The organism is Rhizobium sp. Pop5 (assembly GCF_024721175.1).
GTDB lineage: Bacteria > Pseudomonadota > Alphaproteobacteria > Rhizobiales > Rhizobiaceae > Rhizobium.
In genome coordinates this window covers 3,580,001-3,635,670 of record NZ_CP099399.1, presented here as the reverse complement: position 1 = coordinate 3,635,670, position 55,670 = coordinate 3,580,001, and the positions used below count along the sequence as shown (strand labels likewise).

54 protein-coding genes, 1 tRNA gene and 1 pseudogene (1 of these 56 cut by a window edge) are annotated in these 55,670 nt (G+C 61.9%); 29 read left to right on the top strand and 27 right to left on the bottom strand.

Annotated elements, in window-relative coordinates; genetic code table 11:
- The 3 genes from NE852_RS20040 to ftsE all read right to left on the bottom strand — a co-directional run.
- Positions 1 to 309, bottom strand: the beginning of a protein-coding gene (locus tag NE852_RS20040) for a YdcF family protein (protein WP_008527722.1). Its footprint begins 408 nt before the window's first position; the window shows 309 of its 717 coding nt (coding positions 1-309); it begins with the start codon at positions 307 to 309; the stop codon falls past the left edge of the window.
- A gap of 67 nt (positions 310 to 376) precedes the next feature.
- The gene (locus NE852_RS20035) at positions 377 to 1,390 is read right to left on the bottom strand and encodes an ABC transporter permease (protein ID WP_258155988.1); all 1,014 of its coding nucleotides are present in this window, start codon (positions 1,388 to 1,390) and stop codon (positions 377 to 379) included.
- Positions 1,383 to 2,042: a cell division ATP-binding protein FtsE gene (gene ftsE / locus NE852_RS20030; RefSeq protein WP_008527718.1), complete on the bottom strand. Its 660-nt coding sequence runs from the start codon at positions 2,040 to 2,042 to the stop codon at positions 1,383 to 1,385. Before ftsE ends, NE852_RS20035 begins: the two co-directional genes overlap by 8 nt.
- A 206-nt stretch (positions 2,043 to 2,248) precedes the next feature.
- On the opposite strand from ftsE, the gene NE852_RS20025 reads away from it, so the two are divergent.
- From NE852_RS20025 to NE852_RS20015, 3 genes are all read left to right on the top strand, one after another.
- Positions 2,249 to 2,902, top strand: coding sequence for a membrane protein (locus NE852_RS20025; RefSeq protein ID WP_008527717.1), 654 nt, complete (start codon positions 2,249 to 2,251; stop codon positions 2,900 to 2,902).
- A 134-nt stretch (positions 2,903 to 3,036) separates the two neighbouring features.
- A complete protein-coding gene (hpt, locus tag NE852_RS20020; RefSeq protein ID WP_008527715.1) occupies positions 3,037 to 3,579 on the top strand; it encodes a hypoxanthine phosphoribosyltransferase in 543 nt (180 codons plus the stop codon).
- A gap of 118 nt (positions 3,580 to 3,697) precedes the next feature.
- Complete coding sequence (locus tag NE852_RS20015; RefSeq protein ID WP_003543311.1) at positions 3,698 to 4,057, top strand: response regulator; 360 nt, start codon at positions 3,698 to 3,700, stop codon at positions 4,055 to 4,057.
- Between the two features lie 38 nt (positions 4,058 to 4,095).
- Here NE852_RS20015 and NE852_RS20010 read toward each other — a convergent pair whose 3' ends face one another.
- The 4 genes from NE852_RS20010 to argH form a co-directional block, all read right to left on the bottom strand.
- The gene (locus NE852_RS20010) at positions 4,096 to 6,747 is read right to left on the bottom strand and encodes a TIGR02302 family protein (protein ID WP_258155987.1); all 2,652 of its coding nucleotides are present in this window, start codon (positions 6,745 to 6,747) and stop codon (positions 4,096 to 4,098) included.
- Between the two features lie 165 nt (positions 6,748 to 6,912).
- On the bottom strand, positions 6,913 to 8,181 hold the full coding sequence (gene lysA, locus NE852_RS20005; protein WP_008527704.1) for a diaminopimelate decarboxylase: 1,269 nt from the start codon (positions 8,179 to 8,181) through the stop codon (positions 6,913 to 6,915).
- 12 nt (positions 8,182 to 8,193) lie between these two features.
- Positions 8,194 to 8,388 (bottom strand): lipoprotein, encoded by a 195-nt coding sequence (locus tag NE852_RS20000; RefSeq protein WP_008527702.1) that lies wholly within the window; start codon positions 8,386 to 8,388, stop codon positions 8,194 to 8,196.
- 132 nt (positions 8,389 to 8,520) lie between these two features.
- Positions 8,521 to 9,924, bottom strand: coding sequence for an argininosuccinate lyase (argH, locus tag NE852_RS19995; protein ID WP_008527700.1), 1,404 nt, complete (start codon positions 9,922 to 9,924; stop codon positions 8,521 to 8,523).
- Between the two features lie 26 nt (positions 9,925 to 9,950).
- Here argH and NE852_RS19990 point away from each other — a divergent pair, with 26 nt between their 5' ends.
- Positions 9,951 to 10,613: a TlpA disulfide reductase family protein gene (locus NE852_RS19990; RefSeq protein ID WP_258155986.1), complete on the top strand. Its 663-nt coding sequence runs from the start codon at positions 9,951 to 9,953 to the stop codon at positions 10,611 to 10,613.
- A 179-nt stretch (positions 10,614 to 10,792) separates the two neighbouring features.
- On the opposite strand, the gene NE852_RS19985 is transcribed toward NE852_RS19990, so the two are convergent.
- From NE852_RS19985 to NE852_RS19955, 7 genes are all read right to left on the bottom strand, one after another.
- Positions 10,793 to 11,674 carry a 3-hydroxybutyryl-CoA dehydrogenase gene (locus NE852_RS19985; protein WP_008527689.1) on the bottom strand — a complete coding sequence of 294 codons (882 nt, stop codon included), beginning with the start codon at positions 11,672 to 11,674 and terminating at the stop codon, positions 10,793 to 10,795.
- A 147-nt stretch (positions 11,675 to 11,821) separates the two neighbouring features.
- Positions 11,822 to 12,751 carry an electron transfer flavoprotein subunit alpha/FixB family protein gene (locus NE852_RS19980; RefSeq protein WP_258155985.1) on the bottom strand — a complete coding sequence of 310 codons (930 nt, stop codon included), beginning with the start codon at positions 12,749 to 12,751 and terminating at the stop codon, positions 11,822 to 11,824.
- Between the two features lie 24 nt (positions 12,752 to 12,775).
- Entirely contained in the window at positions 12,776 to 13,537 is a 762-nt protein-coding gene (locus tag NE852_RS19975) for an electron transfer flavoprotein subunit beta/FixA family protein (protein WP_008532163.1), read from the bottom strand.
- A gap of 171 nt (positions 13,538 to 13,708) precedes the next feature.
- Positions 13,709 to 14,506, bottom strand: coding sequence for a rhomboid family intramembrane serine protease (locus NE852_RS19970; protein WP_008527673.1), 798 nt, complete (start codon positions 14,504 to 14,506; stop codon positions 13,709 to 13,711).
- A gap of 32 nt (positions 14,507 to 14,538) precedes the next feature.
- Positions 14,539 to 15,117 carry a cob(I)yrinic acid a,c-diamide adenosyltransferase gene (locus NE852_RS19965; protein ID WP_008527672.1) on the bottom strand — a complete coding sequence of 193 codons (579 nt, stop codon included), beginning with the start codon at positions 15,115 to 15,117 and terminating at the stop codon, positions 14,539 to 14,541.
- A 21-nt stretch (positions 15,118 to 15,138) separates the two neighbouring features.
- Entirely contained in the window at positions 15,139 to 15,342 is a 204-nt protein-coding gene (locus tag NE852_RS19960; RefSeq protein ID WP_008527671.1) for a twin transmembrane helix small protein, read from the bottom strand.
- Between the two features lie 14 nt (positions 15,343 to 15,356).
- On the bottom strand, positions 15,357 to 16,190 hold the full coding sequence (locus NE852_RS19955) for an SDR family oxidoreductase (RefSeq protein ID WP_008527670.1): 834 nt from the start codon (positions 16,188 to 16,190) through the stop codon (positions 15,357 to 15,359).
- A gap of 76 nt (positions 16,191 to 16,266) precedes the next feature.
- Between NE852_RS19955 and NE852_RS19950 the strand changes: the two genes are divergently transcribed.
- The gene (locus NE852_RS19950) at positions 16,267 to 17,190 is read left to right on the top strand and encodes a YihY/virulence factor BrkB family protein (protein WP_008527669.1); all 924 of its coding nucleotides are present in this window, start codon (positions 16,267 to 16,269) and stop codon (positions 17,188 to 17,190) included.
- Here the strand turns inward: NE852_RS19950 and gluQRS are convergent.
- Positions 17,155 to 18,036: a tRNA glutamyl-Q(34) synthetase GluQRS gene (gene gluQRS, locus NE852_RS19945; RefSeq protein WP_008527668.1), complete on the bottom strand. Its 882-nt coding sequence runs from the start codon at positions 18,034 to 18,036 to the stop codon at positions 17,155 to 17,157. The genes NE852_RS19950 and gluQRS overlap by 36 nt on opposite strands.
- Here gluQRS and NE852_RS19940 point away from each other — a divergent pair.
- Both NE852_RS19940 and NE852_RS19935 read left to right on the top strand, forming a co-directional pair.
- Positions 18,035 to 18,727 (top strand): DNA-3-methyladenine glycosylase, encoded by a 693-nt coding sequence (locus NE852_RS19940; protein WP_037171710.1) that lies wholly within the window; start codon positions 18,035 to 18,037, stop codon positions 18,725 to 18,727. The two genes, gluQRS and NE852_RS19940, sit on opposite strands and share 2 nt — an antisense overlap.
- A 111-nt stretch (positions 18,728 to 18,838) precedes the next feature.
- Complete coding sequence (locus NE852_RS19935) at positions 18,839 to 19,396, top strand: HNH endonuclease (protein ID WP_004671754.1); 558 nt, start codon at positions 18,839 to 18,841, stop codon at positions 19,394 to 19,396.
- 9 nt (positions 19,397 to 19,405) lie between these two features.
- Here the strand turns inward: NE852_RS19935 and NE852_RS19930 are convergent, their stop codons facing one another.
- Entirely contained in the window at positions 19,406 to 19,921 is a 516-nt protein-coding gene (locus NE852_RS19930; RefSeq protein WP_008527661.1) for a disulfide bond formation protein B, read from the bottom strand.
- 22 nt (positions 19,922 to 19,943) lie between these two features.
- A complete protein-coding gene (locus tag NE852_RS19925; protein WP_008527660.1) occupies positions 19,944 to 20,534 on the bottom strand; it encodes a YqaA family protein in 591 nt (196 codons plus the stop codon).
- 200 nt (positions 20,535 to 20,734) lie between these two features.
- On the opposite strand from NE852_RS19925, the gene NE852_RS19920 reads away from it, so the two are divergent.
- On the top strand, positions 20,735 to 21,025 hold the full coding sequence (locus NE852_RS19920) for a hypothetical protein (RefSeq protein ID WP_008527659.1): 291 nt from the start codon (positions 20,735 to 20,737) through the stop codon (positions 21,023 to 21,025).
- A gap of 28 nt (positions 21,026 to 21,053) precedes the next feature.
- Here NE852_RS19920 and NE852_RS19915 read toward each other — a convergent pair whose 3' ends face one another.
- Positions 21,054 to 22,799, bottom strand: a complete 1,746-nt coding sequence (locus NE852_RS19915) for a cation:proton antiporter (protein ID WP_008527658.1) — start codon at positions 22,797 to 22,799, stop codon at positions 21,054 to 21,056.
- A gap of 171 nt (positions 22,800 to 22,970) precedes the next feature.
- On the opposite strand from NE852_RS19915, the gene NE852_RS19910 reads away from it, so the two are divergent.
- Positions 22,971 to 23,255, top strand: coding sequence for a hypothetical protein (locus NE852_RS19910; protein WP_008527657.1), 285 nt, complete (start codon positions 22,971 to 22,973; stop codon positions 23,253 to 23,255).
- A 168-nt stretch (positions 23,256 to 23,423) separates the two neighbouring features.
- A complete protein-coding gene (locus NE852_RS19905) occupies positions 23,424 to 23,711 on the top strand; it encodes a hypothetical protein (protein ID WP_008527654.1) in 288 nt (95 codons plus the stop codon).
- 95 nt (positions 23,712 to 23,806) lie between these two features.
- On the opposite strand, the gene NE852_RS19900 is transcribed toward NE852_RS19905, so the two are convergent.
- Positions 23,807 to 23,891, bottom strand: a tRNA-Leu gene (locus NE852_RS19900).
- 124 nt (positions 23,892 to 24,015) lie between these two features.
- Positions 24,016 to 25,311 (bottom strand): MFS transporter, encoded by a 1,296-nt coding sequence (locus tag NE852_RS19895; protein WP_008527652.1) that lies wholly within the window; start codon positions 25,309 to 25,311, stop codon positions 24,016 to 24,018.
- Positions 25,312 to 25,440: 129 nt separating this feature from the next.
- On the opposite strand from NE852_RS19895, the gene NE852_RS19890 reads away from it, so the two are divergent.
- The gene (locus tag NE852_RS19890) at positions 25,441 to 26,016 is read left to right on the top strand and encodes a TetR/AcrR family transcriptional regulator (protein ID WP_008527651.1); all 576 of its coding nucleotides are present in this window, start codon (positions 25,441 to 25,443) and stop codon (positions 26,014 to 26,016) included.
- Between the two features lie 91 nt (positions 26,017 to 26,107).
- On the opposite strand, the gene NE852_RS19885 is transcribed toward NE852_RS19890, so the two are convergent.
- Complete coding sequence (locus NE852_RS19885; protein WP_008527650.1) at positions 26,108 to 27,088, bottom strand: aldo/keto reductase; 981 nt, start codon at positions 27,086 to 27,088, stop codon at positions 26,108 to 26,110.
- 217 nt (positions 27,089 to 27,305) lie between these two features.
- Between NE852_RS19885 and NE852_RS19880 the strand changes: the two genes are divergently transcribed.
- Positions 27,306 to 28,937, top strand: a complete 1,632-nt coding sequence (locus NE852_RS19880) for an AMP-binding protein (protein WP_008527649.1) — start codon at positions 27,306 to 27,308, stop codon at positions 28,935 to 28,937.
- Here the strand turns inward: NE852_RS19880 and NE852_RS19875 are convergent.
- The 3 genes from NE852_RS19875 to secA form a co-directional block, all read right to left on the bottom strand.
- Positions 28,934 to 30,211: a GNAT family N-acetyltransferase gene (locus NE852_RS19875; protein WP_008527648.1), complete on the bottom strand. Its 1,278-nt coding sequence runs from the start codon at positions 30,209 to 30,211 to the stop codon at positions 28,934 to 28,936. The two genes, NE852_RS19880 and NE852_RS19875, sit on opposite strands and share 4 nt — an antisense overlap.
- Positions 30,212 to 31,627 carry a lipopolysaccharide biosynthesis protein gene (locus tag NE852_RS19870; protein ID WP_037171713.1) on the bottom strand — a complete coding sequence of 472 codons (1,416 nt, stop codon included), beginning with the start codon at positions 31,625 to 31,627 and terminating at the stop codon, positions 30,212 to 30,214.
- 178 nt (positions 31,628 to 31,805) lie between these two features.
- Positions 31,806 to 34,520 (bottom strand): preprotein translocase subunit SecA, encoded by a 2,715-nt coding sequence (secA, locus tag NE852_RS19865; protein WP_258155984.1) that lies wholly within the window; start codon positions 34,518 to 34,520, stop codon positions 31,806 to 31,808.
- A 247-nt stretch (positions 34,521 to 34,767) separates the two neighbouring features.
- Between secA and NE852_RS19860 the strand changes: the two genes are divergently transcribed.
- From NE852_RS19860 to NE852_RS19835, 6 genes are all read left to right on the top strand, one after another.
- On the top strand, positions 34,768 to 35,649 hold the full coding sequence (locus NE852_RS19860) for a peptidylprolyl isomerase (protein WP_258155983.1): 882 nt from the start codon (positions 34,768 to 34,770) through the stop codon (positions 35,647 to 35,649).
- A gap of 116 nt (positions 35,650 to 35,765) precedes the next feature.
- Entirely contained in the window at positions 35,766 to 37,007 is a 1,242-nt protein-coding gene (gene argJ / locus NE852_RS19855; RefSeq protein WP_258155982.1) for a bifunctional glutamate N-acetyltransferase/amino-acid acetyltransferase ArgJ, read from the top strand.
- Positions 36,976 to 37,794, top strand: coding sequence for an N-acetyltransferase (locus tag NE852_RS19850; protein ID WP_258155981.1), 819 nt, complete (start codon positions 36,976 to 36,978; stop codon positions 37,792 to 37,794). The genes argJ and NE852_RS19850 overlap by 32 nt, the downstream gene beginning before the upstream one ends.
- The gene (gene mutT, locus NE852_RS19845; RefSeq protein ID WP_008537047.1) at positions 37,791 to 38,204 is read left to right on the top strand and encodes an 8-oxo-dGTP diphosphatase MutT; all 414 of its coding nucleotides are present in this window, start codon (positions 37,791 to 37,793) and stop codon (positions 38,202 to 38,204) included. Before NE852_RS19850 ends, mutT begins: the two co-directional genes overlap by 4 nt.
- Positions 38,205 to 38,329: 125 nt before the next feature.
- A complete protein-coding gene (locus NE852_RS19840) occupies positions 38,330 to 38,647 on the top strand; it encodes a hypothetical protein (RefSeq protein ID WP_258155980.1) in 318 nt (105 codons plus the stop codon).
- A 68-nt stretch (positions 38,648 to 38,715) separates the two neighbouring features.
- The gene (locus NE852_RS19835; RefSeq protein ID WP_258155979.1) at positions 38,716 to 38,883 is read left to right on the top strand and encodes a Flp family type IVb pilin; all 168 of its coding nucleotides are present in this window, start codon (positions 38,716 to 38,718) and stop codon (positions 38,881 to 38,883) included.
- A 15-nt stretch (positions 38,884 to 38,898) separates the two neighbouring features.
- On the opposite strand, the gene NE852_RS19830 is transcribed toward NE852_RS19835, so the two are convergent.
- Positions 38,899 to 39,783 (bottom strand): methyltransferase domain-containing protein, encoded by an 885-nt coding sequence (locus tag NE852_RS19830; protein ID WP_008527606.1) that lies wholly within the window; start codon positions 39,781 to 39,783, stop codon positions 38,899 to 38,901.
- Between the two features lie 77 nt (positions 39,784 to 39,860).
- On the opposite strand from NE852_RS19830, the gene NE852_RS19825 reads away from it, so the two are divergent.
- From NE852_RS19825 to NE852_RS19805, 5 genes are read left to right on the top strand one after another with little or no spacing between them, the layout of a single operon-like run.
- Positions 39,861 to 40,637 (top strand): ComF family protein, encoded by a 777-nt coding sequence (locus NE852_RS19825; RefSeq protein WP_258155978.1) that lies wholly within the window; start codon positions 39,861 to 39,863, stop codon positions 40,635 to 40,637.
- Positions 40,638 to 40,669: 32 nt separating this feature from the next.
- Positions 40,670 to 40,927, top strand: coding sequence for a glutaredoxin 3 (gene grxC / locus NE852_RS19820; RefSeq protein ID WP_008527594.1), 258 nt, complete (start codon positions 40,670 to 40,672; stop codon positions 40,925 to 40,927).
- Between the two features lie 10 nt (positions 40,928 to 40,937).
- A complete protein-coding gene (locus NE852_RS19815; RefSeq protein WP_008527593.1) occupies positions 40,938 to 41,795 on the top strand; it encodes a carbon-nitrogen hydrolase family protein in 858 nt (285 codons plus the stop codon).
- A complete protein-coding gene (locus NE852_RS19810; protein WP_008527590.1) occupies positions 41,792 to 42,220 on the top strand; it encodes a DUF1178 family protein in 429 nt (142 codons plus the stop codon). Before NE852_RS19815 ends, NE852_RS19810 begins: the two co-directional genes overlap by 4 nt.
- 1 nt (position 42,221) lies before the next feature.
- Positions 42,222 to 42,800, top strand: a complete 579-nt coding sequence (locus NE852_RS19805; RefSeq protein WP_008527588.1) for a DUF3291 domain-containing protein — start codon at positions 42,222 to 42,224, stop codon at positions 42,798 to 42,800.
- 20 nt (positions 42,801 to 42,820) lie between these two features.
- Here the strand turns inward: NE852_RS19805 and ubiG are convergent, their stop codons facing one another.
- The gene (gene ubiG, locus NE852_RS19800; protein ID WP_258155977.1) at positions 42,821 to 43,567 is read right to left on the bottom strand and encodes a bifunctional 2-polyprenyl-6-hydroxyphenol methylase/3-demethylubiquinol 3-O-methyltransferase UbiG; all 747 of its coding nucleotides are present in this window, start codon (positions 43,565 to 43,567) and stop codon (positions 42,821 to 42,823) included.
- A gap of 293 nt (positions 43,568 to 43,860) precedes the next feature.
- Between ubiG and NE852_RS19795 the strand changes: the two genes are divergently transcribed.
- The 6 genes and pseudogenes from NE852_RS19795 to clpB all read left to right on the top strand — a co-directional run bounded on the left by NE852_RS19795 (position 43,861) and on the right by clpB (position 53,377).
- Complete coding sequence (locus NE852_RS19795; RefSeq protein WP_064686444.1) at positions 43,861 to 45,135, top strand: aspartate kinase; 1,275 nt, start codon at positions 43,861 to 43,863, stop codon at positions 45,133 to 45,135.
- 89 nt (positions 45,136 to 45,224) lie between these two features.
- Positions 45,225 to 47,492 carry a phosphoenolpyruvate--protein phosphotransferase gene (gene ptsP, locus NE852_RS19790; protein WP_258155976.1) on the top strand — a complete coding sequence of 756 codons (2,268 nt, stop codon included), beginning with the start codon at positions 45,225 to 45,227 and terminating at the stop codon, positions 47,490 to 47,492.
- A gap of 28 nt (positions 47,493 to 47,520) precedes the next feature.
- Positions 47,521 to 48,599, top strand: a pseudogene (gene prfA, locus NE852_RS19785) (peptide chain release factor 1).
- A complete protein-coding gene (gene prmC / locus NE852_RS19780) occupies positions 48,596 to 49,456 on the top strand; it encodes a peptide chain release factor N(5)-glutamine methyltransferase (RefSeq protein ID WP_008527543.1) in 861 nt (286 codons plus the stop codon). The pseudogene prfA and the gene prmC overlap by 4 nt, the downstream one beginning before the upstream one ends.
- 344 nt (positions 49,457 to 49,800) lie before the next feature.
- On the top strand, positions 49,801 to 50,523 hold the full coding sequence (locus NE852_RS19775) for a DUF4167 domain-containing protein (RefSeq protein WP_258155975.1): 723 nt from the start codon (positions 49,801 to 49,803) through the stop codon (positions 50,521 to 50,523).
- A 253-nt stretch (positions 50,524 to 50,776) separates the two neighbouring features.
- Positions 50,777 to 53,377: an ATP-dependent chaperone ClpB gene (clpB, locus tag NE852_RS19770; RefSeq protein WP_008527532.1), complete on the top strand. Its 2,601-nt coding sequence runs from the start codon at positions 50,777 to 50,779 to the stop codon at positions 53,375 to 53,377.
- A gap of 56 nt (positions 53,378 to 53,433) precedes the next feature.
- Here the strand turns inward: clpB and NE852_RS19765 are convergent, their stop codons facing one another.
- Positions 53,434 to 55,374 (bottom strand): M23 family metallopeptidase, encoded by a 1,941-nt coding sequence (locus NE852_RS19765; protein ID WP_258155974.1) that lies wholly within the window; start codon positions 55,372 to 55,374, stop codon positions 53,434 to 53,436.
- Positions 55,375 to 55,670 lie beyond the last annotated feature (296 nt).

Below are 55,670 nucleotides of genomic sequence, written 5' to 3'. Positions count from 1 at the left end.
GACGCCCGAGATCAGCAGCCGTTTGCCGGCGCCCTTCTGCAGCAGTTCCACGGCCTGATCGATGCGCTGATAGCCGCCGGTCAACACGACGATCGCATCCGCCTTCGGTTCGGGCGGCGGCTTCAGTGTCGTCACGGAGTCGGCGAAACGCAGGAAGCCGCCGAACACCAGGGCAATCGCCAGCACGCAGGCAAAGCCGCCCCAGCGCAAGAGGCGGCGGATCGGCCCACGCCGCGGCGGCAGACCCGCCGGGCGATGAAGCTCCGGGTCCTGCCGAATCGGATCGCGTGTCGTATGGCCCATGGTCATGAATCGTGATTATACGCTGATTGCGGCGCGGAACAGACGCTTTCATGACAAAACGGCATGGTTGCGATCAACTTGCGATGCCGTCTGTGCGCGTCGGGTCCGAACGCAATGTATCGATTTCGTAGATCGTCCGCATGACGGTCAGCCGCGCCGTGACGGTCGTCAGCAGGGCGATGACGATCATTGTCGCGAAGATGCCGGCATAACCGAGCACGCCGACGGAGAAAGTGCCGAAGAGCGCGGTGGCCTGATCCGTTTCCGGGGTCGCCAGCGTGCGGCTCTGCCAGAAGCCGGCGGTGGCGAAGAAGAGCGCGGCAAGCGCGCTGCCGATCGCCGAGCCCTTGAGGCTGATCTTCAGGAAATGTTTCTGGAATTCGGTAGCAACGAAAGAGCTTTCGGCGCCGACGAAATGCAGCACTTCGACGATGTGTCGGTTGCCCGACAGCGCGCCGCGCGTGGCGAAGACGACAGTCAGCACCATCGCCGAGAAGACCAGCAGCAGGATGCCGGTGCCGATCATGACGGTGGTATGTGCCATGGACACCAGCCGGTCGACCCAGGTGCGGTGATCGTCGAGGCTCGCTTGCGGGATGCTGTCCTTGAGGAGCGATCGCATCGCGTCGAAATCCGGCGGATTGCTCTCGTCGATGGTGATGACGACGAGGCGAGGAACGGGCAGGTCCTTGAGGTCGAGACCGGGGCCGAGCCAGGGTTCGAGCAGGCGGGCGGTTGCCGCCTCGTCGACGATCTGGCCGCTTTTAGTGCCGACGAAAGTCATGGCCAGGTCGCGCGCCTGCGTCAGCGCCTTTTCCATGTCGAGATTGTCGTCCGGCTTGATCTGGATGGTGATCTCGCGGGAGATCTGGCTCTCCCAGCTTGCCGCAGTCGAGCGCACCATGCTGACACCGCCGAGCGTCAGGCAGGCGAGAAAGGCCATGATCGCAATGACCACCATCAGGGCATTGCCCTGGATGTTGGAAGGCGGCAGAATCGGCGCGGTTGGGCGCACGCGCATTTCCGGCCGCTTCTGTTCCGCCTTGACGGGCGCCTTCTCCCGGTTTCTCGATGGGGGCTCAGTCATAGATATCGAGATGCCCCCCCGAAAGGATCATGCGGCGCGCTTCCACCTGCTCCATCAGCGCCAGATCATGCGTCGCGATCACAACGGCGGTGCCGAGCCGATTCAGCTCAAGGAAAAGATTGAGCAGGCGCCTGGCCATGGGTGGATCGACATTGCCCGTCGGCTCGTCGGCCAGCAGAACTTCCGGCCGGTCCATCAGCGCCCGGGCAATGGCGGCGCGCTGCTTCTCGCCGCCAGAGAGGACCGGCGGCAGGACGTTGATGCGTTCGCCGAGGCCGACCCATTTCAGAAGTTCCAGGACATCGGTCTTGTAGGAACTCTCCTCCTTGCCGCGCACCCTGAGCGGCAGGGCGACATTCTCGTAGGTTGTGAGATGGTCGAGGAGGCGGAAATCCTGGAAGACGATGCCGACCCGGCGGCGCAGCAAAGGCAGTTCGGGACGGGGGATTTCGGAAATGTCGCGGCCGAACATGCGGATCAGGCCGCGGGTCGGCTGCAGCGACATGAAGAGCAGCCTGAGCAGCGATGTCTTGCCGGCGCCCGATGGGCCGGTCAGGAATTGAAAGGATTTCTTCGGAATGTCGAAGGTCAGGTCCCGGAGGATTTCCGGGCCCATGCCATAGCGCAAACCGACATTCTCGAAGTGGATCAACGGGCAGCTCAGTCTGTTCTTGGTTTCACCGCGTGACTTGTTAACCAACACCGTTAACAGCCGGTAAATTTTGCCGGAAAGACGCCCGTTTGATGGCAATCTTTGCGAAGCATTAACCATTAAAATTTACGACTGAGCAGGATTCGTTTCAATGCCAAGATTCTCCCTGGCATCGAAACCATGTGGACATCTGCGAGGCAGCCACCATGGAAGCATCCTCCTTCAGTCGTCAGGCGCCGGGCGCGGCCTATGATTTCCTGCCGCCGGAACCCGCACACCGTCAGCACCGCAGGGCGCGCCCTGCGGATATTTCCGATGCCGAATTCGTGACGGTCGGGAAAGTCCGGTCGCAGGAATTCAACGCGAGAACCCACAACGACAACCGCAGACGCATGGCCGCCGTAAGCGCCGCACAGCCGCCCTTCATGCTGGCAATGGCTGCTTGCGCTCTGCGAGCCGTCGAATCCTGGCTGCAGCGCGCCTCCATGCACAGTTTCGCAGCGCTGGTGCTGACGCTCGCCGTGCTCGTCTTCGGGCTTGCGGGCGGCTTCTCCGGCCTTTCCAGCGGGCAGGCCTCTTCCGGAGCGCCGTTGCACTTCACCCATGTGACGGTGACGCCGCGCGATGCAAACGGCATGCGCGTGCTCGTCATCAACGGCATCGTCGAAAACGAGAGCGGCACGACGCAGACGGTGCATCCGATCCGTGCAGATCTCGTGACGGACGAACGGCTGACCGCCAGCATCGTCATCGATCCGCCGGTCGACGTTATCTATGGCGGCCAGAGCCGGGGCTTTTCGGCGCGTGTTCAGCATGGCGGAGGCAAGGTGCCGGAAGTCCGGCTCACCTTCCTGCCATAGGCACGGCCGGCGGTGTAATGCAGGGCTTTCCCGCCACAGGTCGCGCCAATCGCGTTAATTTCCTGGCCGGCGAGGCTGTTTCAGGCCCGCATATGTGCTAACGGCTTACGCTTCTTTTCATGGAGCAAGCCCCTATGCCTGTCGTGCGCGGAAAAAACATCGAGCCGCTCTTCACCGCCGAGCAGATCGCCGAGCGCAATCATGCGATGGCACGGGAGATCGCCAACGGCCCGACCAAGGACCTGCTCGTCATCGCCGTGCTCAAGGGGTCGTTCATTTTCGCCGCCGACTTGATTCGCGCCCTGCATGACACCGGGCTCGCCCCGGAGGTCGAGTTCATTACGCTCTCGAGCTACGGCATCGGCACGGTTTCGCAGGGCGTGCGCATCGTCAAGGATATCGACAGCGACGTGCACGGCCGCGATGTGCTGCTGATCGACGACATCCTCGAATCCGGCCGCACGCTGCTCTTTGCCAAAGAGCTGCTTTTCGAACGCGGCGCGCGTAACGTCACGATCGCCGTGCTGCTCGACAAGCGCGTCAAGCGCAAGGAAAAGCTGGAGGCTGACTATGTCGGCTTCGAATGCCCCGACTATTTCGTCGTCGGCTACGGCATGGATGTCGCCTATGCCTTTCGCGAATTGCCGTTCGTCGGTGTCGTGACGGGGGACGCCTGAGCGGCAGCCGATCAAGACGGGTTGTTAACCATTCCGTCCATCGCTTCGTCATCTTTACCGATCGAAAAGGAAAGTCTGGTGATTTCCGTCGCGGGGCTGAAGACGGAGCAATGCACATATGGCAAGAATTCTGATTACGGAAGACGAGGACTCCCTGCGGTCTTTCGTAGCCCGGGCCCTGCGGCTCGACGGTCATGAGACCGATGAGGCAGCCGACGGCGCCGAAGGGCTGGAGAAGCTAAAGGACGGGGTCTACGATCTCCTGCTTTCGGATATCCGCATGCCCGTGATGGATGGTATCGAGCTTGCCCATCAGGCAAAAGACGCCTTTCCAGGCCTGAAGATCCTGCTGATGACCGGCTATGCCGAGCAGCGCGAGCGGGCCGACGACCTTGCCGAAAAGATCATCGACGTCGTCGCCAAGCCATTCGCGCTTCCCGATATCCGCAAAGCCGTCGCCCGGGCGCTCGTCGCCTAGAGCGAGCGCCTCTCGATCACTGCACGGCGGTGTGAGGCTTACTGGATGTCCAGAAGCCGTTCGAGATACCGCCGTTCCATCTCCTGCGGGGGATTGTTGCTGAGCTTCTCGCGGATCGCGTCGAGGATTTCTCGTGCACGCTGGACGTCGATTTCGTCAGGCACCTTCACCTTGTTGTCGCCGAGATCCGGTCCCTCGGTACGCCGCAGCCGTCCGAGCGGATCGCGGCCATTCTGCTCGCCCTGGCCCACCTGGCCATTTGGGCCTTGCCCCTGCTGGCCCTGCTGTGCCTGCATCATCTGATTCATCATGTCGCGGGCACCCTGGCGCAGCGCTTCCAGCGCGCGGCCCTGATTCTCGACGGCCGTGTCGCCGCGGCCCTGGCCGAGTTCACGGCCGGCGCCTTCCATTTCGCGTTGGGCCTGGCCGAAGCCCGGGCCGGGTTTCATGCCCATCTCACCCAGCTTTTTCTGCAATTCGCCGAGCTGCTTGCCGAGCGCGTCCTGCTGGGCGCGCAACTGTTTCAAGGCTTCCCTAAGCTGCTCTGAAGTCATCTGGTCGGAGGGTTGCTGGCCCTGACCCTGCTGGCCTTGCCGCTGGTTCTGCGGCTCGCCGTTCTCTCCGGGGTTCATCTCGTCGAGCAGCGGGTCGTTCTCGCCCATATCAGGTTCGCCGCGCTGCATGCGGTCCTTGAGCTGCTGATCGAGGCGGAAGGTCTGCTCCATCAGCTTCTGCTGGTCACGCAGGATCTCGCCGAGCTTGTCGATCTGCTTGCGGGCCTCGCTGTTTTCCTGGCCTTGCTGGCCCCGCTGCGGGCGGCCCGCCTGCAGATTGTTCATCATGCGCTGCAATTCCGACAACATCTGCTGGGCGGCGTCGCGATTGCCGGAACGGGCAAGATTTTCGATCTGGTCCATCATCCGTTCCAGATCCTGCTGGCGCAGGAAGTTCTGCGCATTCTGGTTCGGCTGCATCGGCGCGTTCTGCATTCGCTGGGCAAGCTCGCTCAGGTAATCCTGCATCGCCTTGCGCAGCTCGTCCATCAGCTTCTTGATCTCCTCGTCCGGTGCATTGCGGTTCAACGCATCGGCAAGCTTCTGCTGGGCTTCGCGCAGCTTGCGCTCGGCAAGCGAAAGATCGCCGTCCTCCATGCCGAGCGCGATCTCCCAGAGATACTGGGCCGTATCCTTCAGCGCATCCTCACCATTAGCGAGCTTCATCCGCGCCAGCGCGGATTGCAGAAGCAGGTAGTTGGTGAGCTTGGGGATCGTCTCCTCCGGACGAATGGTCAGTGCCTCGTTCAACGCGATCGCCTGCGGCATCCTGCGCGTATCGAGCGCGAAAACCTGCCGCTCCTCGGCGACTGCGGCAGCCAGCGGCTCGTTGAAGGGCCGCGACGGCAGCGTCATCTCATAAGGCGGGCTGCGGCCGGTCTGGCCGGCCCCGTCCTTGGCGACGAGGGTGATGCGCACGCGCTTGCCGGAAAGCGGATGTTCGGTCAGGTTCCGGCTGGTCACGCCCTTGGCGTCGCGAGCGTTGCGGCGGGGAATCTCCAACCGATATTCCGGCAACGGATAGAGCGGCGTTGCGCTCGGATCGTTTTCCAGAGGAACGATCTCGGCGTGGGCTTCCTGCACCCCGTAATCGTCCTTGACGGTGAAGCCGATTTCGAGCGCACCGTTGACGCTCGGCTTCGGCATGCCATCGAAGGCGATCTCCGGCGCCTTGTCGGGGAGAACGTTGAAACTCCAGCGGCGGCCGTTGACCTCCAGCGCACCGTTTTCCTCAAGCTTCATGACGTGCGTCTGAGCGAAAAGAGCCTGGCCAGCGGGGGCGCCGTCCGGCTGCCCTCCGGCGGGTGCCGCCGGCTGCTGCGGCTTTGTGTCGGTCTGCACAGCAATATCCTGAGCTTCGCCGTTCGCTTTGCGGAACACGACCTTCTCGGCCGTCGTTCCACCGCTGACGCGCACGGTCAGACCCGAAAACTGCGGAATGCCGATCGGCGCTCGCTCGCTGCCGTCAGCTGTGAGATAGACCGGCGCGCGGCCGGTATAGGAAGGCGGCGTCACCCAGGCGTCGATGCGCACCGCCGGATCGACCGTCACCTGCTCGGTTGCGGCCTGAAATGCGTCACTGACCGAGCCACCGTTGATCGACAGCGAATAGCCGAAGGCGGTGACGAGCAGCAGCGCCGGGATGGCGCGAAGGGCGAAACGGTCATGTGCGGCGATATCGGGCTTCGGCGTGCCGGCATCGAGGGCGGCGATCTTTTCGGCCATGCGCGCCTGGTGTTCGCGCCAGAGTGCATACGCGAAGCGCGAATCGAAGGCCGGCTCGTCTTCCTGGACGGTGATCGGCTGGTGCGGCAGGCCGTTGCGCTCTTCCAGCATCCGGTCGGCGTCGGCGACATCAGGCCAGCGCAGCTTGCGGAAGGGGAGGAGCGAGGCAAGGAAAGCGGCGGCGAACGCGATCAGCAGCAGGATGCGCAGCCAGTCGGGCACGCTACGGAAGAGTCCGAACCAGGAAGCGCAGAGATAGAAGGCGATTACCGACAGGACCGGCATCAGAGGCGGCAGCAACTGCTCGAAGAAGAGCACGATGCGCGCCAGCATACGTTTCGCCGTCACTAGTCGGGCGAGCGAAGGGCGGAGCGCAAATGCACCTTTCTTCTGCCTTGAGGGGCTTGTCATCGGTCCGGTCTCCGCGATCTGGCGTTCTGGTACAGAGGGCGCTTCCGGCGATTGCGGGGCAATACGCTCATGAACGAAAGGATAACACTGTTTGTGGCGAAGGCGAGGGCGAGCGGCCGGCAATACCGGCTTTTCACGTTTATTCGCCAAAAAGTGATGATCTTATCAGTCGAGCCAGGCCGGAACCGAATCGAGGCTGATCAGCTCGGCATAGGTTCGGCGCGGGCGAATCACATGGAAATCACCGCCCTTGACCAGTACCTCGGGCACCAGCAGGCGGCTGTTGTAGGTGCCTGCCTGAACCGCACCATAGGCGCCGGCGGTGCTGACGGCCATAAGGTCGCCGGGCTTCGGCATCGCCATTTCTCGGTCGAGCGCCAGATAATCGCCGGTCTCGCAGACAGGGCCGACCACGTCGGCGCGGATGCGCGGGGCGTTCGCCGCCGAAATCGTCACCGGGCGGATCTCGTGGTAGGCCTCGTAAAGCGTCGGGCGGATGAGATCGTTCATCGCGCCGTCGACGATGACGAAGGTCTTTTCGCCGCCGTCCTTCACATAGAGGACTTCGGTCACCAGGATGCCGGCATTGCCGACGATCAGCCGACCGGGCTCGGTGATGATCCGGCAGTTCAGGCCACGCAGCTGGTTCTTGACGATTGCCGCATAGGCGTCGGGCAGCGGTGGCGGATTGTTGTCGTCCTTATAGGGGACGCCGAGGCCGCCGCCGATATCGACGTGGTGGATGGTGTGGCCGTCGGCGCGCAACGTCGCGACGAGATCGCGCAGCAGCTTGAAGGCGTCGTCGAAGGGCTGCAGCTCGGTGATCTGGCTGCCGATATGCATGTCGATGCCGGTGACCTCGATGCCCGGCAGCTTGGCGGCATGGGCATAGATGGCGCGGGCGCGCTCCCAGGAGATGCCGAACTTGTTTTCCTTCTTGCCGGTCGAGATCTTCGCATGTGTCCTCGCATCGACGTCAGGATTGATGCGGAAGGAGACCGGGGCCTTCTTGCCAGCGTTGACAGCGCGCTGGTTGAGGATTTCGAGTTCCGGCTCGGATTCGACGTTGAAGCAGTAGATGCCGGCCTCGAGGGCGAAATCCATTTCCTGCGGCGTCTTGCCGACGCCCGAAAACATGATGCGCTCAGCCGGAATACCGGCGGCAAGCGCGCGGCGCAGCTCGCCTTCCGACACGACGTCGATGCCGGCGCCGAGGCGGCCCAGCGTCTTTAATACTGCCTGGTTCGAATTCGCCTTCATGGCATAGCAGACCATGGAGTCGACATCGGCGAAGGCTTCGGAGAAGACGCGGTAATGGCGCTCCAGCGTCGCGGTGGAGTAGACGTAGAAGGGCGTGCCGACCGCCTTAGCGATCTCGGGAACGGGAACGTTCTCGGCGTGGAGGATGCCATCGCGGTATTCGAAGTGGTTCACGGGGTTCGCGCCTTACAGAAGGGGATCGAGAAGGAAAGGTTTGTCGACGGTGCCCGGCTGTTTCGTCGGTTTGGAAACGTCGCCTTCCTTCGTTGCCTTAGCACTCGGTGGATCGAGGTCGCCCTTGCGTCCGCATCCGGCAACGGCAAGGCCGATGACGGCGAGCACCGCCGTCAGGCGGATGAGGTGCGGCAAGCTCTTCTGCATGGGTATCCTCTTGTGCGGCATATGACTGGGATCTTCATAGCGAAGTTTATCAGCGTTGTGCACCCTGATTGTTGGGCGGTTTTCCCGCGCCGGCGGCAAGGGTGGGGCGGGTTTTCACCCGCCCGATATCTCTCAATTGCGGGCGCGCCAGAAGGCGATCTGCTTGCGTACTTCGGAGGGCGCCGTGCCGCCGAAGCTCTTGCGGCTGGCGACCGAGGCCTCCACGGTCAGCACGTCGTAGACCTTGTCGGTGATATCGGCATGAATCGCCTGCAGGTCGGATAGCGACAACTCCGAGAGATCGCAGCCCTTGCTTTCGGCAAGCGCGACGGCGCGGCCGGTGACGTGATGGGCATCACGGAAAGGCAGGCCCGCTTCGCGCACCAGCCAGTCGGCAAGATCGGTCGCCGTCGAATAGCCGGAGCCGGCGGCCGCCTTCATCCGCGCGGTGTTGACGGTCATGTCGCGCACCATGCCGGTCATGGCGGCGATCGCCAGTTCCAGGCTCTCGGCGGCGTCGAAGACCTGTTCCTTGTCTTCCTGCATGTCCTTGGAATAGGCGAGCGGCAAGCCCTTCATGATCGTCAGCAGCGCCACCAGCGAGCCGTTGATGCGGCCGGTCTTGGCGCGCACCAGTTCGGCCGCGTCAGGGTTCTTCTTCTGCGGCATGATCGACGAACCGGTCGAAAACGCGTCGGAGAGGCGCACGAAACCGAATTGTGGGGTCGACCAGATGACGATCTCCTCGGCAAGACGCGACAGGTGCATGCCCGCGATCGCCGCGATCGACAGAAACTCGATGGCGAAATCGCGGTCGGAGACCGTATCGATCGAATTGCGGGTCGGCTCGCGGAAGCCAAGTGCCTTGGCGGTCATATGGCGGTCGATGGGATAGCCGGTGCCGGCAAGGGCGGCGGCACCGATCGGGCTTTCGTCCAGATGCTCGATGGCGTGGCGCACGCGCGAACGGTCGCGGCCGAACATCTCGACATAGGCCATGCAATGATGGCCGAAGGTGACGGGCTGGGCGGTCTGCAGATGAGTAAAGCCCGGCATGACACTTTCGGCATGTTCCTCGGCGCGGTCGAGGAAGGCGGCGATCAGGTCGGTCAGCATCCGTTCGGTCTTCTGCAGCTCTTCCTTCACCCAGAGCCGGAAGTCGAGCGCCACCTGGTCGTTGCGCGAGCGGGCGGTATGCAGCCGGCCGGCGGCGGGACCGATCAGCGTCGCCAGGCGTGCTTCGACATTCATGTGGATGTCTTCGAGCTGCCGCGAAAATTCGAAGTTGCCGCTTTCGATTTCTGACAGGATCGTGTTTAGCCCGTGAACGATCTTGTCCTTATCTTCGGCCGAAATGATCCCCTGATGGGCGAGCATCGTCGCGTGGGCGACCGAACCTCGGATATCCTGGGCGAATAGCTTCTTGTCGAAACCGATCGAGGCATTTATCTCCTCCATGATCGCGTCCGGGCCGGAGGCGAAGCGCCCACCCCACATCTGGTTGGAGGATTTGGTGTCCGTATTGTTCTCGGCCATGGAAAATGCCCGTCCTGGAGAATGAAATGACGACGAAAAAACCCTTCGGCCTGCCGTCCGTAAAACTGATCGCAATCGCCGCCGTTGCAGGCGTCGTTGCCGGTGCGGCAGCGGTATACGTGAAGGAGACGGGGATTGGCAATGGTATCAGCGATAGCGCCTCGGCCGAATGCCCGCTGACGAAGGAGCGAGCCGCCAATCTGACGCCGCTGATGAAAGGGCAGGTTGCCGCCATGGTTGCCGCCACCGAGCCACGCAAGCTGACTGCGGTCTCCTTCAATGGCCCGGACGGCAAGCCGTTGTCGCTCGACCATTTTGCCGGCAAGACCGTGCTTCTCAATCTCTGGGCCACCTGGTGCGTGCCCTGCCGCGAGGAGATGCCGGCCCTGAACGCGCTGGAAAAGAATATGGGAAGCGACAGGTTCCAGGTCGTGCCGGTCAATATCGATACCGGCGACGATGAGAAGCCGAAGGCCTTCCTCAGCGAAATCGGCGTCGATGCGCTGCAGCTTTACCGCGACAATACGATCGGTGTCTTCAACAGCCTGAAGAAGGAAGGCTTGGCGTTCGGTCTTCCGGTCACGCTGCTGCTTGACGACAAGGGATGCTTGATCTCCGCCATGAACGGTCCCGCCGCCTGGGACAGCGAGGATGCCAAGGCGCTGATCAAGGGTGCGATCGGGTCGTAAGAAGGTCGATTAGGAGTCTCCGTCCCCTCTGATGAGGAACACTCCCGCAATTCCGATAAGGACGCAGCATTGCAGCAGGAACATGGGCGTTTCGGTCGACATGGCATTTCCTCCCCTTCACGGCAAGGAAAGCATTTCGCGAGCGTTTGTTCCACTCGCCCTTTCTAGGGATGGCCTACTTACCGCGTCGGGACCGGCACTTCGCCGCGATAATCATAGAAGCCGCGGCCGGATTTGCGTCCGAGCCAGCCGGCTTCGACATATTTCACCAGCAGCGGGCAGGGGCGATATTTCGAATCTGCCAAGCCGTCATGCAGCACTTGCATGATCGAGAGGCAGGTGTCGAGACCGATGAAATCGGCAAGCTGGAGCGGCCCCATCGGATGGTTGGCGCCGAGCTTCATCGCCGTATCGATGGCATCGACCGTGCCGACGCCTTCGTAGAGCGTATAGATCGCCTCGTTGATCATCGGCAGCAGGATGCGGTTGACGATGAAGGCCGGGAAATCCTCGGCGACGGTGACGGTCTTTTCCAGCGTGCCGACGAATTCCTTGGCGGCGGAGAAGGTCTTCTCGTCGGTGGCGATGCCGCGCACCAGTTCGACCAGCTTCATCACCGGCACCGGGTTCATGAAATGTATGCCCATGAAGCGTTCGGGGCGGTCGGTGGCGGCGGCCAGCCGGGTGATGGAAAGGGAAGAGGTGTTGGTGGCAAGCAGTGCCTCCGGCTTCAGCACCGGGCAGACCTGCGTATAAATCTTGCGCTTGACGCTTTCGTCCTCAGTCGCGGCCTCGATGACGAGATCGGATGGAGCGAGATCGTTGACGTCGGCGGAGCCTGATATGAGCGACAAGGTCGATTTACGTTCCTCATCGGTCATCTTGCCGTTCGTCACCAGCCGGGCGAGGTTGCCGTTGATGGTGGCAAGGCCGGATTCGATACGGTCCTGCGCCAGATCGTAGATGTGAACCCTGTAACCTGCGGCGGCCGAAACATGCGCGATGCCGCAGCCCATCTGGCCGGCACCGATAATCCCAATATTCTTCAACACCGCACTCATCTCCAAACCCCCGCTCGGCATTCGCCCCCGCGCTGCCGCATTATTTAGCAATACTGCCGGGCGAAGGATCGCCCGGCAGCAGTAGTAGCCCGATAAGAGACAAATTTCCAGTCATTCGCAAGTGCGAAAGAAAGGCAATCGGCCCGCTCAGAGCGCCTTTTCGAGTTCGGGCAGGACGTCGAAGAGATCGGCGACGAGGCCGTAGTCGGCGACCTGGAAGATCGGTGCCTCCTCGTCCTTGTTGATGGCGACGATCACCTTGCTGTCCTTCATGCCGGCCAGATGCTGGATGGCGCCTGAAATGCCGCAGGCGATATAAAGCTGCGGCGCCACCACCTTGCCGGTCTGGCCGACCTGCCAGTCGTTCGGGGCATAACCAGCATCGACGGCGGCACGGCTTGCGCCGACGGCAGCACCGAGCTTGTCGGCGACCGGCAGGATGACTTCCCTGAACTTCTCGGCAGAGCCGAGGGCGCGGCCGCCCGAGATGATGACCTTCGCCGAGGTCAGTTCCGGACGGTCGGAGGCCGACAGCGCATCGGAGACGAACCGCGACAGGCCCGGATCCGAGATCGCCGGGATCGCCACGACGGCGGCCGAACCGTTTGCCGGCGCCGAGGCGAAGGAGGCGGTGCGCACGGTGATCACCTTCCTGGCATCGCTGGCCTGCACCGTCTGGATGGCATTGCCGGCATAGATCGGACGCTTGAAGGTGTCGGATGACACCACCTCGATGATCTCGGAGAGCTGGGCGACGTCGAGAAGGGCGGCAACGCGCGGCAGCACGTTCTTGCCGACCGAGGTCGCAGCCGAGATGATCGTGTCATAGGAACCGGCGAGCGAGACGATCAGATCGGAAAGCGGTTCGGCGAGATTGTTGGCAAGCTCGTCGCTTTCGGCAAGCAGCACCTTGGTCACACCGGAAAGCTTGGCCGCCGCATCGGCCGCAGCCTGGGCAGCCTTGCCGGCGACCAGCACATGAATATCGCCGCCGATCTGAGAAGCGGCGGTCAGCGCCTTGGCGGTCTGGTCGGAGAGGCTGGCATTGTCATGGTCGGCCAGAAGAAGAATGGTCATGATATTTACTCCTGTTCCGCCTGATTAGAGCACGCCGGCTTCGTTCTTCAGCTTGTCGACCAGTTCGGCGACCGACTTGACCTTGACGCCGGCCTTGCGGCCACTCGGCTCCTCGGTCTTCAGCACCTTCAGCCGCGGCGTCGTATCGACGCCGAAATCAGCCGGGCTCTTCTTGTCGAGCGGCTTCTTCTTCGCCTTCATGATGTTTGGCAGCGAGGCATAACGCGGCTCATTGAGCCTGAGATCGGTGGTCACCACCGCCGGCAGCTTGATCTCGATCGTCTGCAGGCCGCCATCGACCTCGCGGGTCACCGTCGCCTTGCCCCCAGGGACAGCAGCTTCGATCTCGATCTTCGAGGCGAAGGTGGCCTGGGCCGTGCCCAACAGGGCTGCGAGCATCTGGCCGGTCTGGTTCGAATCGTCATCGATCGCCTGCTTGCCGACGATGATCAGGCCCGGCTGCTCGGCGTCCGCCACACCCTTGAGGATCTTGGCGACGGCGAGCGGCTCGACAGCATCGTCGGTCTCGACGAGGATCGCCCGGTCGGCACCCATGGCCAGCGCCGTCCGCAGCGTCTCCTCGGCCTTGGCCGGGCCGATCGAGACGACCACCACCTCCTCGGCCTTGCCGGCTTCCTTCAGCCGCAGCGCCTCTTCCACCGAGATCTCGTCGAACGGGTTCATCGACATCTTCACATTGGCAAGTTCCACACCCGTGCCGTCCGGACGAACCCGGATCTTCACGTTGTAGTCGACAACCCTCTTGACGGGCACGAGAATCTTCATGGGGTCCTTCCTTCGAGAGAAACTGGCTTCAGCGTTTTTAGGAAAATGCGCGCTTAGGCGCCGCTCCGATTGTCGATTGGCGACATGGATACGCGTTTTTCCTCCAAACACAACGCTTCCATGACGCTGACAGGCCATTTGCCCCGGCAATATATAACGTTTACGTTCACGTCAATATCGCTGCCGACCTCGACCCCAGCGAAGGCGCTGTACCGTTCGTTCGTCTGTGCCGGCCGCGACGGAGGGGCCGCCGCCGGCCTCGTTTCTCACCGCTCGGGGTGTCAGGATTTTCCGATCGAAGAGCGGCACGTCGGACCGGCGCAAGACGAGGATCAAAAGAGCGCCGGCAAGAATGCCGCCGACATGAGCGCCCCAGGAAACGTCGCCAGCGGATGCGATCGCCAGCATGAGGAATTGTTGGCCAATCCACAAAAGCAGCGGCACGAAGGCCGGCAGCGGCAACGGCACACGGAAGAACACCAGCACCCAAACCCTGACGCGCGGATGCAGCATGACATAGGCGGCAACGACGCCGGAGATTGCCCCCGATGCGCCGACCAGCGGCGCTTCCGAGGTCGTGCCCAGTAGCCCGTGGCAGATTGCGCCGGCGGCGGCACAGGCGAAGTAGAAGAGCAGGAAGCGCAAATGCCCCATCGCATCCTCGACATTATCACCGAAGACCCAGAGGAAGATCATGTTGGAAGCCAGATGCCAGAAGCCGGTATGGACGAAGGCGTAGGTGAGGTAGGTCAGCGGCTCCGGCACGATTTCGAGGCCCTGCGCCAGCACCGCGTGGCCGAAAGCGATCGCCGGGATGTAGCCGAGAGCGACCGTCGTTGCCTGGGCGGCCTGTTCGCTCTCCAGGCTGGTCAGAATCCAGACCGCGACATTCAGCGTGATCAGCGCGAGCGTCACCCACTGAACCTTGATATGTTTCAGCGTATTGGCATCATGAAGTGGTATGAACATAAAGCCCCCCGGCGATCCTGATCGCGGCAAGCCTATCTGTTTTTTCCCGGAACCCAAAGCACATCCGCCTGGCCTCCGTCATTTGCGTGACGGGCCGCGACGAAGAGGAAATCGGAGAGGCGATTGACATATTTCATCGCCGCCTGGCCGACGATTTCGCCGTCGGTGCGGACAAGCGCCACCATCAGACGTTCGGCACGGCGTGCGATCGTGCGGGCAAGATGCAGATAGGCGGCAGCCGGCCTGCCGCCGGGCAGGATGAAGGATTTCAGCGGTTCCAGGCCGGCGTTCAACCGATCGATATCGCGCTCGATGCGATCGACCTGCGTCTCGACGATCCGGAGCGGCTCGTAGGCCGGCGGCTCGCCGGTATCGGGTGTGGCGAGATCGGCGCCGAGGTCGAAGAGGTCGTTCTGGATCGCCATCAGCATGGCGTCGAGATCGGGCAGGCCTGTTGTGTGCAGGCGCGCCAGGCCGATCGCCGAATTGGCCTCGTCGATCGTGCCGTAGGCTTCGACGCGCAGGTCGTCTTTTGTCCGGCGCGGGCCGGAAACCAGCCCGGTCGTGCCGTCATCGCCTGTTTTCGTGTAGATCTTGTTGAGCTTGACCACGGTTCCCCCTTTTGAGCCCGGTTAGGTCGGACGGCCGCCGCCGGTCAGCCAGAGCGTCAGCATGATCAGGATGACGGCGATCGCCTGCAGCAGGACGCGAAGCTGCATCAGCTTGTTGGAAAGGTTGGCATCGCCGCCCTTCATCATGTTGAAGAGGCCGCGGATCAGGACGAGGGCGACGGCGCCCATGACGATGATCGCAAGGATATAGGTGACTGTGGACATGGCATTCAGCTTTCTCAGTCCGTCCAGCGCATCAGGCGGTAGAAGAGATCTGCCGGAAGCAGCCGCTTCAGGACCATGCCCTGTTTAGCCGGAGTCGTTACAGGATAATGTGGCCTCGGATTTTTCGAGTTCAATGCGTGTTTCAATACGGAATAGACCGCTTCCGGGCCGAGCTTATGGCGATTGACCGGTCCTGATCCTTCGAGCCTCGCCAACTGGCGCTGATAATCAACCGCGTGCGGGGACTGTTCGAGGTCGATATGTTCCTTGATCTTTACGAGCGCATTGGCGGTGAAACGTGTCGCGATCGGTCCCGGCTCGATCAGGCTTACGTGGATGCCGCTGCCCTGCAGTTCCATCCGGAGCGTGATGCTGAGGCCTTCGAGTGCAAATTTGGAAGCGATATAGGCGCCGCGATAGCGGTAGGGCACCATGCCGAGGATGGACGAGCATTGCACGATCCGCCCCTGGCCTCGGTTACGCATTGGCGGAATAACCTGCCGTGTCAATTCGTGCCAGCCGAAGAAATTCGCCTCGAACTGTTCGCGCAGTGCCGCTGTCGAAAGGTCCTCTACGGCGCCCGGCTGGCCGTAGGCGCCATTGTTGAAGAGCGCGTCGATGCGGCCGCCGGTGCGCTCCAGAACCGCGCCGACCAGCTCGGAAATCGTCTCGGCCCGGGTGTAATCCATCAAGAAGGCTTCGATGCCGTCGGCTTCCAGCCCGGCGAGGTCTTCCGTTTTGCGCACCGTCGCGAAGACCCGCCAGCCATCGGCTTTCAGCGCCCGCGCGCAATGAGCGCCGATACCGGACGAACATCCGGTCACGACGATGGTGCGCTCTCCCGCCATGGAATGATTCCTGTACAAAATGGGACTCGTTTCCCATATTCGGCCAAAGGATACAATCTGGAAAGCCGGAGACGGAATGGCGAAGGTGCTGCGCACGATCTACGACGTGGTCTATGATGCGATCTGCCACCTGATCGAGGACGACGGCTTCGCCATGGCAAGCCATGTAGCGCTATCGAGCCTGCTTGCGGTTTTCCCCTTCCTGATCTTCGGCACGGCGCTCGCAAGCTTCCTTGGCGCCGATCAGTTTTCTTCGACCGCCATCCACCTGATCTTCGATACATGGCCCGAGGCGATCGCCAAGCCACTCGCCGACCAGGTGCTGCAGGTGCTGACCATTCCGCGCGGCGGGCTGCTGACAATCTCGGTGCTGGCGGCCGCCTATTTCGCCTCGAATGGGGTCGAGGCGCTGCGCATATCGCTCAACCGCGCCTACCGGGTGCAGGAGACGCGGCCGTGGTATTTCACCCGTCTCGCCAGCCTCGGCTACGTGCTGATTGCCGTCATTATCTTTGCGGCGATCAGCTTAGTGCTGGTCGCCTTGCCGCTGGCTCTCGATTATGCGCGCGGCTGGTTTCCGCTATTTGCCGATACGCTCGATATCGTCTTCAGCTGGCGCATCTACGGCACGCTGGTGGTGCTGACGATCGCTCTGCTCGTCGTGCATCTCTGGCTGCCGGCCGGCAAGAGGCGGGTCTTCGACGTCATTCCCGGCGTGCTGCTGACGCTGCTTCTCTGGCTCGCAGGCGCGCTGATCTTTGCCTATTATCTCGCGACTTTCGCCAATTACACGGCAACCTATGCCGGTCTTGCCTCCGTCATGATCGTGCTGATCTTCCTCTACATGGTCAGCGTCATCTTCATCATCGGGGCGGAGGTCAATGCGGCGCTGATCAAGTTCCGCGTCTTCCGGATGTTCTCCCATACACTTTCAATCGTCGGCCGGCAGCGCGTCGCGAGGAAATCAGAGCCCGACAAGGCGGCGAATGTCGGCCCCTGACATGCCCCGAGTGCGCAATTCCGCAAGCCCGCTGTCGCCTTCGCTCTTCGAAAGCTTGCGGCCGCCCGCGTCGAGAACGAGACGATGATGGTGATAGAGAGGCTGCGGCAGGTCGAGCAGCACCTGCAGCAGCCGGTGCACCGAGGTCGCGTGGAAGAGATCGAGCCCGCGCACGACATGGGTGACGCCCTGCAGTGCGTCGTCGACGACCACGGAAAGATGATAGCTCGACGGGGCGTCCGACCGCGACAGGATGACATCGCCCCAGACTTCAGGCTCGGCGGCGATTTCACCTGATCTGCCGTCGCCGGTTTCCGTCCAGAACAGCAATTCTCCGATCAGATCGAGCGCCTTGCGCATATCGAGCCGCCAGGCGTGTTTCTTGCCGGAGGCGAGAATTTCCCGCCATTCGTTCTCCGGACGCTCACGATCGATTGCTGGATAATGCGGGGTGCCATCGGGGTCGCGCGGCCAGGGTTCGCCCGCCGCTTCGTAGGCGGCGACCCGTGCCTTCACCTCGCCGCGCGTCAGAAAGGCCGGATAGACCAGGCCGCGTTCGATCAACGCATGCAGTGTTGCCTGATATTCGGGAAAATGTTCCGACTGGCGTCGCACCGGGCTTTCCCAACCGATGCCGAGCCAGTCGAGATCGCTCAGGATGCCGGCCTCGAATTCCGGCGTGCAGCGCGTCAGGTCGATATCCTCGATGCGCAGCAGGAGGCGGCCATGCTCGGCCTCTGCCATATCGCGGTTCAGCAAGGCCGAGAGCGCGTGGCCGAGATGCAACGGTCCGTTGGGGCTCGGCGCAAAACGAAAGACAGGTTTTTGACGCTCGCTCGTGGTCATGCTTTCCTCTGCCACGAATTCGGGTTTCGAACCACTGCGAGGTAATGTGCAGATCATCCGCAATGAAGACGACGTCAGGCAGGGGCTGGAAGCGCTGCTCCGCCTCGATCCGCGCCTTGCGCCGATCGCGGCGGATGCCGGCCCCGTTCCGCTCAGGCTGCGCGAGCCGGGTTTCGCCGGCCTTGCCCATATCATCGTGTCGCAGATGGTGTCGCGCGCCAGTGCGGAGGCGATCTGGCGGCGCATGCTGCCGGCGGACGGACAGCTGACCGCCGAAGGCTACGTGCTGCTTCACCCCGAGGCATGGCGGGAATTCGGCCTGTCGCGGGCCAAGGCCGAGACGCTGGCGCGGATCGCCGAAGCGGTCGCCTCCGGCCGCCTCGATCTCTCCGGGCTCTGCCTGAAGCCGCCGGGCGAGGCGCTCGGCGAACTCACCGCGCTGAAGGGTATCGGCCCATGGACGGCCGAGGTCTATCTGATGTTCTGCGGCGGCCATGCCGATGTCTTCCCGGCCGGCGACGTCGCGCTGCAGAACGCTGTCGGCGTCGCCTTCGGCCTTGCGGCCAGGCCGCAGGCAAAAGCGCTTGCTCTTCTCGCGGAAGCCTGGTCCCCGTGGCGTTCGGTCGCGGCCCGGCTTTTCTGGGCCTATTACGCCGCGAAAATGCGGCGCGACATGGTGCCGGTCGGCTGATCGGCCACACTCTTCAAATTGCCTTTATCCTCTGAATTTATTGGACTTCACAATCCTGTAACAACCGGCCTAATATACAGGTGCAGATGCCGAATCGATCAGGAGAGTCCCTTGACGATTGCAGTCTCCCCACAGGCCCTGCCGGCGCTCGTTCTGAACGCTGACTACCGGCCGCTGAGTTACTACCCCTTGTCGCTATGGTCCTGGCAGGACGCGATCAAGGCGGTATTTCTCGACCGTGTGAACATCATCGCAGAGTATGAACATTCGGTCTCCTCGCCGAGCTTTTCGATGCGGCTTCCGAGTGTCGTGTGCCTCAAGACTTACGTTCAGCCGTCCCGCAATCCCGCTTTCACCCGGTTCAACGTCTTCCTGCGTGACCGGTTCGAGTGCCAGTATTGCGGCGCCCATGACGATCTGACCTTCGATCACGTCATCCCGCGCGCCCATGGCGGCGAGACGACCTGGGAAAATGTCGTGGCAGCCTGCTCGCCCTGCAATCTGCGCAAGGGAAGCAAGCTTCCCAAGCAGGCAGGCATGTTCCCGGCGCAGAAGCCCTATCAGCCGACGGTGCAGGATCTGCACAATAACGGCCGGCTGTTCCCGCCGAACTATCTGCACGACAGCTGGCTCGACTATCTCTACTGGGATACAGAACTGCAGCCCTGATCGATCAGATCACGCAGACTTGCGGACGCCGACGAAAGCGAAGACTGCGAGCAGAATTCCTGCGATCACATTCCAGCCTGCAAAAGACAGGCCCAGCACCCGGAGCGCCGCATCGGTGCAGGACGGGCCTTTGATCGTATTGAGCTCGGTGAGGAGATCGCCGGCATTGCTCGTCATGCTGCTTGCGCTCGTCGAGCAGGTGGCAGGCCCCGGCCAGAAATGCCATTCGACGCCGGCATGATAGACGCCCATGCCCGCCGTCACCAGCATCAGGATACCGGCCGCCAGAATGAGCGCCCGGGTGATCCAGTTCGGCAGGCCGACGAGCGAGAAGATCGCGCCAATGATGGCAATCGGAATGGCGTAATAATAGGGCTGGCGCTGCAGGAGGCAGAGCGCACAGGGAATATAGCCGCCGATGTATTGGAAACCGAGCGCCGTGCCCACGATTGCCGCCATGCCGATGGCGAGCAACAGGGAGTAGACAAAGCCGGGACGGGCAAGCGGCGAGGAAGTGGCAGTCATGGCGGAACTCCGCAAAGTGAGTCTAGTGAGCGAAAGAGCGGTAGCCGACGTATAGCACGATCACGGCACCGGCTCCGATGCCGACGATCTGGCCGAGACGCTTCTCGATGAAATCCCGGATCGGCTCGCCATAGCTGCGCAGCAGCCAGGCGAGGAACAGGAAACGTGCGCCGCGCGCAACGATTGCCGAAACAATGAAAAGACCCAGATTGACGTGGATGACGCCGGACAGGATGGTCACGATCTTGATCGGCGGCAGATGTGCGAGACCTGACGTGACGAGCAGCAGCAGGATCGTCTCGTAGGTGACATAGGCCTTCATCTGTTCGAAGGCATCGAGCTTGCCGTAGAATTCGAGAATCGGCCGAGCCACCGTCTCATAGGCGTAGTAGCCGAGCGCCCAGCCGGCGATACCGCCGAGCACCGAGGCGACGGTCGCTATCACAGCGTAGCGATAGGAGCGTTCCGGCTTGGCAAGCGACATCGGCAGGAAAAGCACGTCGGCGGGAACAAGAAAGACGGAACTTTCGACGAAGGCGATGACGGCGAGCCAGACTTCAGCCGATTTGCGCGAGGCCAAAGACATGGTCCAGTCGTAAAGTCTGCGGAGCATCCCGTTCCCTTCCTGTTGCGGTGCGAAAAGCTTTAGGGGCCGCAGGCGGTGCTGTAAATGCTCGCCGTTGCCTTCTCGTCACCACCGTTTAAAAATTTTCGTGATCCGGTGCATCGGGGTCTCTCGCAAGATTTCACGGGATTGCGAATCGGCCATTCTACGGCAAGCTTTTTTCGGGTCGGCACACAGGGTGGCGTAAAATGATATTCAAGGTGATCGAGGGCGGCCGTGGGCAGGCCGCGTTGGCGAACGAGCGCCCTGGGGCGGGCTGCGGACCAAGCCCGGAGGACGTGCAGCGGGAGGCCGCCCGGCGGCTCAGCGAAAGCGGCTGCCATCTCTCCCGCGTCCGGGAATTTGCGACCGGCGTGCCAATGCCGGCAGCGCTCAAATATATGTCGCTGCAGATCGATTTCGTCGCCGAGGCGCTATTGCGGCTCGATCCCATCCCGCTGGATTTTCGCTCCGACGCCTACTGGCCGGTATCCTCTTGAGTCAAACAGAGCGGCATGATTGCTTGTTTCAGGACAGGTCCATCGACTTTTCCCATTGCTGGCGCAGGACATTCATTTCCGTACGTTTCTCGGCCATTTCGCTGACGATGGCGCGCAGATTGGGATGGCGTGACATGAACATATTGAAGTCGCGTCGTTCCAGCACCTCGAATTGACAGAAGTCCACGGCGATGACGTCGGCGCTGCGCCGTCCGCCGGTCAGAAGCGCCATTTCGCCGAAGAAGGAGCCCGGTTCCAGGCGGATCGCGCCGCTGGCAAGCCGCACTTCCACGGCGCCCGAAGAAATGAAAAACATGCCGTCGCCACGGTCGCCGCGGCGGATTACCCGTTCGCCGGGCGGTGCGGATTTCGCCTTGAAGAGCAGCAGCAGCTCCTCCTGTGCGTCCTCGTCAACCTGGGCAAACAACGGAAAGGTTTCGATCAGCTGCTGCATCTTTAGCTGATGCTGGCGTTCGCGCTCCTCGCCGAGCGCCCTGATCTTTTCAAGTTCTTTCCCGAGCTTCTTCTGCCTGCGCCTGCCGTAATTTTCCCAGAGGACCGGCCATTTCGAATGCATGTATTTCTTCAGGCTGTCGGTCGAAAAGATCACGATCGGATTGAGGGTGATCGACAGGATTGCGGCGGCAAGGATCAGATCCTGGCCCTCTTGCGGCAGGAGCCCGAGCGACACGCCGAGGCCGGCGAGAATGAAGGAAAATTCGCCAATCTGGGCAAGGCCGCCGGCCAGCGTCAGTCCCATGCCGATCGGATATCTGAGCAGCATGACGATGAGGAAGGTAATGATGCCCTTGCCGAGGATGATGAGCGCCAGCGCGCCGATCACGGCCAGCGGCTGGCGCACCAGGATCGAGGGGTCGAAGAGCATGCCGACGGAGACGAAGAACAGCACGGAAAAGGCGTTCTGCAAAGGCAGAGAATCGGCGGCCGCCCTATGGCTGAGCTGGGATTCGCTCATGACGACACCGGCGAAAAAAGCGCCGAGCGCGAAGGAGACGCCGAAGATTGCCGCGGAGCCAAAGGCGATACCGAGTGCAATCGCCAGAACCGTCAGCGTGAAAAGCTCGCGCGAACCTGTGCGGGCGATCATCGTCAACAGCCAGGGGACGATGCGGGGACCGAGGAAGATCGCCATCGCTGCGAAGGCGACCACCTTCAGCAGCGTCAGGGCGATCGTCAGCGCCAGCGGCAAGTCGCCGAGACCGTGGGTCGTATCTACGGCGTGGCCGCCCAGAAGTTCTGCAAGCGCCGGCAGCAGAACCAGCGCCAGCACCATCGCTAGGTCCTCGACGATCAGCCAGCCGACGGCGACGCGCCCGCTCGGCGCGTTGACGAGGTTGCGCTCCTCGAGCGCCTTCAGGAGAACGACGGTGCTCGCCACGGACAGGCTGAGGCCGAAAACGATGCCGGCGCCCAAGCTCCAGCCGAATAGCTTGCAGAGACCGATGCCGAGCAAGGTGGCGAGAATAATCCGCCCGATCGCGCCCGGTATGGCGATGCCGCGTACGGCGAGCAGGTCAGAAGCGGAAAAATGCAGGCCGACGCCGAACATCAGAAGGATGACGCCCATTTCGGCAAGCTGGCCGGCAAGGGCGGTATCGGCGACGAAGCCCGGCGTGAACGGCCCCATCAGGATGCCGGCCATCAGATAGCCGACGAGCGGCGGCAGCCGAAGCCTATCGGCGCCGTAACCGAGAACCGCCGCGAAAACGAAACTGACGGCAACCGTTGCGATGAGCCCTACTTCCTGATGCACGTCTACTTCTTCCCCGTGATAACGGCCGCCACTCTGTACGAAGCGCAAGCAAAATTAAACAGTTGATTTTGGACAATCAGGCTGTCGCTCCCCGCATGCTTGCCCGTCGCCAATGTTGGAACGACTTGCGTCCTGTCACGTTGCCCTTTCATCAGGAGAAGGAGAAATGAGATGCGAAAGATAATCCTGAACTGTACTGTTGCGGCCCTTGCCGCCTGCTCTTTTGCCGCGCCTGCTGTCGCCGACAGCGTCTATGTCAGGGAGCATTCCTATGGCGACGATTATCGCCATGAGCGGGTCCGGCCCGGCGTCACCATCAGTGATCGCGGCATCACATTCGGCGCCGTGCGCGAACGTGATCACCGCCGCTACCGCGACGACGGCTGCGAAACCCGCAGTGTGACCCGCCAGACCGACGAAGGTGAAGTCACCAGGACGGTCCGTCGCTGCTATTAATCGAGATAGGCGACAATCACGAAGCCCGGCTCCCTTGCGAGCCGGGTTTTCGTCTTTTCGGCGCGGAGACGTCGATGTGGTGGTGGAAATCGTTTGTAGGTGCTATGAGCGCGCCTTTGGTAGAAGCGCGTTCCCAGCGCAAACACCTCCCACACAGGATTTTTCAGTATGATTGAACTTACGCCATCCCAGATCGCCGCACTCAAACTCGCGCGGGATGGAGATCTTTACCCTCAGCCGGCCAACAAATGGACGCACCAGAACGCGACGGTGACCTATGCAAAATCCGACCGGTGGAAGGAGCGACCTCAGAAAGTGAAGTCGGTCACCGCAAAGACGCTGGGTGAGTTGAACGAGCCGGGTTTCCTCGAGAGACGGCACTTGGACGATGACGCATCAAAGGACGTCTATGGCATCACCATGGCCGGCAAGATGTGGCTGTTGAAGAACAAGTAGTTTCTTGGTTGCGAAGATGATGTGCAGCTAAGCGGAGCGTTGTCGAACCACTCTGCCTTCGCTTAGCTGCTCTCTTCGGCCTGCAGAGCGAAGGCTGGTGCCCCATGCCGGGGTCGAACCAGCACTTCTTTCGAAACTCGATTTTGAGTCGAGCGCGTCTACCAATTCCGCCAATGGGGCAACGGATACCGACGGGCGGCTGTCTAACATGCGAGCGCGCCGGCGCGCAAGACTCGCGAGTGAAGTTATCAGACTGATTGGGTAGAGAGATCCGGCCTCGTTTCGAGGCCGGATGCTTGCAATATCAATGCGCGGCGGCCGGCACGGGATTGGTCAGGCCGGATTTCTTCAGCGTAATCGCCAGGATCGATGCCAGCAGGCAGAAGGCGCCCGCGACGAAGAAGGCTGGCAGGTAGCTCGAAAGCTCGGTGCGCGAGAGGCCGGCGCCATAGGCGGCGGTGGCGGCGCCGAGCTGATGGCCGGCAAAGACCCAGCCGAAGACGAGGCCGACCTTTTCGCGGCCGAAGCGGTCGGCGGCGATCTTGACCGTTGGCGGCACGGTGGCGATCCAGTCGAGGCCGTAGAAGACGGCGAAGATGGAGAGGCCGTAAAAGCTGAAATTGCTGAAGGGCAGATAGAGCAGCGAGAGGCCGCGCAGACCGTAGTACCAGAACAGCAGCCAGCGATTGTCGAACCTGTCGGACAGCCAGCCGGAGCCGATCGTGCCGAAGAAATCGAAGATGCCCATGACAGCGAGCACGCTGGCGGCAGCCACCGGGACGATGCCGAAATCGCCGCAGAGGGTGACAAAATGGGTCTGGATCAGGCCATTGGTGCTGAGGCCACAGATGAAGAAGGTGGCGAAGAGGATCCAGAAGGTCGAGGTCGTCGAGATTTCGCGAAGGGTGGTGATCGGCGTCATCAGTGCCGCGCCGAGTGTGGTGGCGGCCGGGGCAGGCGCGATGTGAGTCTCTCCGAGGGAGGGCAGGTTCACGTCCGAGGGACGGTCACGCATGAAGAGGAGGACGAGAAGGGCGGCTACCATAATCATTGCACAGACGAAGAATACGGTGGCGCGCCAGCCGTAGCGTTCGGTAAGTTCCGCCATCAGCGGCAGGAAGACGAGCTGTCCGGTCGCAGAGCTTGCCGAAAGCATACCGACGACGAGGCCGCGATGCTTGACGAACCAGCGCGTGGAGACCGTCGCCGCCAGCACCATGGCCGTCAGGCCGGTGCCGAAGCCGACAACGATGCCCCAGAGCGCCAGCAGATGCCAAAGCTTGGTCATGAACAGCGAGCCGATAAAGCCTGAGCCGATCAGGGCCAGCGCAAAGACGATGACCTTGCGGACGCCGAAATAGTTCATGAAGGCGGCGGCGAACGGGCCCATGAAACCGAAAAGGATCAGGCGGATCGCAAGCGCGGAGGAAATCTGCGATGTTTCCCAGCCGAACTCGTCCTGGAGCGGCTTGATGAGAACGCCGGGGGCGCCCATGGCGCCCGCCGTCACCAGCATGGTGAGGAAGGTGGCGGCAACGACGACCCAGCCGTAATGGATGTTGCGCCGGGCAAGGGAGGAGGCGAGAGCTGCGGAAACCATGAGCACAATCCGTTAGAATTCAGCTTCGGGAAGATAGGAGAGAGCAATTTACATGATGGTCATCATATTTCTTGCCTATTGATGATGGACGTCATATATTTTGTCAAGCGACTATTTCTGGAGACGACAATGCGGGTCAGCCGCGAGAAATTTGCCGAAAACCGTGAGAAGATTCTAAGCGTTGCCGGCGTGCTTTTTCGCGAGAACGGTTTTGATGGTGTCGGCGTCGCCGACATCATGAAAGCGGCTGGACTGACGCATGGCGGCTTTTACGGCCACTTCAGCTCGAAAGACGACCTGGCGCTCGAGGTCAGCCGCAAGCTCATCGACAGGGTGGAAGAGCGCTGGAAGGAGCATATCGCGAGCTCACCGGAGCGGCCGCTGCAAGCGCTTCTCGATCACTATATCCATTGGCGCACAGTCGACGATCCCGGCGGCAGCTGCGTTTTCGCGACACTGATCCAGGAGGTGAGCCGCAGCCACGGGGCGGTTCGAGAGATTTTCAGCCATGGGCTTTCCGCGTTGGTCGACACGCTCGCCGATATTGTTCCCGGCGAAAATGATGGAGAACGTCGCGCCAATGCCGCCACGACGCTTTCATCAATGATGGGCGCAGTCATCCTTGCCCGCGCGGTCGAAGACAGGGCGCTTGCCGAGCAATTCCTGGTGACAATGCGCCGGCAGCTCGATCCTGGCCGGACATAATCTCACTTGCCGAAAGTACGGTTTCGATTTCCCTCTCCGCATGGACGAAGCGGGATTTGACGCGATATTTGAAAGCCGGAGCGGGTGGAGGCTATTTGAAGCCTGCAACGGCGTGGGGGATGTAGGGCGCTTCCAGTGCGGCGATTTCCTCGGTTGTCAGCTTGACCGAGAGAGACGCGGCGGCGTCCGCCAGATGGTTCGGTTTGGACGCGCCGATGATCGGGGCGGTGACTGTGCTTTTCTGCAGAATCCAGGCGGTCGCGACCTGAGCGCGTGATATGCCGCGGGCCTTGGCGATTTGCGCCACCGCCTCGACGATCCTGCGGTCGGCGTCAATGGACTGCGTGTAGAGCGTCTTGCCGAATTCATCGGTTTCGCTGCGTGCCGTCGTCTCGTCCCAGTCGCGGGTGAGGCGGCCGCGGGCGAGCGGGCTCCAGGGAATGACGGCGATCTTCTGATCCTCGCACAGCGGCAGCATTTCGCGCTCTTCCTCGCGGTAGAGCAGGTTCAGGTGGTCCTGCATGCTGACGAATTCGGTCCAGCCGTTCAGCCTGGAGACATAGAGCGCCTTGGCGAATTGCCACGCATACATGGAGGAAGCGCCGATATAGCGCGCCTTGCCTGATTTGACGACGTCGTGCAGCGCTTCGAGCGTTTCTTCGATCGGCGTCGTGTAGTCGAAGCGGTGAATCTGGTAGAGGTCGACGTAATCGGTCCCGAGGCGGCGCAGGCTGTTGTCGATCTCGTCGAAGATCGCCTTGCGCGACAAGCCGGCGCCGTTCGGCCCCGGCCGCATGCGGTTGAACACCTTGGTCGCCAGCACGATGTCCTCGCGCTTGGCGAAATCCCGAATGGCGCGGCCGACGATCTCCTCGGAAGAACCGTTGGAATAGGTATTGGCCGTATCGAGGAAATTGATGCCGAGATCGATCGCTTGTTTGATGATCGTTCGGCTTTCCTCCTCCCTGAGGCTCCAGGCATGGTTGCCGCGGCCTGGATCGCCAAAGGTCATGCATCCCAGGCAGATTTTCGACACTTCGAGGCCGGTCTTCCCAAACTTTACATATTCCATGAAACGACTCCGTGATGAATTCCCGTGATCCCCTGCCGCTTTCCATGATCTAGTGCGGGACGGCGAAAGTCGCAGCGCGCCTGGCGAAGAATTTGTTCCCTCACGTGCGCAACAATCCGTGATGACCTGCAGCAGTGCTTGTCATCGCGTCCCGTCGGCCGCTTGCGCAATTGCAGCACAAGGTGTTAGCTGCTGCAGCATTCACTGGATTTTGCCTATGATACTGCCGCCCCATGATCGCTACGACGATCTCTATCGCGATTTCTCGTGGCGGATTCCTGAGAACTTCAACATCGGCCGCGCGGTCAGCGACGACTGGGCCGCCCGGGCGCCCGAGCGAGTCTGTCTCGAGCATTTCAGCCCGGATGGCCATCACCGCACGATGACCTATCGCGCGCTTGCCGACGATTCCTCGGCTTTCGCAAATGCACTGGTTTCGCTTGGGATCGAACGCGGGGACCGCGTCGCGCTGCTATTGCCGCAATCCTTCGAGACGGTGATCGCGCATGTGGCGATCTACAAGATGGGTGCAATCGCGCTGCCGCTGGCGCTGCTCTTCGGCGTCGAGGCGCTGGAATATCGGCTGAAAGCAGCGGGTGCGGCGGCCGTCGTCACCAATGGCTTCGGCCTAGAGCGCATCCGTCAGATCCGCGACCGCCTGCCGATGCTGAAACACGTCGTCGGTATCGACGGAAAAAATGACGACGCATCTGCCTTTGCCGAACTGGTGGATACTCATCCCTCCATCTTCGAAGTCGCCGAAACAGGTCCCGACGATCCGGTGCTGATGATCTTTACATCGGGCACGACGGGGCCGCCCAAAGGCGCGCTGCATGGCCATCGTGTTTTGCCCGGCCATATCCCGGGTATGCAGTTTGCCCATGAAGGTTTCCCGCAGGCCGGCGACAAGGTCTGGACGCCCTCGGACTGGGCCTGGGCGGGCGGCTTGCTCAACGCCCTGCTGCCGAGCCTTTTGCTCGGCGTTCCCGTCGTCTCTTCGCCGGCGCAGAAATTCGATGCCGACATGGCCTATCGGATCATGGCCGAGATGAAGGTGCGCAACGCCTTCATTCCGCCGACGGCGTTGCGGCTGATGCGGTCCGTTGCCGATCCACGCTCAAAATATGATCTGGTGCTGCGCACCATCGGTTCGGCAGGGGAGGCGCTGGGGCGTGAGACTTACGAGTGGGCGCGACGCGCGCTCGACATCACTGTCAACGAATTCTATGGCCAGACGGAATGCAATTTCGTGCTGTCGTCGAGTGGTGCATATGGCGTGACCAAGGCCGGCGCGATCGGCCGGGCGGTGCCGGGGCACCGCGTCGCGATTGTCGATGAGACGGGCAGGGAATTGCCAGCGGGCGAACCGGGACAGATCGCCATCGCCAGTCCCGATCCGGTCATGTTCCTCGGCTATTGGAACGATGCTGCGGCGACCGAGAGGAAATTCGTCAAGGACTGGCTGCTCACCGGCGACATCGGCCGGCAGGACGAAGACGGTTACGTCACCTTCGAAGGCCGCGACGACGACGTCATCACCTCGTCGGGATATCGTATCGGCCCGGCCGAAATCGAGGATTGCCTGCTCGGCCATCCTGCCGTGCAGCTTGCAGCCGCCGTCGGCAAGCCCGATGCCGTGCGCACCGAGATCGTCAAGGCCTATATCGTGCTGTCGCCCGGCCATTCCCCAAGCGAGGCGCTGGCCGCCGATATCAGGGAATGGGTGAAGATGCGGCTTTCGATGCATGAATATCCGCGCGAGGTGGAATTCATCGAGTCCCTGCCGTTGACGACCACCGGCAAGGTGATCCGCCGGTTGCTCCGCGAAAAGGCGGCGGCGGAAGGTTAGCTTCGCCCCGCAAGCGACATGATCTTCTCGCGCAGCATCTTCGCCATATTGCGGGTGCTGCGATACATATGAAGCTGGGCTGCGACCTGGCGCATGTCGCGGTCGCCGTTCTGCGTAAGCCCGATCACCAGCGTTCCCATTTCCTCGCGCTCCTGCCAGAAGCGGCTCATGATCGGATGGTCGGAGACGGCGCAGGAATCGGAGCGCACGATATTGGCGTCGTCGAGATGCCATTCGGTGAGTTCGCTCATCAGGAGCTTGCCCGGCGAATAGCGGGCATAGTTCTCGTCGTAGGCGGTCTTCCAGGTATAGGCCTCGCCGCCCATCATCAGGACGACCACGGCGGCGATTGCCTTGCCATTGAGGTCGATCGTGTGGATGCGCACGGCATCGACGGCGGCAAGGTTCGAGACGGCCTCACGGGCGAAGGCGGTGTGATACCGGTCGGTGACGAGGGCGCTCCGCCGCTTGCCCTTCCAGCCGCCGGCTTCCATCGCCAGAAACTCCTCGAAGCGGACGTGGATTTCGCGCGGCTGGCGGGCGACGGCATAGACCGCCGTTCCCTGTTCCTCCAGCAGGCGCCATTGACGGCGCATCTCGCGCATATGCGAGGAGGAGACGGTCTTGTTGAGATAGGCCGGCGCCTCTTCCTCGCTCTGCAGCATCGGGCGCAGGTAGGGGTTGGTCACGGTAAGCGGCAGGTTGCGGCTGAGCGCCACGGCCTTGGCCATGCGCACGAAAATGCCGTTCAATCTCAGATCCGGCAGAACCAGCGTGCCGGGCAGATTGAGATCCTGGATGGTCAGTCCCTCGAAGAAATTGTCGAGGGTTTCGGCGGCGTCCTCGCTATCGACGAGAGGCGTGCCGAGCGGGCCGAAGCTGTTCGACCAGCCGCGGATGATCGACGGGCCGACGGCAAAGCCGGGCTTATCGACCGAAAACGGCATGAGGAAGCGCATGCGGCTGCGGCCGGCGCCGTGGTCACGGATGAGAGCGAAGTTCACCTGCCGGTCTTCGAGCCGCGGCATGGCGGGGGCGAGAAAGCGGCCGGAGAAGAAGACGTTCGGTTCCATCGCCCGGTTGGAGAGGAAGTCGAGTTCTTCCTGCAGCTCGTAGCCGAGCTTGCCGGGATAGAGGCAGAGCTCGCGCCCTGGCCGGCCGATCTCGGCGCGGGCCTCGGCCTGCGGCGCTTCAAAATTCAATGCGGCGAGATCATGCACCATCCGATTGGCGATGCTGTCGGTGCTTTCGGTGACGGGGGGAAGGCGCACCATCTATCGAACTCTCATTTCTGGCGTTGCGGCGGAGGGGCTGGCGAAGGCGAAGAGCACAATGCCGAGCGTACGGCGCACGGCGATATGCAGAAGAATCGCCTCGACCGCCATGGCCGAGGCTGTGGCGACTGCGGTACCTTCGATGCCGTAGTGTGGGATCAAAGCAAGGTTGAGGCCGATATTGGCAGTCAATGCGCCGGCATAGAGCGCGACGCAGAGGTTCTGTCTGCCGGCCATCATCAGCAGCGTTTCGGCTGGGCCGACCAGCGACTTGGCGAGGATGCCGACAAGCAGGATCGCCATCACCAGATAACCCGATGTAAAGGCGCCGCCGAAGAGCGACAGCAGCAGGTGACCGGCCGCTAGCACGGCAAGGCCGACGCCGAGCGCCGGCCAGAATGTCCAGCGGGCGGCGTCGGCGGCGGCGGCGGCAAGCTGGGCGTGATCGCCCCCGGCAATGATCGAGGAGAAGCGCGGGCCGGCGGCGGCCTTGACGGAGAAATTGATGAAATGCACCAGCGCCATCGTCTTCGCGGCGGCGAAATAAATCGCGACATCGTGCGGCTCGAGGAAAATGCCGACGACGACGACATCGGAATTGGTGAGCAGGAAGCTCACGCCTTCAATCAGGAAGATCGGGAAGGCCACGCTGATCCAGGCGAGGAAATCGACCTTGCGCGGGCCTTCGTCATAATGCCGGCGAAGACGATAAAGCGTGGCACAGTATTGGCCGACGGCGGTGACGAAGGTGGCGGCGAGCGCTGCCTGCATGGCGGTGACTGATGTATGCGGGGCGCCGAAGGCTATCGCAATCAGCATGAAGGCGATGATGAGGATCGGGCGGACGATATAAACCGGGCTCAGCGCCATCACCGGCCAGTGGTTTGCCCGCGACGTGCCTTCCAGAATGTCTCCGAGCGCGATCATCGGCATCGCAAACAGGCCGAGGAAGATCGGGACGAGGTAATAGGTCTCGATCATATCGCCGAAGAAATGCAGCCCGAGCATGCCGGCGGTAAGCACCACTGTGCCGGAAAGCAGCGCGAAAATGCGCGCCGTGCCGGTGAGGCCGCGGATTTCCTCGAACGCGCCCGTCGCCCGGTATTGCGGCAGGAAACGGATGATCGCGGTCTGAAAGCCGAGGCAGGAAAGATCGCCGAAGACGACGACCAGCACCCAGACGAAGACGAAGATGCCGTATTCATATTCGCCCATCAGCCGGGCGAGCACGATCTGGGATATGAAGGCGAGAGCGGCGCTGAGAATACGGATCGAAAAGGCCGTCAGCGCCATGCGCTGGGCGGCCGCCTTCTCGCCGCGTTCGGTGAGCAGGGCTGCAAGCATGCGCAGCGTACGGCTGCCGATCGGGCGCAGGCCCGCGGGCAGCATCTTCTCCGCTGTTTCTATGACTGCCATGATGAACACGCAAAACTCTAAAGGTCAGGCAAATCGTCCGCGAAGTCTTGACAGATCAGGGTTAAGAAACGGTTCCGGATCAGCCTCGCCGCCGAGGCCGGAATGCCGGTTTTCCCGTCTTGCCGCAGAAAAGAAAATGCCGCCCGAAGGCGGCATTTGGGGATGGATGGGATTTGGCTCAGACCTGTTCGAAGGCGCCGTGGCAATGCTTGTATTTCTTGCCGGAGCCGCAGGGGCAGGCCTCGTTGCGGCCGACCTTGCCCCAAGTGGCGGGGTCGTCAGGATTGCGGTTCTCAGGCGAGATGATGACTTCGGAGGCCTGGTAGATCGGCGCGAAATCATCCTCGCCGGTCGTCGGATCCAGGTGATGGGCCTGCATCAGCGGCGGTTCCGGCTCGGCAGGCGCCTGCTGCACCAGCTCGACGCGCATCAGCTGGGCGGTGACTGCTTCACGCAGATTATTGAGCAGCCCGGTGAAGAGTTCAAAGGCTTCCGACTTGTATTCCTGCAGCGGATCGCGCTGGGCGTAGCCGCGGAAGCCGATGACGGAGCGCAGATGATCGAGGTTGACGATGTGCTCGCGCCAGAGATGGTCGAGCGTCTGCATGACGATCGAGCGCTCGACATAATGCATGATGTCGTCGCCGAAACGCTCGGCCTTTTCCGTGAAGGTGGCATTGGAGGCCTGTGTCAGGCGCTCGCGGATATCGTCCTCGCCGATGCCCTCTTCCTTCACCCAGTCCTCGATCGGCAGGTCGAGGTTCAGGATGTTGGCGGCGGCGGTCTTCAGGCCGACGGCATCCCATTGCTCGGCATAGGCGCGCTCCGGAATGTGCTTGTCGACCAGATCCTCGATCACTTCGCGGCGCATGTCGGAGACGGTCTCGGAGATATTGGTCGATTCCATCAGTTCCAGGCGCTGTTCGAAGATCACCTTGCGCTGATCGTTGAGAACGTCGTCATACTTCAGAAGGTTCTTGCGGATATCGAAGTTGCGGGCTTCGACCTTCTTCTGCGCGCGCTCGAGGGCCTTGTTGATCCAGGGATGGACGATCGCCTCGCCCTCCTTGAGGCCGAGCTTGGTCAGCATGCTGTCCATGCGGTCGGAACCGAAGATGCGCATCAGGTCGTCCTGAAGCGAAAGGTAGAATTTCGAGCGGCCCGGGTCGCCCTGACGGCCGGAGCGGCCGCGCAGCTGATTGTCGATGCGCCGGCTCTCGTGGCGTTCGGTGGCGATCACGTAGAGACCGCCGGCTGCAAGCGCCTTTTCCTTGAGGCTCTTGATTTCCTCGATGATCGCCTGAACCCTGGCGTCGCGCTCGGGGCCTGCTTCGACCTCGCCGAGTTCGCGCTCGATGCGCATGTCCAGATTGCCCCCGAGCTGGATGTCGGTGCCGCGGCCGGCCATGTTGGTGGCGATCGTGACGGCGCCCGGAACGCCCGCCTGTGCGACGATATAGGCTTCCTGCTCGTGGTAGCGGGCATTCAGCACCTGGAAGTCGTCAAAGCCCTGCTTGCGCAGGCGATCGGCGAGCAGTTCCGACTTTTCGATCGAAGTGGTGCCGACGAGCACCGGCTGACCGCGCTTGTGCGCGTCGAGGATCTCCTCGATGATCGCCTTGAACTTCTCGTCGAAGGTCCGGTAGACCTCGTCGTCCTCGTCGATGCGCTTGATCGGCAGGTTGGTTGGAACCTCGACGACGTCGAGATTGTAGATGTTACCGAATTCTTCCGCTTCCGTCTGCGCCGTACCGGTCATGCCGGCGAGCTTGTCGTACATGCGGAAGTAATTCTGGAAGGTGATCGAGGCGAGCGTCTGGTTTTCCGGCTGGATCTGCACCCTTTCCTTGGCTTCGAGCGCCTGGTGCTGACCTTCCGAATAACGCCGGCCCGGCATCATGCGGCCGGTGAACTCGTCGATGATGACCACTTCATCGTTGCGGACAATATAGTCCTTGTCGCGCTGGAAGAGCTTGTGGGCCTTGAGTGCGTTGTTGATGTGGTGGACGATCGCGACGTTCTCGATGTCGTAAAGCGCGTTGCCCTTGAGCAAGCCGGCCTGACGGAGCAGGTTTTCGAGCTTCTCGGTGCCTTCCTCGGAGAAGTTGGCGGAGCGCTGCTTCTCGTCGATCTCATAATCGCTGGGCGCCAGCAGCGGAATGAAGGCGTCAATCGTATTGTAGAGTTCGGAGCGGTCGTCGAGGGGACCGGAGATGATCAGCGGTGTGCGCGCCTCGTCGACGAGGATCGAATCCACTTCGTCGACGATCGCGAAATTGTGGCCGCGCTGGACCATCTGGTTCTTCTCATACTTCATGTTATCGCGCAGATAATCGAAGCCGAGTTCATTGTTGGTGGCGTAGGTGATGTCGCAGGCATAGGCCGCGCGGCGCTCCTCATCGGAGAGGCCGTGGACAATGACGCCCGTGGTCATGCCGAGGAAGCCATAGACGCGGCCCATGGTCGCGGCGTCGCGCTGAGCGAGGTAATCGTTGACGGTGACGACGTGCACGCCCTTGCCGGAAAGCGCGTTCAGATAGACCGGCAGGGTGGCGACGAGGGTTTTGCCTTCGCCGGTCTTCATCTCGGCGATCGCATTCGAATGCAGGATCATGCCGCCGACCAGCTGTACGTCAAAAGGTCGCAGGCCGAGAACGCGGCGCGAGGCCTCGCGCACCACCGCAAAGGCGGGAACCAGGATGTCGTCGAGCGTCTTGCCCTCGGCCAGAAGCGCGCGGAATTCCGCCGTCTTTGCCGCGAGCTGCTCGTCCGTCAGGGCCTTCGTCTTCTCTTCGATAGAGTTGATGGCAGTGACGTTCGGCTGATACGACCGCACGCGGCGATCATTGGACGATCCAAATAACTTGCGGGCTATACCGCCAAAGCTGACCATGTGACTGGCCCTTTCTCAATATTTCATCCCCGGCGTTTCTTATTGGCGGCCCAGCCGAAAATCAGGCGCGCAGCTTAAAACGCCCGGAAACTGTTCTGGACGCGAGGTTGCGTGACAGATAAGAGGGGGGTCGAATGATGTCAACGGATTTGGCGGATACAGAAAGGCCACATTCCGGTGTTGATGGCTATTTTGGGCTGGATTCAGGGCACACTGAAGCCGGCGATGTAACTGTGAAGGGTATTTCATGTTGAGCACCAACAAATTCGCCGCGCTGGCATTTGTAACTTTTGTTGCGCTCCAGGCGCCCGCCTTCGCTGACGATGCTATCGTCGCCAAGGTCGGCAACCTGGAAATCCATCAGTCCGAACTCGATCTCGCTGTCGCCAACCTCGATCCGCAGCTGGCGCAGCTGCCCGATGAGCAGAAGAAGGTCGCAGCCCTGTCGGCCGCCATCGATGTGAAGCTGCTCGCAGCCGACGCCATCGCCGAGAAGCTCGACCAGACCGATGAATTCAAGAAGCGCATGCAGTATCTCGCCGATCGCGAGCTGCACAATGCCTATTTCAAGAAGCATGTCGTCGACACCGTGACCCCCGAGGAAGTCAAGGCGCGCTACGACAAGGAGGTCGCGGCCCTGCCGAAGCAGGAGGAAGTCCACGCCCGCCATATCCTCGTCAAGACCGAGGAAGAGGCCAAGGACATCATCAAGCAGCTCGACGCCGGCAAGGATTTCGCCGAACTCGCCAAGGAAAAGTCCACCGATCCGAACAAGTCGGAAGGCGGCGATCTCGGCTATTTCACCCGCGGCCGCATGGTCAAGGAATTCGAGGACGCAGCCTTCGCGCTTGAAAAGGGCACCTATTCGAAGACGCCCGTCAAGACCGACTTCGGCTATCATGTGATCAAGGTCGAGGACAAGCGCGACGCCGCTCCGCCGCCGTTCGAGCAGGTACAGGATCAGGTTCGTCAGCTGGTCATGCGCGACAAGTATCTTGCACTTCTCGCCCAGGCGAAGACCTCCGCCAAGGTCGAGATTATGGACGAGACGCTGCGCAAGGGCTACGACGAAGCCAACAAGCAGCCGGAGCCGGGCAGCGAGCCCGCCGCGCCGGCGCCGCAGCAGTAATATTCGCATCAGGGCCCGGTTTTTCCGGGCCCTTCACTATTATCGTGTTGTCGCATTTCCGGACGGCGAACCGGTTCCGATTTCGCCTCGAAATGCTCTTTGGCAGGTGTCGCATCATGTCCGGTTCCGTCTCCCCGCTCGCTCCGAAATCTTTCGCCTCCATGCCGTCGCTGCGCGGCGTGCGCATGGCGACGGCTTCTGCCGGCATTAAATACAAGAACCGCACCGACGTGCTGATGATGGTCTTCGACAAGCCTGCGGCCGTGGCTGGTGTTTTCACCCGCTCCAGGTGCCCGTCGGCTCCGGTCGATTTCTGCCGCGCCAACCTTCCTCATGGTTCTGCGCGCGCCGTCGTCGTCAACTCGGGCAACGCCAATGCCTTCACCGGCCTGAAGGGCCGCCAGGCGACCGCGCTGACAGCGAAGTCGGCCGCGGCTGCCGTCGGCTGCGATGAAAACGAAGTTTACCTGGCTTCGACCGGCGTCATCGGTGAGCCGCTCGATGCCACCAAGTTTTCCGGTGTGCTGCAGCAAATGCAGGCGGAGGCGACCAGCGATTTCTGGTTCGAGGCCGCCAAGGCGATCATGACGACCGACACCTATCCGAAGGTTTCGACCCGCAGCGCCGAGATCGGCGGGGTCACAGTGACGATCAACGGCATTGCCAAGGGCGCCGGCATGATCGCGCCGGACATGGCGACGATGCTTTCCTTCGTCGTCACCGATGCCGATATCGCGCCCGCCGCGCTGCAGGTGCTTCTGTCCGACGGCGTCGGCCCGACCTTCAATTCCATGACCGTCGACAGCGACACGTCCACCTCTGATACGCTGATGCTGTTTGCAACGGGTGCGGCGGCGGAGGATGGCCAAGCCCGCATCGAACGCGCCGACGACCCGCGCGTTGCCGCCTTCCGCGCCGCCCTCAACGAAGTGCTGAAGGACCTGTCGCTGCAGGTCGTGCGCGACGGCGAGGGCGCGACCAAGATGCTCGAAATCACGGTGACGGGTGCCGAGAGCGATGCCGCTGCCAAGCGCATTGCGCTCTCGATCGCCAATTCGCCGCTGGTCAAGACGGCGGCCGCCGGCGAAGACGCCAACTGGGGCCGCATCGTCATGGCCGTCGGCAAATCGGGCGAGATGGCCGATCGTGACCGGCTGGCCATCTGGTTCGGCGACGTCAGGGTTGCCGTCAACGGCGAGCGCGACCCCGATTATTCCGAGCAGGCCGCCTCTGACGTCATGAAGGCGCAGGATATCCCCGTCAAAGTCGATATCGGCCTCGGCACAGGTTCGGCAACCGTCTGGACCTGCGACCTCACCAAGGAATATGTTGCGATCAACGGCGACTATCGGAGCTGATCGTTCATTGGCGCAGGCATCCATTTCCCAACAAAATCTGCCGCTGGTTCGCAGGCTGGAGGCCGTCGGCTTCCGAGCCTGGCCGGCGGCATCCGTGCAATATGACGGCAGCTGGCAGGTGCGGCTGACGGCCGGCCACCCGTCCAACCGGCTGAATTCCATCGTGCCGCTCGATCCCTCGGATCATCGCGACGTTGAAATCCGCCTGGAAAAGGCGAGCCGGAAGTTCGAGGCTTATGGCCGCGCCGCCGTCGTCCGACAGACGCCGCTTGCCTCGCCGGTGCTGATCGATCTTCTGCGCGCGCAAGACTGGACGCAATTCGATGAGACGGTCGTGATGACCTGCGATCTGGCCGAGGCGGAGCTGCCGGATACGCTCGATCACCTGCCGACGCACGATGTCGGCCGTTTCGTCGACGCCAATCTTGCCGTTGATCAGGCGCCGGCGACGCTGAAACCGGCGCTCGCCGAAATCATTTCGGCGATCAAGCCGCCGTCGGGCCTGTTCATGATCGAGAATGCAGTGGACGGCCCGCTTGCGACGGTGCTCTGCGTCCAGGACAACGACCTTGCCGGCATCATGTCGCTTTCGGTTTCCGAAACGCGACGGCGCGAGGGACTCGGCACAGAGATCCTGACCTCGGCGCTGCGCTGGGCGCGCATGCGAAGCGCCCGCTCGGCTTGGCTGCAGGTGAAGCTTTCCAACCGTCCGGCCATCGCCCTCTACGAGCGCCTCGGCTTTCGCGATGCCTATCATTATTGCTATTGGCAGCGGGAGCCACGATGAGTGAGGCAGGCCGGAAGATATTGCTGGTCGCCGCCTGCGCGCTGATCGATGCCGACGGGCGGATCCTGTTGGCACAGCGGCCTGAGGGAAAGTCGCTTGCCGGGCTGTGGGAATTTCCCGGCGGCAAGGTCGAATCCGGCGAAACGCCGGAGGAAACGCTGGTGCGCGAACTCGAGGAAGAGCTCGGCATCAAGACCAAGATCGCCTGCCTTGCGCCGCTCACCTTCGCGAGCCACTCCTACGAGACCTTCCACCTTCTGATGCCGCTTTATATCTGCCGGCGTTATGAGGGCATTCCCGTGGGGCGCGAGGGCCAGGCGCTGAAATGGGTGCGTCCGCAGGCGTTGCGCGACTACCCGATGCCGCCGGCTGACGAACCGCTCATCCCGATGCTGCAGGATTTACTTTAGCGTTACCTGATTATTATCGCGCAGCGCCGTTTTCGCCTGTGGATATTAATGGATCGTTTAACACCTTCTGCCAAAGATCGGCCTCAATCAAGCATCTGGCGTGCATGTATTAAAAGGCTTGAGTCATGGACGATGATTTCTGGAAAGCTGTCCGGGAAAAGGAACGGGCTTCGTCTGCCTCGCGCAGGACGGGTGCGCTCAATATCGCCCTTCTGTTCGGCACGGCAGTGGTGGCGCTTACGCTCATTCTGACGCCTATGCTTGCGGATTCCTCGAAAAAAAGTGTCTTTGCCAGCGCGCCGGCGGAATTCGACACGATGACGACGGGGTCGATCCCGAAGAGCGAAAGCGGCAAGCGGTATACGATCCGCCGCAGCGTCCTTCAGGATACGCCGGGCTCGGTCTGCGTCGTCCAGGGATACGGGGTCGGCGCCGGTTGCTGAAAATGCCGGCCGTCGCCTGATGGCCAGGGAATTTGTTGTTGCAGTCGGTTCACGCAGAGGATGGGGTAATGCGTCTTTTGAAGGCATTTTTTGCAGATGACAGAGGTGCGACGGCGATCGAATATGGCCTGATCGCCGCCCTCATTTGCACCGCGCTCATTTCCGGTCTCGGCATTTTCACCAATGCCCTGCAGAACGTCTTCAACGTGATCAACGACAATCTGCCTGCGAATTGACAAAGCCGTCGGCGGTTATTGTCTGAGCTTGTGCTCGTCGACCTTCAGCGCATCGGCAAGACGTGCCTTGGCGGAGCCCGGCTGCAGCGGCTTTTGCTGGCTTTCGTGCGGAGCCCATCCCGAGACATAGATGATCGAGAAGGTCGCGCGGATGCGTCCGTCCGGATCGGAATAACGTTCGGCATAGATCTCCGCAGCGCGCAGGAAGAAGGCGCGCGTCAGCGGCATGCGGCTGCGGGCGGCGAGCGGATTGCTCATGCCCATCGCCTGGAGGTCCCGCATCAGCGGAAAGAGCGAGTCGTAGCGTACCGTGTAGTTCTCTGCGTCGATCACCGGCAAGGTGAAGCCGGCGCGTTGCAGGAGGCTGCCGACATCACGCACGTCGGCGAGGGGAATGACGCGCGGGCTTGCGCCGCCCGTCATCTCGATTTCGGCTGCCAGCAGCACTTCGCGCAGCTCCTGCAGCGTGCCGGCGCCGGGGATCGCGGCCAGGAACAGGCCATCCGGCTTCAAGGCGCGGCGGATCTGGATGAAAACACCTGGCGTATCGTTGGTCAGATGCAGGTTGAGCGGCGCAAGGATGAGGTTCGCCGATTGCGGCTCTAGCGGCACGTCCTCGAGCGGTGCCTCGATCAGGGTTTCATCAGGCCCGGCATAGGCCTTTTCGCTTTCCACGCGGATCATCCTGCCGACCTTGCCGGTCGCCATTGCAGCGCGGGCCGCAGCACCTGTCGCGCCGTGCAGCTCGACGGCCGTCTCGAAGCGCCGCTCGACGACGGCAAGCCTTTCAGCCATTTCCTCGGCGGCGACATCGAGCAGGAAGGCGGCTTTCGGATCGCTGGCGGCAAGCGCGCGATGGCGATGTGCGGCGATCAGGGCTCTGTCGAAGATCGTTTCCATGGCGATGTCCATAGTCCCGCCCCGCTGAAGCAGCAAGGCGATTTTCCTTTCGCGGAGAACAGGCTAGTCTCGACGGCATGAAGTCGATCCACCTTGGACAATCGGTACAGCTCCTGCGCGCGCACATTCTGCGGCCCTTTTCGGTGCTTGCGGATTTCCTCTATCCGCCAGCCTGTTCAGTTTGCGGTGTTTCGACCAGCGGCCATCGCGGCCTCTGCGCGAAATGCTGGTCCGGCATCCGCTTCATCGAACGGCCCTATTGCGAGGTGCTCGGCGTTCCCTTCTCGCATGATCTCGGCGCCGGCATCCTCAGCGCCGAGGCGATCGCCAATCCGCCGTCCTTCGACCGGCTGCGTTCGGCGGCGACCCACGACCATGCGGTCCGCGATCTCGTTCACGGTCTCAAATATCGCGATCGCACCGATCTGGCGCCGATGATGGCCGCCTGGATGCTGCGCGCTTCCGACGGGACCGTTGAAAACTGTGACGGGCTGATCCCGGTGCCGCTGCACCGCACCCGCATGCTGGCGCGCAAGTTCAACCAGGCGGCCGAGCTTGCCCGCCATATGGCGGGGCTCTCCGGCAAGCCGCTGCTGGCAGCTACCCTTATCCGCGTCAAGCGCACCAGTCAGCAGGTCGGTCTCGGTGCGAAGGCGCGCGAGGACAATGTCAGAGGCGCCTTTGCGATTGCCAAGGGTTCTGAAAACGATGTGTTCGGAAAGCGTATCGTGCTCGTCGACGACGTCTATACGACAGGGGCGACGGTTGCTGCTGCAAGCCGGACGCTGCGCAAGGCAGGGGCTGCCGATATCACGGTTTTGACCTTTGCAAGGGCTCTTTCCGAGCCTATATGACAGAAAATACCCGGCATCCGTCTGGAGATATCATGGTACCCGTCACAATCTATACACGCCAGTTCTGCGGTTATTGCACCCGCGCCAAGTCCCTTCTCGAAGAAAAGGGCGTCGAATATGTCGAGCACGATGCGACTTTCTCGCCGGATCTTCGGCAGGAAATGATTGGCAAGTCGAACGGACGCACCACCTTTCCGCAAATCTTCATCGGGGTCGACCACGTCGGCGGTTGCGACGATCTCTTTGCGCTCGATCGGGCCGGCAAGCTCGATCCGATGCTGGCGGCCTGAGGGCGAACCGATGAGCTTCAAAGCCGCCGCCGTTCAGATGTGCTCCGGGGTCGATCCGGTGACGAACGCAGCCTCCATGGCACGGCTGGTACGTGAAGCGGCAGCCCAGGGCGCGACCTATGTGCAGACGCCCGAAATGACCGGCATGCTGCAGCGCGACCGCGCAGCGGCACGCGCCGTGCTGGCCGATGAGACGCATGACATCATCGTCAAGACCGGCGCTGAGCTTGCCAGGGAGCTCGGCATCTATATGCATGTCGGTTCGACGGCCATTGCGCTCGCCGACGGCAAGATTGCCAATCGCGGCTTTCTCTTCGGTCCCGACGGCGGGATTCTCAATCGTTACGACAAGATCCATATGTTCGACGTCGACCTCGACAACGGCGAGAGCTGGCGCGAAAGCGCCGCCTACACAGCCGGCTCGGAAGCGCGTGTCTTGTCACTGCCCTTCGCGGAAATGGGCTTTGCCATTTGTTACGACGTTCGGTTCCCGGCGCTCTTTCGCGCCCAAGCCGTTGCCGGCGCTGAGGTGATGACGGTTCCTGCCGCGTTCACCAAGCAGACCGGGGAGGCGCATTGGGAGATCCTCCTCAGGGCACGTGCGATCGAGAATGGCGTCTTCATCATTGCCGCCGCGCAGGCGGGCCGGCACGAAGACGGACGCGAGACCTTCGGCCATTCGATGATCATAGACCCCTGGGGCACGGTATTGGCCTCGGCCGAGGGCACCGGCGAGGCAGTCATCATCGCGGAAATCGACCCCGGCGCGGTCAAGGCCGCCCATGACAAGATCCCGAACCTGAAGAATGGTCGGGAATTCTCGGTCGAGAAGATCGTGGTGGCAGTCGCGGGAGGCGTCGCGGCTTGATCCGTTATTCCCTTACCTGTGACAATGCCCATGATTTCGAAGGCTGGTTTTCGGAAAGCGCCGATTTCGACCGTCAGATCGAGACCGGTTTTTTGACCTGTCCCGTCTGCCATTCCGCCGCCATTTCCAAGCTCCTGATGGCGCCTTCGGTATCGACCGCGCGCAAGAAGGACGAGAGGCAGACGCTGGCGATGGATGCGATGCGCCGGGAGGCCTTCGAAAAGCTGAAAGAGGCCGTCGCAGCCGTCAAAGCCAATTCCGAGGATGTCGGCGTGAAGTTTCCCGAGGAAGCCCGCAAGATCCATTACGGCGAAGCGGAGGCCCGGGGCATCATTGGCCAGGCAACGGTCGACGAGGCGCAAGCGCTTGTGGAAGAGGGTATCGAAATCGCGGCCATCCCGGTACTGCCGGAGGATGTGAACTGAGATGCAGTCCGCGCGACTGGCCTTCTACAATTTCGGCCTGCACGTCGCGCCTGCCGAAAGTGAAGCGGTCGAAGGCTTCGTTCTCCGCGAACCTTTGAATTTCGAAGCCGCCGCGCGTGCGTGCGGCTTCATTGGGCGCTCCGGCTATGCCGGTTATCCAGGAGCCAGAAGCTGGGGCGTTCAGGTCTTTCCCCGATATATTGAGGGCAGCGGCTTTACGTCCGCGCCCTCCTCCCTTTCGATCTGGACCGATATCGAGTGCCTGATGGCCTTTACCTACAACGGCGTACATGCCGAGGCGCTGAAACACGCCCGCAACTGGAATCTGAAACAGACATGGCCGCCGCTGGTTCTGTGGTGGGTGTCGCCACATCATCGGCCGGATTGGCAGGAGGGCGTCGAACGCCTCGAATATCTCGCCGATCACGGGCCAGGCCCTCGCGCTTTTACGTTCAAGCAGCCTTATGGGCCTGATGGAGCCGAGATGATAATCGATCGCCGTCGGGTCAAGGAGCTTGCCGCGCGCAATGCCGAAACCCAAAAGGATCTGCTTGCCCGTGTTCAAACACTGAAAGTGTAGCCGACTAACCGATCGCGCAGTTATGCCGGCCGCTTCGCCAGAAGCATATAATTCACATCCATATCCCGGGACAGGTTCCATTGGTTCGACAGCGGATTGAAGAAGACGCCGGTGCGATCGGTGATTTCAAGACCGCTTGCCGCCAGAGGCTTTTCCAGCTCTTCGGGGCGCACCAGCTTTTCATACTGGTGGGTGCCGCGCGGCAGCCAGCGTAAAATGTTCTCGGCGGCGAAGATGGCGAGCGCCGCAGCCTTCATCGTGCGGTTGATGGTGGCGACGAAGATCAGCCCGCCGGGGCGGACCATTTTCGCGCAGGTCGTCGTGAAGAATTCGACGTCAGCGACATGTTCGACCACTTCCATGTTCAAGACGATATCGAAAGTCTCGCCGGCATCGGCGAGCTCCTCGGCGGTGACGGCACGATAGTCGACCGAAACACCGGAGGCCTTCGCATGGGTCGAGGCGATGCCAATATTTTTCTCTGAGGGATCGGCGCCGACCACCGAGGCGCCCATGCGGGCGACGGGCTCGGACAGGAGGCCGCCGCCGCAACCGATATCGAGCACGCGCAGCCCCTCGAGGGGACGGGCGCTCTTCGGGTCACGGCCGAAATTCTCGCAGGCCTTGTCTCTTATATAGGCGAGGCGGACGGGATTGAATTTGTGCAGCGGCTTGAACTTACCGGTCGGGCTCCACCATTCCGCCGCCATCGCCGAGAAGCGGTCCACTTCGCTCTGGTCGATCGTGCTTCTGGCGGTTTCCGTCATCGTCCACTCCTTCGTTCGTGAGATGTGAAGTCGGACGATCGGGCGCATAAGTCAAGGGGCGGGGACCGGAGGAGAGACAGCACGCAGGCGGCTCGGCAATGCTTTTATCCTGCGCGCTTGCCTCCCCCCGCCAAACTCGCTAAGAGACGCCGCAACTTGGGGCCCTCAGGGCCTGGGCTTTAGAGCGGTTCCAAAATTGGAAACCCTGCTTTTTCGCCAAGCGGTCCGCCCCAGAGCTTTCGTGATGCCGGGTCCGGGTTTCCGCTCTCCGGCGCCAGTCGTGGTAGAGGCATATGGCACGCATCGTAATGAAATTCGGCGGCACGTCCGTCGCTGACCTGGACCGCATCAAGAACGTTGCCCGCCACGTGAAACGCGAAGTCGATGCCGGCCACGAGGTGGCGGTGGTGGTCTCGGCAATGTCCGGCAAGACCAATGAGCTGGTCGGCTGGGTGCAGGGCATGCCGAAGGTGATCGGCGCCAATTCTCCGTTTTACGACGCACGCGAATATGATGCCGTGGTCGCCTCCGGCGAACAGGTGACCTCGGGGCTGCTCGCCATCGCATTGCAGGCGATGGATATCAATGCGCGCTCCTGGCAGGGATGGCAGATCCCGATCCGCACCGACAACGCCCATGGCGCGGCGCGCATCCTTGAGATCGACGGTTCCGACATCATCAAGCGGATGGGCGAGGGACAAGTCGCCGTCATCGCCGGCTTCCAGGGATTGGGGCCTGACAACCGCCTCGCCACGCTCGGGCGCGGCGGATCGGACACGTCGGCCGTCGCCATCGCGGCAGCTGTCAAAGCGGATCGCTGCGATATCTATACTGATGTCGACGGCGTCTATACGACCGATCCGCGCATCGTGCCGCAGGCGCGCCGGCTGAAGAAGATCGCCTTCGAGGAAATGCTTGAGATGGCCTCGCTCGGTGCCAAGGTGCTGCAGGTGCGCTCCGTCGAGCTTGCCATGGTGCACAAGGTGCGTACCTTCGTGCGCTCGTCTTTCGAAGATCCCGATGCTCCGGGCATGGGCGATCTGTTGAACCCGCCCGGAACGCTGATTTGTGACGAGGATGAAATCGTGGAACAGGAAGTAGTCACCGGCATCGCCTATGCCAAGGATGAGGCTCAGATCTCGCTTCGCCGTCTTGCCGACCGGCCGGGCGTCTCCGCCGCGATCTTCGGGCCGCTTGCCGAATCCCATATCAATGTCGACATGATCGTCCAGAATATTTCCGAGGACGGCTCGAAGACCGACATGACCTTCACCGTGCCGTCGGGCGACGTCGAGAAGGCGATCAAGGTGCTCGGCGACCATAAGGAGAAGATCGGCTACGATGTCGTCCAGAACGAATCGGGACTGGTGAAAGTATCCGTTATCGGCATCGGCATGCGCAGCCATGCCGGCGTTGCTGCGACTGCGTTTCGTGCACTTGCCGAAAAAGGCATCAACATCAAGGCGATCACCACCTCCGAGATCAAGATTTCTATCCTGATTGACGGTCCTTATGCAGAACTCGCTGTCAGGACTTTGCATTCCTGCTACGGTCTGGATAAGAATTGATTCCCAGCGGGCGGCCTGCCCCTTCAGGTTGAGGAGACGGAGGCAGGTCCGCCGCGACATAGAGCGTTGTTTCGGGAGCTTGAGACGTCATGAGAGACCTTTCCGGCGGTCCGCGCGTGCTGCTCAGGCGGCTGCGCGAGTTGATGGCAGAGCCGCTGGAGCCGCAGGATCGCCTTGACCGGATCGTCCGACAGATCGCCGGCAACATGGTGGCCGAGGTCTGCTCGGTCTATGTGTTGCGCGCCGACGGCGTGCTCGAACTCTATGCGACCGAAGGTCTGAACCGCGAGGCTGTGCATCTTGCGCAGCTGAAGATGGGGCAAGGCCTCGTCGGCACCATCGCCGCTTCGGCTCAGCCGCTGAACCTTTCCGACGCGCAGTCGCATCCGGCCTTCCGCTACCTGCCGGAGACAGGCGAAGAAATCTACCATTCCTTCCTTGGCGTGCCGATCCTCAGAACCGGACGCTCGCTCGGCGTTCTAGTCGTACAGAACAAGGCGAGCCGCAACTATCGCGACGAAGAGGTCGAGGCGCTCGAAACGACGGCGATGGTGCTCGCCGAGATGATCGCCACCGGCGAGCTCAAGAAGATCACCAAGCCCGGCCTCGAACTCGACCTGACACGCTCGGTGACGATCGACGGCGATACTTATAACGATGGCATCGGCCTCGGCTACGTCGTGCTGCACGAGCCGCGCATCGTCGTCACGAACCTGCTTAACGAGGATGCCGAGAAGGAAATCCGGCGGCTGGCGGAAGCCATGGGCTCGCTCCGGATTTCGATCGACGACATGCTGTCGCGCCGCGACGTGTCGATGGAGGGCGAGCATCGCGAGGTGCTCGAAACCTATCGCATGTTCGCGCATGATCAGGGCTGGGTGCGCAAGCTCGAGGAGGCGATCCGCAACGGCCTGACGGCGGAGGCGGCGGTCGAGAAGGTGCAGAGCGACACCAAGGCGCGGATGATGCGGTTGACCGACCCCTATCTGCGCGAACGCATGCATGATTTCGAGGACCTGGCGAACCGGCTGCTCAGGCAGCTGACGGGTTATACCGGGCGGACGACCGGTGAGGGTTTCCCCAACGACGCGATCATCCTTGCGCGCGCCATGGGGGCGGCCGAGCTGCTCGATTATCCCCGCGCCAACGTGCGCGGACTGGTGCTGGAGGAAGGGGCGGTGACGAGCCACGTGGTGATCGTCGCGCGCGCCATGGGCATTCCCGTCATCGGCCAGGCGGCGGGCGTGGTGGCGCTCGCCGAGAACGGCGATGCCGTCATCATCGACGCCGACGAGGGGCATGTGCATCTGCGGCCGATGGCCGATCATCGGCGGTCCTACGAGGAAAAGGTCCGGTTCCGTGCCAGGCGGCAGGAGCAATTCCGGGCGCTGCGCGCCATCGAGCCGGTCACCAAGGATGGACAGCGCATCTCGCTGATGATGAACGCCGGCCTGTTGGTCGATCTGCCGCAGCTTTCGGAATCGGGTGCGGAGGGCATCGGCCTGTTTCGCACCGAGCTGCAATTCATGATCGCCTCCACCATGCCGAAGGCGGAGGAGCAGGAGCAGTTCTACCGCAATGTGATCAAGCAGGCGGCGGGCCGTGTCGTCACCTTCCGCACGCTCGATATCGGCGGCGACAAGGTGGTGCCCTATTTCCGCGGCCATGAGGAAGAAAACCCCGCGCTTGGCTGGCGCGCTATCCGGCTGTCGCTCGACCGGCCGGGGCTGCTGCGCACCCAGCTGCGCGCGATGCTGAAGGCATCGGCCGACACCGAGCTGAAACTGATGGTGCCGATGGTGACCGAGGTTTCCGAGCTGAAGATGGTGCGCGAGCTCTTGCAGAAGGAAGTGCAGCATCTCTCGCGTTTCGGCCACGGACTGCCGCGCAAGCTGCAATTCGGGGCGATGCTTGAAGTGCCCGCGCTGCTGTGGCAGCTCGACGAACTGATGGAAGCGGTCGATTTCGTCTCGGTCGGTTCGAACGATCTCTTCCAGTTCTCGATGGCCGTCGATCGCGGCAATGCGCGCGTTTCGGACCGATTCGATCCGCTCGGCAAGCCGTTCCTGCGGATCCTGCGCGATATCGTGCGCGGCGCGGACCGCAACAAGACGCCGGTCACGCTCTGCGGCGAGCTTGCCGGCAAGCCGATCTCGGCAATGGCACTGCTCGGCATCGGCTTCCGTTCGATTTCGATGTCGCCGGCCTCGATCGGGCCTGTCAAGGCGATGCTGCTCGGGCTCGATGTCGGCGCGCTGACGAAGGCAATGGACGAGGTGCTGGACGACAGCCACGCGACGGTGCCGATGCGCGAAGTGCTTGCCCGCTTCGCCGAGAGCCACAATATTCCCCTTTAGACAGACATAAGAAGAATCGGAGTGAAGGGTGGCGAAGCTTCCCGTTGAAAAGATGCGCGAGCTGGAACGCCGTTTCGGCGAGATCGAGGCGCGCATGTCGGCAGGCCCGGCGGCCGACGTCTATGTGAAGCTTGCATCCGAATATTCCGAGCTGCAGCCTGTCGTCACCAAGATCCGCGCCTATGAGAAAGCGGTCGCCGAGCTTGCGGATCTCGACGCGCTGCTCGAAGATAAATCGGTCGACCGCGACATGCGCGATCTCGCCGAACTCGAACTGCCCGAGGTGAGGGAGCGGATCGAAGTGCTGGAGCAGGATATGCAGATCCTGCTGCTGCCGAGGGATGCGGCTGATGAAAAGAGCGCGATCCTCGAAATCCGCGCCGGCACCGGCGGTTCGGAAGCCGCCCTTTTCGCCGGCGATCTCTTTCGCATGTACGAGCGCTTCGCCGCCGAGAAGGGCTGGAAAGTGGAGGTGCTCTCGGCAAGCGAGGGCGAAGCCGGCGGCTACAAGGAAATCATCGCGACGATCACCGGCCGGGGCGTCTTCGCCAAGCTGAAATTCGAATCCGGCGTGCACCGCGTGCAGCGCGTGCCGGAAACCGAGGCCGGCGGCCGCATCCATACCTCGGCTGCGACGGTGGCCGTGCTGCCGGAGGCCGAGGAGATCGACATCGAGATCCGACCGGAAGACATCCGCATCGATACGATGCGCTCTTCGGCGCCGGCGGCCAGCACGTCAACACGACGGATTCGGCGGTGCGCATCACCCACCTGCCGACGGGCATCGTCGTCACCAGCTCGGAAAAATCGCAGCACCAGAACCGCGCCAAGGCGATGCAGGTGTTGCGCTCCAGGCTTTACGACGCCGAGCGGCAGCGGGCCGACAGCGAACGCTCGGCCGATCGCAAGAGCCAGGTCGGCTCCGGCGACCGCTCCGAGCGCATCCGCACCTATAATTTTCCGCAGGGGCGCGTCACCGACCACCGCATCAACCTGACGCTCTACAAGCTGGACCGGATGATGGAAGGCGAGATCGAGGAGGTCGTCGACGCACTGATGGCCGATTACCAGGCAGGCCAGCTGGCTCAGCTCGGCGAACAGCAGTGAGCCCGACGGTCGCCGAGATGCTTGCCGAAGCGCGACGTCGCTTTACCGAAGGCGGTATTGCCGATCCGGCGACAGACGCGCGGCTGCTTGTCGCAGGCCTCCTGAAACTGTCGTCGACCGAGCTCCTGACGCGATCGGCCGAGAGGCTTTCTCCAGAGCAGGCCGAGGAAATTTTGAAGGCGCTGGAGCGGCGGCTTGCCCATGAGCCGGTGCACCGCATTCTCGGTGAGCGGGAATTCTACGGCTTGCCGCTTGGGCTCTCATCAGAAACGCTGGAACCGCGCCCCGATACGGAAATTCTCGTCGATACGGTGCTTGGTTATCTCACGGACCTTGCAAAGGTCGAGGGGCATCTCCATATCCTTGATATCGGAACCGGGACCGGGGCAATATGCCTTGCGCTTTTGAGCGAATGTCCCGACGCGTCAGGTATCGGCAGCGACATATCGTCGGATGCACTTCGGACGGCAAAGTCAAACGCGGAAAGAAACGGGTTGCAGGATCGCTTTCAGGCCGTGCAGTCGAAATGGTTCGAGAACATTCAGGGCTCGTTTCATGCGATTGTCTCAAATCCGCCCTATATTGCTTCCAATGTTATTCACGATCTCGCTCCCGAAGTGACGAAATTTGATCCGGTTGCAGCGCTGGATGGCGGCCCGGATGGGCTTGACGCCTACAAAGCCATAGCCAAGGATGCGGCAAGGTTCATGAGGCCCGATGGGGTCGTGGGACTGGAAATCGGCTACGATCAGCGAAACGATGTGACGGCGATCTTCGAAGCGAAAGGCTTCAGGTGCCTCAAATCCGTTAAAGATTATGGTCAGAACGACAGGGTGCTCGTGTTCGCGCTCGCGTGACCGGCGATAATTGCCGGCGTTGAACAGAACATTATTGCTATTGCGAAGAAAAGGCTTGGATTTCCGGGGGAAGCAATATAGGTTGCGGTCACGTGTTGGGCAGATGGGAATGGACGAGATTCGTTCGGTACTTGGTTTGCCTCGGGGGTCCGCTCTTTTAAACGAGAGTTTCAACGGTTGAACACGACCCAATGCGTGAATCAGTCAAACTGACTTGAGAACCAAGCGGCAGGTCGGCGCGAAGGCGCAGTATGCTCGCGGCACAAAGGTCCTGACCCGGTTTTCCGGTCATGGCGGTTGGTGCCATGTATCCATCACAAACAGAGAATTCAGGTGAACGATCTATGAGGCCAGGACAGCAGAACAAGCGCGGTCGAGGGCGTGGTAACAACAATAACAATGGCGGCGGTGGAAATAACAATAACAACAATTTCAACCGCAAGGGCGGCAATCCGCTGACCCGGACCTATGACAGCTCCGGCCCCGATGTGAAGATCCGCGGCACTGCCCAGCATATCGCAGAAAAATACGCGCAACTCGCCCGCGACGCCCAGAGCTCCGGCGACCGCGTGATAGCTGAGAACTATCTCCAGCACGCTGAACATTACAATCGTATCATCGCAAGCGCCCAGGCGCAGATGCAGGAACGCTTCCAGCGCGACGACCGCGGCGAATACAATGACCGCGAAGGTGGCGACCGCGATGGCGACGATATCGATGCGAACGACAATGACAGCGATGATGTCGTTGTCGTCCAGCCGCCGCAGAACAGGCAGCATCAGCCGCAGGCACAGCCGAAGCCGGCAGCCGCCGCAGCACCTGCCCCGACGCCCCAGCCCGAAGTCATCGATGGAACCGGCCCGCAGCCGGAGATCGAAGGCATTCCCGCCGAGGTCGCCATGGACGAGGAAGGCTCAGCCGGCCAGCCGCGCGAACGCCAGCCCCGCCGCCGCAGCGCCGGCAACCGCCCCCGTCGCCCGCGTCGCGGCGCAGAAGGCGATGCAGGTTCCGAAGGCGAGGGTGCTTCTGCCGAAGCGCCGGTGCTGGCGGATGCCGCATCGGAATAAGGGATTTCATCTCTCCCCTCGGGGAGAGTGGGATGCTCATTCGATCGGCTCGAATTCCCTTAAAAAACCCCAGCCTTGTGCCGGGGTTTTTCATTTTACGGGCCCTTTAAACTCTTAAAACAGCGTACCATATTCTCTTCGAACTGCTTCGCCCAAATCCCAGACGGGCCAAGCGCGGCCTGCCTTTTCAGGGGGTCGATCTCAATCATCGGTCTGCGCCTCGTTAGGGCAGGGCGATCCATGGAGGTAGAATATGAATATCGAGAAATATTCCGAGCGGGTGCGCGGTTTCATCCAGTCGGCCCAGACCTATGCGCTGGCGCAAGGTCATCAGCAATTCACGCCCGAACATGTGCTGAAAGTCCTGCTCGACGACGATCAGGGCATGGCGGCCTCGCTGATCGAGCGTGCCGGTGGCGATGCCAAGGCAGCCCGTCTTGCCAATGACGCAGTACTTGCCAAGTTGCCGAAGATTTCGGGCGGCAATGGCAACATCTATCTGGCGCAGCCGCTTGCCAAGGTGCTTTCGACCGCCGAAGAGGCGGCAAAGAAGGCAGGCGACAGCTTCGTCACCGTCGAGCGCCTGCTGCAGGCGCTGGCGATCGAATCCTCGGCCTCGACCTATTCGACACTGAAGAATGCCGGCGTAACAGCCCAGGGCCTTAACCAGGTCATCAACGACATCCGCAAGGGGCGGACGGCGGATTCTTCCAATGCCGAGCAGGGTTTCGATTCGCTCAAGAAGTATGCGCGCGATCTCACAGGGGAGGCCCGTGAAGGCAAGCTCGATCCGGTGATTGGTCGCGACGACGAGATCCGCCGTACCATCCAGGTGCTTTCCCGCCGCACAAAGAACAACCCGGTGCTGATCGGCGAACCCGGCGTCGGTAAGACGGCGATCGTCGAAGGCCTGGCGTTGCGCATCGTCAATGGCGACGTGCCGGAATCCCTCAAGGACAAGAAGCTGATGGCGCTCGATATGGGCGCGCTGATTGCCGGTGCGAAATACCGCGGCGAATTCGAGGAGCGGCTGAAGGCCGTGCTCAACGAGGTGCAGGCGGAAAACGGCGAGATCATCCTGTTTATCGACGAAATGCACACGCTGGTCGGGGCCGGCAAGGCGGACGGAGCGATGGACGCCTCCAACCTCCTGAAGCCCGCGCTTGCCCGCGGCGAGCTGCATTGCGTCGGTGCGACCACGCTCGACGAATATCGCAAACATGTCGAGAAGGATCCGGCGCTTGCCCGCCGCTTCCAGCCTGTCGTCGTCGATGAGCCGACTGTCGAAGACACGATCTCGATCCTGCGCGGCCTGAAGGAAAAATACGAGCAGCATCACAAGGTGCGCATCGCCGATGCGGCGCTGGTGGCGGCGGCAACGCTTTCCAACCGCTATATCACCGACCGCTTCCTGCCCGACAAGGCGATCGACCTGATGGACGAGGCGGCGGCGCGGTTGCGTATGCAGGTCGATTCCAAGCCGGAAGAACTCGACGAGCTCGACCGTCGCATCATTCAGCTAAAGATCGAGCGCGAGGCGCTGAAGAAGGAAACCGACATTGCCTCTGCCGATCGGCTGAAGCGGCTGGAGACCGAGCTTGCCGACCTCGAGGAGGAGGCTGATGCGCTGACGGCCCGCTGGCAGTCGGAAAAGCAGAAGCTCGGCCTTGCCGCCGATCTCAAGAAGCAGCTCGACGATGCCCGCAACGAACTCGCGATCGCCCAACGCAAGGGTGAATTCCAGCGGGCCGGCGAGCTGACTTACGGCGTCATTCCGGATTTGGAAAAGCAGCTCGTCGAAGCCGAGAAGCAGGATGGCGAGCGCGGTGCGATGGTGCAGGAGGTGGTGATCCCCGACAATATCGCTCATGTCGTTTCACGCTGGACCGGCATTCCCGTCGACAAGATGCTGGAAGGCGAACGCGACAAGCTGCTTCGGATGGAAGACGAGCTGGCGAAATCGGTGATCGGTCAGGGTGATGCGGTTCAAGCCGTGTCGCGGGCGGTGCGGCGTGCACGCGCCGGCCTGCAGGATCCGAACCGGCCGATCGGCTCGTTCATCTTCCTTGGCCCAACCGGCGTCGGCAAGACGGAGCTCACCAAGGCGCTCGCCCGCTTCCTCTTCGACGACGAGACGGCGATGGTGCGCATGGACATGTCGGAATATATGGAAAAACACTCCGTTGCCCGACTGATCGGAGCCCCTCCCGGCTATGTCGGTTATGACGAAGGCGGGGCGCTGACGGAAGCGGTGCGCCGCAGGCCCTATCAGGTCGTGCTGTTCGACGAGATCGAAAAGGCTCATCCCGACGTCTTCAACGTCCTGCTGCAGGTGCTCGATGACGGGCGCCTGACGGACGGCCAGGGCCGGACGGTCGATTTCCGCAACACGATGATCATCATGACCTCGAACCTCGGCGCCGAATATCTGACGCAGCTGAGGGACGGCGACGACAGTGACACGGTTCGCGAGCAGGTGATGGATGTCGTTCGCGGGCATTTCCGGCCGGAATTCCTGAACCGCATCGACGAGATCATCCTCTTCCATCGCCTGAAGCGCGAGGAGATGGGCGCGATCGTCGATATCCAGCTGAAGCGGCTGGTGGCGCTCCTGTCCGAGCGCAAGATCGTCATCGATCTCGATGAGGAAGCCCGGCATTGGCTGGCGAACAAGGGTTACGATCCGATCTACGGCGCAAGGCCGCTGAAGCGGGTGATCCAGAAGTTCGTGCAGGATCCACTGGCCGAGCAGATCCTGTCCGGTCAGGTGCCGGACGGATCGACAGTGAAGGTGACGAACGGTTCGGACCGGCTGCAGTTCAAGACACGGCAGACGGTAAGCGAAGCGGCTTAAATTGCTTTGCAAGAGAAAGAGAAATGGCGGCTTCAGCCGCCATTTTCGTTTGGGGATTATTTGCTCGCCACCTGATCCGGCGTCTGATTGTTGAGCAGCGTATCGATGCGCTTGCGCTCGTCCTCGAATTTCGCCAGAGCTTCGCCCTGCAGGGATTTGCCGCCCGGCAGGCGGATTCGCAGCGGATCGACCTTGGTGCCGTTGACGATCAGCTCATAGTGGAGGTGCGGGCCGGTGGATTCGCCCGTCGTGCCGACCCAGCCGATGACTTGGCCCTGGCGGATCTTGGCGCCCGGCACGACGCCCTTGGCGATGGCGCTCTGGTGATTGTAGGAGGATTCATAGCCGTTGGCATGGCGGATGATCGTCTGGTTGCCGTAGCCGCCGGAATCCCAGCCGGCCTTTTCGACGGTGCCGTTGCCGGCGGCGATGATCGCCGTACCGCGCGGTGCTGCCCAATCGACGCCTGTGTGCATGCGGGCGAAACCAAGAATTGGATGACGGCGCATGCCGAAGCCCGACTTGAAGATGCCGTTCGGAACAGGATTGCGAAGGAGGAACTGTCGGATGCTCTTGCCGCTTTCGTCGAAATAATCGACCGTGCCGTCCTCGGGATCCTGGAAACGATAGAAGCGGGTCTGGGTATCGCCGAAACGAGCATTGACATAGAGCAATTCTGAATCTTCGGTCGCCTTGCCGGCGCTGTCGGCGACGGAGAAGAAGGCCTCCAGAATATCGCTCGGTCGCAGCTGTGCCTGGAAATCAACATTGCTGGCAAGCAGCTTGATGATCAGCGCCGTCATGTCCTTGGTCATGCCGTAGGAAAGCGCGGCGCGATAAATGCCGTCATAGACGCGCGGCAGGTTCTGGCCGGGCGCGGGAGCGAAGGAATTGTCGTCGAAGGCCGTGGCGATGGCATCAAGCATGGGCGGCTCATTGCCCCGCACGTATCTGCCCTTGTCGTCGACAGCGACCGTGACGAGATGGCGCGTGCCGCGGTAGACGCTCGCCCGGATGATCTTTGCCTGCTCGCCCTTCTGGATAATGCCGATGCGTAGCACGTCGCCCTTCTCGAGGTCGCCGGCGCCGAGTTGCTGCGAGATATAGCCGGCGATGCCATCGGCATATTGCTGCGGATAGCCTGAATCCGTCAGCGCCTTGGCGATCGTCGTATCCGCGCGCACGGGCAGGATGTCGTCGGCGAATTCCTCGGTCTGCGGCGTGATCGATTCCGGCGCGGAAACCGTCATGTTCTGTTCGAGCACGCGGGCGGAGAGACCCGCGGTCAGATCGACATCGGCATCCTCGTTGGAGAAACGGCGCGGATCGACGTAATACAGGGCTGCGAGTTGGGTGTTGCCGTCGGTCAGCACCGAACCGTTGGAGCGTACGTTTTCCTCAACCTCCTCGAACGACAGGCCGGACGCCATCTGCAGGGTGGTCTTGGCGGTCGGGAAGGGAATGGTCTTCAGGCTGACTTCGGATTCGACATCCGAGCCATAGAGCGCGCCGGTGCGGCTTTGCGGCGCCGGCTGTGGCTCGTCGGCGGAAAAGATCGCCAGGGGATCGAAGTCGGGATAGTCCTCGGTCGCCACGTGGTTGGCGGCGAGCGTCATCTTCACATGTGCGAAAGGCTGACGGCGAACGACTTCCTTCTCACCGTCGTGGACGACGGTCGAAACTTCCATGATGGCGCGGTCGGACGGCTTTGCGGCGATGGCGGGCGCAATCAGCCGGCCGCCACGGACCACCGTCGTATCCTCATGCGCTTCTGCCATGGCGCTCGCATAGGCTTCGGCGGGAATTGCCAGTTGCTGGCGCCCGTCAAGGGCGGCAAAAAGGGCGACGCCCATCAGGACGGACGAGGTAATGCCGGTGAGGAACGTGCCCGAGAGCCAGCGCAGGGATACCTCGCGCCGGTCGGGTGCGCGCCTGCCGTCTGCCAGAAGCGGAGGCTCGTTGCCCAACGAGCGGATCATCATTTTCTCCGTCATCATGGCAGTCTGGTCCGCGTCCTTACATTCGACGTCTCTGGAAGCATTGGTTGGCCATCCTGGCTGGGGCGAAAGATGTGCATATTTTGGGCATGGAAGTCAAATCACCCCGGGAAAAGGCAGTCTGCCTGCGTATGCCTGTGTGAATCGTGCGCCTCTTATGACCAGTAGATTGTGATGATGTCGGGGCGCCGGGGGACGAAAGATCGCTCTTTCCACGAAAAGCCGAAAGACGATCGCTTTTCCCGCCCCTGTCAGGCCGTTCGGAATCCGGGAAAAGACCGCATTTTGGCACTCCC

What these genes read in the sequence shown, in the direction of transcription:
- NE852_RS19860 (WP_258155983.1), top strand. Translation starts at nt 34,768, where the DNA reads ATGTTGAGCACCAACAAATTCGCCGCGCTGGCATTTGTAACTTTTGTT.
- NE852_RS19920 (WP_008527659.1), top strand. Translation starts at nt 20,735, where the DNA reads ATGATATTCAAGGTGATCGAGGGCGGCCGTGGGCAGGCCGCGTTGGCG.
- NE852_RS19940 (WP_037171710.1), top strand. Translation starts at nt 18,035, where the DNA reads ATGCTTTCCTCTGCCACGAATTCGGGTTTCGAACCACTGCGAGGTAAT.
- NE852_RS20000 (WP_008527702.1), bottom strand. Translation starts at nt 8,388, where the DNA reads ATGCAGAAGAGCTTGCCGCACCTCATCCGCCTGACGGCGGTGCTCGCC.
- NE852_RS20025 (WP_008527717.1), top strand. Translation starts at nt 2,249, where the DNA reads ATGGAAGCATCCTCCTTCAGTCGTCAGGCGCCGGGCGCGGCCTATGAT.
- NE852_RS20010 (WP_258155987.1), bottom strand. Translation starts at nt 6,747, where the DNA reads ATGACAAGCCCCTCAAGGCAGAAGAAAGGTGCATTTGCGCTCCGCCCT.
- grxC (WP_008527594.1), top strand. Translation starts at nt 40,670, where the DNA reads ATGGTACCCGTCACAATCTATACACGCCAGTTCTGCGGTTATTGCACC.
- NE852_RS19930 (WP_008527661.1), bottom strand. Translation starts at nt 19,921, where the DNA reads ATGACTGCCACTTCCTCGCCGCTTGCCCGTCCCGGCTTTGTCTACTCC.
- NE852_RS19850 (WP_258155981.1), top strand. Translation starts at nt 36,976, where the DNA reads ATGTTGCGATCAACGGCGACTATCGGAGCTGATCGTTCATTGGCGCAG.
- NE852_RS19950 (WP_008527669.1), top strand. Translation starts at nt 16,267, where the DNA reads ATGGCGAAGGTGCTGCGCACGATCTACGACGTGGTCTATGATGCGATC.
- NE852_RS19880 (WP_008527649.1), top strand. Translation starts at nt 27,306, where the DNA reads ATGATACTGCCGCCCCATGATCGCTACGACGATCTCTATCGCGATTTC.
- NE852_RS19805 (WP_008527588.1), top strand. Translation starts at nt 42,222, where the DNA reads ATGCAGTCCGCGCGACTGGCCTTCTACAATTTCGGCCTGCACGTCGCG.
- NE852_RS19925 (WP_008527660.1), bottom strand. Translation starts at nt 20,534, where the DNA reads ATGCTCCGCAGACTTTACGACTGGACCATGTCTTTGGCCTCGCGCAAA.
- gluQRS (WP_008527668.1), bottom strand. Translation starts at nt 18,036, where the DNA reads ATGACCACGAGCGAGCGTCAAAAACCTGTCTTTCGTTTTGCGCCGAGC.
- NE852_RS19830 (WP_008527606.1), bottom strand. Translation starts at nt 39,783, where the DNA reads ATGGAAACGATCTTCGACAGAGCCCTGATCGCCGCACATCGCCATCGC.
- secA (WP_258155984.1), bottom strand. Translation starts at nt 34,520, where the DNA reads ATGGTCAGCTTTGGCGGTATAGCCCGCAAGTTATTTGGATCGTCCAAT.
- NE852_RS19840 (WP_258155980.1), top strand. Translation starts at nt 38,330, where the DNA reads ATGGACGATGATTTCTGGAAAGCTGTCCGGGAAAAGGAACGGGCTTCG.
- NE852_RS19795 (WP_064686444.1), top strand. Translation starts at nt 43,861, where the DNA reads ATGGCACGCATCGTAATGAAATTCGGCGGCACGTCCGTCGCTGACCTG.
- clpB (WP_008527532.1), top strand. Translation starts at nt 50,777, where the DNA reads ATGAATATCGAGAAATATTCCGAGCGGGTGCGCGGTTTCATCCAGTCG.
- mutT (WP_008537047.1), top strand. Translation starts at nt 37,791, where the DNA reads ATGAGTGAGGCAGGCCGGAAGATATTGCTGGTCGCCGCCTGCGCGCTG.
- NE852_RS19895 (WP_008527652.1), bottom strand. Translation starts at nt 25,311, where the DNA reads ATGGTTTCCGCAGCTCTCGCCTCCTCCCTTGCCCGGCGCAACATCCAT.
- NE852_RS19875 (WP_008527648.1), bottom strand. Translation starts at nt 30,211, where the DNA reads ATGGTGCGCCTTCCCCCCGTCACCGAAAGCACCGACAGCATCGCCAAT.
- NE852_RS19775 (WP_258155975.1), top strand. Translation starts at nt 49,801, where the DNA reads ATGAGGCCAGGACAGCAGAACAAGCGCGGTCGAGGGCGTGGTAACAAC.
- ubiG (WP_258155977.1), bottom strand. Translation starts at nt 43,567, where the DNA reads ATGACGGAAACCGCCAGAAGCACGATCGACCAGAGCGAAGTGGACCGC.
- NE852_RS19910 (WP_008527657.1), top strand. Translation starts at nt 22,971, where the DNA reads ATGCGAAAGATAATCCTGAACTGTACTGTTGCGGCCCTTGCCGCCTGC.
- NE852_RS19765 (WP_258155974.1), bottom strand. Translation starts at nt 55,374, where the DNA reads ATGATGACGGAGAAAATGATGATCCGCTCGTTGGGCAACGAGCCTCCG.
- NE852_RS19835 (WP_258155979.1), top strand. Translation starts at nt 38,716, where the DNA reads ATGCGTCTTTTGAAGGCATTTTTTGCAGATGACAGAGGTGCGACGGCG.
- NE852_RS19885 (WP_008527650.1), bottom strand. Translation starts at nt 27,088, where the DNA reads ATGGAATATGTAAAGTTTGGGAAGACCGGCCTCGAAGTGTCGAAAATC.
- NE852_RS19975 (WP_008532163.1), bottom strand. Translation starts at nt 13,537, where the DNA reads ATGAAGATTCTCGTGCCCGTCAAGAGGGTTGTCGACTACAACGTGAAG.
- NE852_RS19970 (WP_008527673.1), bottom strand. Translation starts at nt 14,506, where the DNA reads ATGTTCATACCACTTCATGATGCCAATACGCTGAAACATATCAAGGTT.
- NE852_RS19990 (WP_258155986.1), top strand. Translation starts at nt 9,951, where the DNA reads ATGACGACGAAAAAACCCTTCGGCCTGCCGTCCGTAAAACTGATCGCA.
- argH (WP_008527700.1), bottom strand. Translation starts at nt 9,924, where the DNA reads ATGGCCGAGAACAATACGGACACCAAATCCTCCAACCAGATGTGGGGT.
- argJ (WP_258155982.1), top strand. Translation starts at nt 35,766, where the DNA reads ATGTCCGGTTCCGTCTCCCCGCTCGCTCCGAAATCTTTCGCCTCCATG.
- NE852_RS19905 (WP_008527654.1), top strand. Translation starts at nt 23,424, where the DNA reads ATGATTGAACTTACGCCATCCCAGATCGCCGCACTCAAACTCGCGCGG.
- NE852_RS19980 (WP_258155985.1), bottom strand. Translation starts at nt 12,751, where the DNA reads ATGACCATTCTTCTTCTGGCCGACCATGACAATGCCAGCCTCTCCGAC.
- NE852_RS19960 (WP_008527671.1), bottom strand. Translation starts at nt 15,342, where the DNA reads ATGTCCACAGTCACCTATATCCTTGCGATCATCGTCATGGGCGCCGTC.
- ptsP (WP_258155976.1), top strand. Translation starts at nt 45,225, where the DNA reads ATGAGAGACCTTTCCGGCGGTCCGCGCGTGCTGCTCAGGCGGCTGCGC.
- hpt (WP_008527715.1), top strand. Translation starts at nt 3,037, where the DNA reads ATGCCTGTCGTGCGCGGAAAAAACATCGAGCCGCTCTTCACCGCCGAG.
- NE852_RS20015 (WP_003543311.1), top strand. Translation starts at nt 3,698, where the DNA reads ATGGCAAGAATTCTGATTACGGAAGACGAGGACTCCCTGCGGTCTTTC.
- NE852_RS19825 (WP_258155978.1), top strand. Translation starts at nt 39,861, where the DNA reads ATGAAGTCGATCCACCTTGGACAATCGGTACAGCTCCTGCGCGCGCAC.
- NE852_RS19890 (WP_008527651.1), top strand. Translation starts at nt 25,441, where the DNA reads ATGCGGGTCAGCCGCGAGAAATTTGCCGAAAACCGTGAGAAGATTCTA.
- NE852_RS19870 (WP_037171713.1), bottom strand. Translation starts at nt 31,627, where the DNA reads ATGGCAGTCATAGAAACAGCGGAGAAGATGCTGCCCGCGGGCCTGCGC.
- NE852_RS19815 (WP_008527593.1), top strand. Translation starts at nt 40,938, where the DNA reads ATGAGCTTCAAAGCCGCCGCCGTTCAGATGTGCTCCGGGGTCGATCCG.
- NE852_RS20035 (WP_258155988.1), bottom strand. Translation starts at nt 1,390, where the DNA reads ATGACTGAGCCCCCATCGAGAAACCGGGAGAAGGCGCCCGTCAAGGCG.
- NE852_RS19955 (WP_008527670.1), bottom strand. Translation starts at nt 16,190, where the DNA reads ATGGCGGGAGAGCGCACCATCGTCGTGACCGGATGTTCGTCCGGTATC.
- NE852_RS19985 (WP_008527689.1), bottom strand. Translation starts at nt 11,674, where the DNA reads ATGAGTGCGGTGTTGAAGAATATTGGGATTATCGGTGCCGGCCAGATG.